The 56,240-nt window shown below is 70.7% G+C and carries 50 protein-coding genes (2 of these 50 cut by a window edge); 33 read left to right on the plus strand and 17 right to left on the minus strand.

Annotation, left to right across the window (positions count from 1 at the left end; genetic code table 11):
* Positions 1–91, plus strand: partial view of a DUF2169 domain-containing protein gene (locus K8638_RS13915; protein ID WP_223754991.1) — the 3' end only. The gene continues 953 nt to the left of window position 1, outside the view; only the last 91 of its 1,044 coding nucleotides appear in the window; its start codon lies beyond the left edge, outside the window; it ends in the stop codon at positions 89–91.
* Positions 92–97: 6 nt separating this feature from the next.
* Here K8638_RS13915 and K8638_RS13920 read toward each other — a convergent pair whose 3' ends face one another.
* Entirely contained in the window at positions 98–892 is a 795-nt protein-coding gene (locus K8638_RS13920) for a hypothetical protein (protein WP_223754992.1), read from the minus strand.
* Between the two features lie 103 nt (positions 893–995).
* Between K8638_RS13920 and K8638_RS13925 the strand changes: the two genes are divergently transcribed.
* From K8638_RS13925 to K8638_RS13940, 4 genes are read left to right on the plus strand one after another with little or no spacing between them, the layout of a single operon-like run.
* A complete protein-coding gene (locus K8638_RS13925; RefSeq protein WP_223754993.1) occupies positions 996–1,868 on the plus strand; it encodes an AHH domain-containing protein in 873 nt (290 codons plus the stop codon).
* Between the two features lie 23 nt (positions 1,869–1,891).
* Positions 1,892–2,476, plus strand: a complete 585-nt coding sequence (locus K8638_RS13930; RefSeq protein WP_223754994.1) for an imm11 family protein — start codon at positions 1,892–1,894, stop codon at positions 2,474–2,476.
* A 7-nt stretch (positions 2,477–2,483) separates the two neighbouring features.
* A complete protein-coding gene (locus K8638_RS13935) occupies positions 2,484–2,846 on the plus strand; it encodes a hypothetical protein (protein WP_223754995.1) in 363 nt (120 codons plus the stop codon).
* 18 nt (positions 2,847–2,864) lie between these two features.
* Positions 2,865–3,449, plus strand: a complete 585-nt coding sequence (locus K8638_RS13940; protein ID WP_223754996.1) for an imm11 family protein — start codon at positions 2,865–2,867, stop codon at positions 3,447–3,449.
* 24 nt (positions 3,450–3,473) lie between these two features.
* On the opposite strand, the gene K8638_RS13945 is transcribed toward K8638_RS13940, so the two are convergent.
* Positions 3,474–4,580, minus strand: a complete 1,107-nt coding sequence (locus K8638_RS13945; RefSeq protein WP_223754997.1) for a hypothetical protein — start codon at positions 4,578–4,580, stop codon at positions 3,474–3,476.
* Between the two features lie 165 nt (positions 4,581–4,745).
* On the opposite strand from K8638_RS13945, the gene K8638_RS13950 reads away from it, so the two are divergent.
* Complete coding sequence (locus tag K8638_RS13950) at positions 4,746–5,210, plus strand: DUF4150 domain-containing protein (protein ID WP_223754998.1); 465 nt, start codon at positions 4,746–4,748, stop codon at positions 5,208–5,210.
* Positions 5,207–6,541: a TIGR02270 family protein gene (locus K8638_RS13955; RefSeq protein ID WP_223754999.1), complete on the plus strand. Its 1,335-nt coding sequence runs from the start codon at positions 5,207–5,209 to the stop codon at positions 6,539–6,541. Before K8638_RS13950 ends, K8638_RS13955 begins: the two co-directional genes overlap by 4 nt.
* Positions 6,542–6,550: 9 nt before the next feature.
* Here K8638_RS13955 and K8638_RS13960 read toward each other — a convergent pair whose 3' ends face one another.
* Entirely contained in the window at positions 6,551–8,413 is a 1,863-nt protein-coding gene (locus K8638_RS13960) for a glycoside hydrolase family 15 protein (protein WP_223755000.1), read from the minus strand.
* Between the two features lie 23 nt (positions 8,414–8,436).
* Positions 8,437–9,528, minus strand: a complete 1,092-nt coding sequence (locus tag K8638_RS13965; protein WP_223755001.1) for a glucose 1-dehydrogenase — start codon at positions 9,526–9,528, stop codon at positions 8,437–8,439.
* A gap of 207 nt (positions 9,529–9,735) precedes the next feature.
* On the opposite strand from K8638_RS13965, the gene K8638_RS13970 reads away from it, so the two are divergent.
* From K8638_RS13970 to K8638_RS13980, 3 genes are all read left to right on the plus strand, one after another.
* Entirely contained in the window at positions 9,736–10,305 is a 570-nt protein-coding gene (locus tag K8638_RS13970; protein ID WP_223755002.1) for a hypothetical protein, read from the plus strand.
* A 258-nt stretch (positions 10,306–10,563) separates the two neighbouring features.
* Entirely contained in the window at positions 10,564–12,471 is a 1,908-nt protein-coding gene (locus K8638_RS13975) for a S8 family peptidase (RefSeq protein ID WP_223755003.1), read from the plus strand.
* A 130-nt stretch (positions 12,472–12,601) separates the two neighbouring features.
* Positions 12,602–12,979, plus strand: coding sequence for a hypothetical protein (locus K8638_RS13980; protein ID WP_223755004.1), 378 nt, complete (start codon positions 12,602–12,604; stop codon positions 12,977–12,979).
* Positions 12,980–13,027: 48 nt separating this feature from the next.
* On the opposite strand, the gene K8638_RS13985 is transcribed toward K8638_RS13980, so the two are convergent.
* Together K8638_RS13985 and K8638_RS13990 are read right to left on the minus strand one after the other, a co-directional pair.
* Positions 13,028–13,183: a hypothetical protein gene (locus tag K8638_RS13985; RefSeq protein ID WP_223755005.1), complete on the minus strand. Its 156-nt coding sequence runs from the start codon at positions 13,181–13,183 to the stop codon at positions 13,028–13,030.
* Positions 13,162–13,320 carry a hypothetical protein gene (locus K8638_RS13990; protein WP_223755006.1) on the minus strand — a complete coding sequence of 53 codons (159 nt, stop codon included), beginning with the start codon at positions 13,318–13,320 and terminating at the stop codon, positions 13,162–13,164. The genes K8638_RS13985 and K8638_RS13990 overlap by 22 nt, the downstream gene beginning before the upstream one ends.
* 243 nt (positions 13,321–13,563) lie before the next feature.
* Between K8638_RS13990 and K8638_RS13995 the strand changes: the two genes are divergently transcribed.
* From K8638_RS13995 to K8638_RS14010, 4 genes are all read left to right on the plus strand, one after another.
* Positions 13,564–14,463 (plus strand): ABC transporter ATP-binding protein, encoded by a 900-nt coding sequence (locus K8638_RS13995; RefSeq protein WP_370643974.1) that lies wholly within the window; start codon positions 13,564–13,566, stop codon positions 14,461–14,463.
* Between the two features lie 3 nt (positions 14,464–14,466).
* Positions 14,467–15,228: an ABC transporter permease gene (locus K8638_RS14000; protein ID WP_223755008.1), complete on the plus strand. Its 762-nt coding sequence runs from the start codon at positions 14,467–14,469 to the stop codon at positions 15,226–15,228.
* Between the two features lie 80 nt (positions 15,229–15,308).
* Positions 15,309–16,322 carry an ABC transporter substrate-binding protein gene (locus tag K8638_RS14005; protein ID WP_223755009.1) on the plus strand — a complete coding sequence of 338 codons (1,014 nt, stop codon included), beginning with the start codon at positions 15,309–15,311 and terminating at the stop codon, positions 16,320–16,322.
* A gap of 76 nt (positions 16,323–16,398) precedes the next feature.
* Complete coding sequence (locus K8638_RS14010; RefSeq protein WP_223755010.1) at positions 16,399–17,169, plus strand: HAD family phosphatase; 771 nt, start codon at positions 16,399–16,401, stop codon at positions 17,167–17,169.
* Positions 17,170–17,204: 35 nt separating this feature from the next.
* Here K8638_RS14010 and K8638_RS14015 read toward each other — a convergent pair whose 3' ends face one another.
* Entirely contained in the window at positions 17,205–17,678 is a 474-nt protein-coding gene (locus K8638_RS14015) for a hypothetical protein (RefSeq protein WP_223755011.1), read from the minus strand.
* Positions 17,679–17,953: 275 nt separating this feature from the next.
* Between K8638_RS14015 and K8638_RS14020 the strand changes: the two genes are divergently transcribed.
* Positions 17,954–18,946, plus strand: a complete 993-nt coding sequence (locus K8638_RS14020) for an NYN domain-containing protein (protein ID WP_223755012.1) — start codon at positions 17,954–17,956, stop codon at positions 18,944–18,946.
* A 21-nt stretch (positions 18,947–18,967) separates the two neighbouring features.
* On the opposite strand, the gene K8638_RS14025 is transcribed toward K8638_RS14020, so the two are convergent.
* On the minus strand, positions 18,968–19,828 hold the full coding sequence (locus K8638_RS14025; protein ID WP_223755013.1) for a hypothetical protein: 861 nt from the start codon (positions 19,826–19,828) through the stop codon (positions 18,968–18,970).
* A 131-nt stretch (positions 19,829–19,959) separates the two neighbouring features.
* On the opposite strand from K8638_RS14025, the gene K8638_RS14030 reads away from it, so the two are divergent.
* The gene (locus K8638_RS14030) at positions 19,960–21,591 is read left to right on the plus strand and encodes a peptide-N4-asparagine amidase (RefSeq protein WP_223755014.1); all 1,632 of its coding nucleotides are present in this window, start codon (positions 19,960–19,962) and stop codon (positions 21,589–21,591) included.
* A 152-nt stretch (positions 21,592–21,743) separates the two neighbouring features.
* Here K8638_RS14030 and K8638_RS14035 read toward each other — a convergent pair whose 3' ends face one another.
* Both K8638_RS14035 and K8638_RS44855 read right to left on the minus strand, forming a co-directional pair.
* On the minus strand, positions 21,744–23,780 hold the full coding sequence (locus K8638_RS14035; protein ID WP_223755015.1) for a PilZ domain-containing protein: 2,037 nt from the start codon (positions 23,778–23,780) through the stop codon (positions 21,744–21,746).
* A gap of 205 nt (positions 23,781–23,985) precedes the next feature.
* The gene (locus tag K8638_RS44855; RefSeq protein WP_305071162.1) at positions 23,986–25,563 is read right to left on the minus strand and encodes a kelch repeat-containing protein; all 1,578 of its coding nucleotides are present in this window, start codon (positions 25,561–25,563) and stop codon (positions 23,986–23,988) included.
* Positions 25,564–25,717: 154 nt separating this feature from the next.
* Here K8638_RS44855 and K8638_RS14045 point away from each other — a divergent pair, with 154 nt between their 5' ends.
* Positions 25,718–26,212 (plus strand): YkgJ family cysteine cluster protein, encoded by a 495-nt coding sequence (locus K8638_RS14045; RefSeq protein WP_223755016.1) that lies wholly within the window; start codon positions 25,718–25,720, stop codon positions 26,210–26,212.
* A gap of 227 nt (positions 26,213–26,439) precedes the next feature.
* On the plus strand, positions 26,440–27,162 hold the full coding sequence (locus K8638_RS14050) for a VCBS repeat-containing protein (protein WP_223755017.1): 723 nt from the start codon (positions 26,440–26,442) through the stop codon (positions 27,160–27,162).
* Between the two features lie 4 nt (positions 27,163–27,166).
* On the opposite strand, the gene K8638_RS14055 is transcribed toward K8638_RS14050, so the two are convergent.
* Positions 27,167–29,062, minus strand: a complete 1,896-nt coding sequence (locus tag K8638_RS14055) for a ribonuclease R family protein (RefSeq protein ID WP_223755018.1) — start codon at positions 29,060–29,062, stop codon at positions 27,167–27,169.
* Positions 29,063–29,228: 166 nt separating this feature from the next.
* Here K8638_RS14055 and K8638_RS14060 point away from each other — a divergent pair, with 166 nt between their 5' ends.
* The 4 genes from K8638_RS14060 (at position 29,229) to K8638_RS14075 (ending at position 37,022) form a co-directional block, all read left to right on the plus strand.
* A complete protein-coding gene (locus K8638_RS14060) occupies positions 29,229–29,423 on the plus strand; it encodes a hypothetical protein (protein WP_223755019.1) in 195 nt (64 codons plus the stop codon).
* Positions 29,424–30,517: 1,094 nt separating this feature from the next.
* Positions 30,518–32,944: a PQQ-dependent sugar dehydrogenase gene (locus K8638_RS14065; protein ID WP_223755020.1), complete on the plus strand. Its 2,427-nt coding sequence runs from the start codon at positions 30,518–30,520 to the stop codon at positions 32,942–32,944.
* Positions 32,945–33,106: 162 nt separating this feature from the next.
* Positions 33,107–36,202: a protein kinase gene (locus K8638_RS14070; protein WP_223755021.1), complete on the plus strand. Its 3,096-nt coding sequence runs from the start codon at positions 33,107–33,109 to the stop codon at positions 36,200–36,202.
* 88 nt (positions 36,203–36,290) lie between these two features.
* Positions 36,291–37,022: a head GIN domain-containing protein gene (locus K8638_RS14075; protein WP_223755022.1), complete on the plus strand. Its 732-nt coding sequence runs from the start codon at positions 36,291–36,293 to the stop codon at positions 37,020–37,022.
* Between the two features lie 17 nt (positions 37,023–37,039).
* Here K8638_RS14075 and K8638_RS14080 read toward each other — a convergent pair whose 3' ends face one another.
* Positions 37,040–38,485 carry an alkaline phosphatase gene (locus K8638_RS14080; protein WP_223755023.1) on the minus strand — a complete coding sequence of 482 codons (1,446 nt, stop codon included), beginning with the start codon at positions 38,483–38,485 and terminating at the stop codon, positions 37,040–37,042.
* 182 nt (positions 38,486–38,667) lie between these two features.
* On the opposite strand from K8638_RS14080, the gene K8638_RS14085 reads away from it, so the two are divergent.
* From K8638_RS14085 to K8638_RS14105, 5 genes are all read left to right on the plus strand, one after another.
* A complete protein-coding gene (locus tag K8638_RS14085; RefSeq protein ID WP_223755024.1) occupies positions 38,668–40,128 on the plus strand; it encodes a lipopolysaccharide assembly protein LapB in 1,461 nt (486 codons plus the stop codon).
* Between the two features lie 625 nt (positions 40,129–40,753).
* Positions 40,754–41,626, plus strand: a complete 873-nt coding sequence (locus K8638_RS14090) for a hypothetical protein (RefSeq protein WP_223755025.1) — start codon at positions 40,754–40,756, stop codon at positions 41,624–41,626.
* A complete protein-coding gene (locus tag K8638_RS14095) occupies positions 41,623–42,633 on the plus strand; it encodes an AHH domain-containing protein (protein ID WP_223755026.1) in 1,011 nt (336 codons plus the stop codon). The genes K8638_RS14090 and K8638_RS14095 overlap by 4 nt, the downstream gene beginning before the upstream one ends.
* A complete protein-coding gene (locus K8638_RS14100) occupies positions 42,633–43,244 on the plus strand; it encodes an imm11 family protein (RefSeq protein ID WP_223755027.1) in 612 nt (203 codons plus the stop codon). Before K8638_RS14095 ends, K8638_RS14100 begins: the two co-directional genes overlap by 1 nt.
* Positions 43,244–44,053 carry an Imm49 family immunity protein gene (locus tag K8638_RS14105; RefSeq protein ID WP_223755028.1) on the plus strand — a complete coding sequence of 270 codons (810 nt, stop codon included), beginning with the start codon at positions 43,244–43,246 and terminating at the stop codon, positions 44,051–44,053. The genes K8638_RS14100 and K8638_RS14105 overlap by 1 nt, the downstream gene beginning before the upstream one ends.
* A gap of 30 nt (positions 44,054–44,083) precedes the next feature.
* On the opposite strand, the gene K8638_RS14110 is transcribed toward K8638_RS14105, so the two are convergent.
* From K8638_RS14110 to K8638_RS14120, 3 genes are all read right to left on the minus strand, one after another.
* Positions 44,084–45,103 (minus strand): aldo/keto reductase, encoded by a 1,020-nt coding sequence (locus K8638_RS14110; RefSeq protein ID WP_223755029.1) that lies wholly within the window; start codon positions 45,101–45,103, stop codon positions 44,084–44,086.
* 111 nt (positions 45,104–45,214) lie between these two features.
* Complete coding sequence (locus K8638_RS14115) at positions 45,215–46,492, minus strand: hypothetical protein (RefSeq protein WP_223755030.1); 1,278 nt, start codon at positions 46,490–46,492, stop codon at positions 45,215–45,217.
* The gene (locus K8638_RS14120; RefSeq protein WP_223755031.1) at positions 46,489–48,333 is read right to left on the minus strand and encodes a hypothetical protein; all 1,845 of its coding nucleotides are present in this window, start codon (positions 48,331–48,333) and stop codon (positions 46,489–46,491) included. The genes K8638_RS14115 and K8638_RS14120 overlap by 4 nt, the downstream gene beginning before the upstream one ends.
* Positions 48,334–48,464: 131 nt before the next feature.
* Here K8638_RS14120 and K8638_RS14125 point away from each other — a divergent pair, with 131 nt between their 5' ends.
* The 3 genes from K8638_RS14125 to K8638_RS14135 all read left to right on the plus strand — a co-directional run bounded on the left by K8638_RS14125 (position 48,465) and on the right by K8638_RS14135 (position 51,350).
* Positions 48,465–48,989 carry a DUF3592 domain-containing protein gene (locus tag K8638_RS14125; protein WP_223755032.1) on the plus strand — a complete coding sequence of 175 codons (525 nt, stop codon included), beginning with the start codon at positions 48,465–48,467 and terminating at the stop codon, positions 48,987–48,989.
* 92 nt (positions 48,990–49,081) lie between these two features.
* Entirely contained in the window at positions 49,082–50,038 is a 957-nt protein-coding gene (locus K8638_RS14130; protein ID WP_223755033.1) for a hypothetical protein, read from the plus strand.
* Positions 50,039–50,156: 118 nt separating this feature from the next.
* The gene (locus K8638_RS14135) at positions 50,157–51,350 is read left to right on the plus strand and encodes a lipopolysaccharide assembly protein LapB (protein ID WP_223755034.1); all 1,194 of its coding nucleotides are present in this window, start codon (positions 50,157–50,159) and stop codon (positions 51,348–51,350) included.
* 31 nt (positions 51,351–51,381) lie between these two features.
* On the opposite strand, the gene K8638_RS14140 is transcribed toward K8638_RS14135, so the two are convergent.
* Positions 51,382–53,568: a tenascin-X gene (locus tag K8638_RS14140; RefSeq protein ID WP_223755035.1), complete on the minus strand. Its 2,187-nt coding sequence runs from the start codon at positions 53,566–53,568 to the stop codon at positions 51,382–51,384.
* A 183-nt stretch (positions 53,569–53,751) separates the two neighbouring features.
* On the opposite strand from K8638_RS14140, the gene K8638_RS14145 reads away from it, so the two are divergent.
* The 3 genes from K8638_RS14145 (at position 53,752) to K8638_RS14155 (ending at position 55,604) form a co-directional block, all read left to right on the plus strand.
* The gene (locus K8638_RS14145; RefSeq protein WP_223755036.1) at positions 53,752–54,849 is read left to right on the plus strand and encodes a hypothetical protein; all 1,098 of its coding nucleotides are present in this window, start codon (positions 53,752–53,754) and stop codon (positions 54,847–54,849) included.
* A gap of 133 nt (positions 54,850–54,982) precedes the next feature.
* Positions 54,983–55,276 (plus strand): hypothetical protein, encoded by a 294-nt coding sequence (locus K8638_RS14150; RefSeq protein WP_223755037.1) that lies wholly within the window; start codon positions 54,983–54,985, stop codon positions 55,274–55,276.
* A 31-nt stretch (positions 55,277–55,307) separates the two neighbouring features.
* Positions 55,308–55,604, plus strand: a complete 297-nt coding sequence (locus K8638_RS14155; RefSeq protein WP_223755038.1) for a hypothetical protein — start codon at positions 55,308–55,310, stop codon at positions 55,602–55,604.
* A 46-nt stretch (positions 55,605–55,650) separates the two neighbouring features.
* Here K8638_RS14155 and K8638_RS14160 read toward each other — a convergent pair whose 3' ends face one another.
* Positions 55,651–56,240 carry the 3' portion of a hypothetical protein gene (locus tag K8638_RS14160; RefSeq protein WP_223755039.1) on the minus strand. It continues 400 nt past the right edge of the window, so the window shows 590 of its 990 coding nt (coding positions 401–990); its start codon lies beyond the right edge, outside the window; the stop codon is at positions 55,651–55,653.

Consider the following 56,240-nt stretch of genomic DNA (forward strand, 5'->3'; position numbering starts at 1 on the left):
GCGGCGCGAGCCGACGGAGCTGCGCGCCATCCAGGTGACCTGCGAGGGCGCGGAAGGACTCGCCCCCGGGCAGCCCGCGGGTCCGGCCTGAGGCGGCTCACGGCGCCGGCGTGGACTGGAGGGCCCAGTCTCCCGAGTACGTCACCGTCATCGGCACCCGGGCCAGCGGGGGGCAGTAGCGGAAGTCGGTGTCCTCGGGGGCGATGCCGGCGCGCTCCGCGAGGCGCAGCAGCGCCAGCCCCTCCAGCCAGATGAACCGGTGTGGGGCGAACGCCGTCACCGGCGTGGCCACCGAGCGGGCGCGCTTTTCGATGGTGATGCCGTGGTCCAGGCACGCGGCGGCGAAGGCCTCGGCGAAGCCGGCCCTGTCTTGCGCCACCAGCGCCCGCGCCAGCGCCACCCGGCTGGAGTAGGACTCCTTTCCCACCTGCTCCAGCGGAACGAGCACGTGCTCCAGCGCCACCGGCGAGGGGGGCGGCGTGCGGGCGAGGAGCTGGAGCGCGCGGGCCCAGAGGAACTCGTCCTCGTACTCAGCGCCCTGCTGCCACTGCGTGGCGGACCCGGCGGCCACGGCGTCCGCGAGGGCGAAGTGGCCGGCCGCGAGCGCGCCGAGCAGCGGGGTATCGCGCCGGGCCGGAGGAGGCGCCAGCCCGCGGCCCTTCAGCAGCTCCTGCATGCGGCGCGCGTTCTCCGCCATCCGGCAGAGGTTGAGGAAGAAGCCCTGCGGGTTGCCGTCCACCAGCAGTGTGGCCACGGCGATGATGTGGAAATCCAGGGTGACGCCGTCCAGCCAGGCGAGCAGGCGGGGACGGTCGGCTCCGGGATTGAGCCGGCGCAGCCGCTCACCGAGTGAAGCGGCCGCGTCGGCGCGCAGTGAAATCAGACGGGCCATGGGAGGACGGAGGGGGAGCGTAGCCTGGAAGCGGGCATTCAGGCACCATGCCCCTGATGAGACCGCCGCCCTTCCGCCGGTCTCGCTCCAGGCAGGTGCGCGCATGTCCGAGCTCAGTGCGAATGAGATGAACACGGCGTTGGCGCAGAAGCTCCTGTCCATCTACGAGCGGAGCAGGGACCGCAAATACGAGGCGGCCAAGGCGGCGAAGAAGAAGAAGCCCAAGCCCACGGATGCGGCCGCGGACGACGCGGACCACGTGGACAGCAACGCCCCTCCGCGCGGAGTGCTCGGCAAGGACGACGCCTACGCGCAGAACGGGTCCGACTACATCGCGGCGCAGGACGGACGGGGCGTGTACCGCGTCTTCGACCACGCCTACCTGGACGAGATTCGCGACCTCGTACGCCAGACGGCCGAGTTCCCGGGAGGCCCCCCGGAGAACTTCAACCCGAAGGCCAGGGACAAGGACAAGAAGCCCGCGCTCCAGAAGTACCCGTATGCGTGGGAGGCCCACCACATCCTGCCCGGCTCCGCCTTCTACTATGAGCTGAAGGATGGGCCGGTCTTCACCTACCGGCAGATCCGCCTCATCCTCCAGTCCGACTACAACCTCAACCACGGCCACAACATCATCATGCTGCCGGACCAGGCCTGGGCCGTGCCGGTCCACGCGCTCCTTCAGCACCCGGGTGACCACCCCAACTACACGCAGCAGGTCATGAAGGACATGAGGGTCATCGCGAAGGACATCCAAGAGAAGATCGACGCCAAGCAGGACCACAAGGCACTCGTGGCGGACATCTTCGAGCAATTGAAGGGCCTGGAAGAAGACTACTGGGACCTCCTCGTGGACTTGAGTCGAGCCGTCGTGGCGTCGGTCACCGCTGGCAAGGAGTACAAACATGACCTGGTGCGCTATGCCCCCAAGGGCAAGAACGCCAAGAGCCGCTACGAGTGGGGTTCCCTCTACTGAATGGAAGGAAGGTCGTACCTCCCATGAAATACTTCGTCTTCAAGGTCCAAGGCGCCGACGCGGGTTTCATTGATGCCTACCCCCGCAACAGCCCCGCTGACTGGAAGTTCGACAAAGGCATCAGCCTCGCCAGCGAGTTCCCCATGGGCGGCGAGGTCTCCTTCTCCGACAATTATCCCGATGCCCGCGACCTGCATGACTTCCAGCCCAACCTGATGAGCGACCTGCTCGTCTCGGGCCGGGCACGCAAGGTCATCGAGTCCCTGGAGGTCACCAACGCCGAGTGGCTGCCCGTCGTGGTCAAGGACCACAAAGGCAACGCCGTTGGGAAGGATTACGCCTTCCTCAACCTGCAAGGCGCCGAAGACGCCATTGACATGGAGCGTTCCGTCTACAGGATGAACGCCATCGCCAAGGATCAGATCAGCCGGGTCAAGAAGCTGGCGCTCAAGTACGACGCCATCCATCCTCAGGCGAAGATGTTCCGCTGCACCACGCACCGCCGCCTCATCCTCATCCGCGAGGACGTGCACGCGGCCTTCGTGCAGGCGGGACTGACCGGCTTCAAGGTCTACAACGCCGAGGGCTGGAACGGCCTGGAACTCTGAGCGCGCCATGTTCGAAGCCAACTGCCTGAAGGAGCAGCCCGCCGACATCGTCAGGCGGGTGCTGGAAGAGCAGCGGCCGTGCTTCGTCACGGCCCGTGAGGGGGAGCGCGGTGTGTTGCTGCCCCTGGACGAGGTCTACGACGAGGTGGTGGACGCGCACCCACGCGTGCTCAGCGCCCGGATGAAGGACCTGGTCCGGCCGGGCAAGGACATGGCGATGTACTGCGTCCAGGTGGCCCTTTCGGACGAGCGCGACGCCATCCGCTTCGTCGACGAGGAAGGGCAGCCCGTGCTGGCCATGGTGGGCGCCGTGCGATTCCTGCGCTGGCTGGAAGAGGCGGAGGAGTCAGAACCCGAAGAAGAGCCCTAACGAAAGACAAGTCCCTCCATGAAGTACTTCGTCCTCAAGGTCATGGCTGCAGAAGCGGGCTTCATCGAGGAGTACCCTCGTGGCAGCCCAACGGACTGGAAGTTCGACAAAGGCATCAGCCTCGCCAGGGAGTTTCCCATGGGCGGCGAGGTCTCCTTCTCCGATAACTACCCCGATGACCGGAACCTGTACGACTTCCAGCCCAACCTGATGAGCGACCTGCTCGTCTCGGGCCGGGCGCGCAAGCTCATCGAGTCGCTGGAGGTCACCAACGCCGAGTGGTTGCCCGTCGTGGTCAAGGACCACAAGGGCAACGTCGTCGGCAAGGATTACGCCTTCCTCAACCTGCAAGGCGCCGAGGACGCCATTGACATGGAGCGTTCCGTCTACAGGATGGACCCGATCGAGAAGGATCAGATCGGCCGCATCAAGAAGCTGGCGCTCAAGCCGGCCACCATCAACCCCCAGGCGAAGATATTCCGCTGCACCATGGAGCGCCGCCTCATCCTCATCCGCGAGGACGTGCACGCGGCCTTCGTGCAGGCCGGGCTGACCGGCTTCAAGGTCTACGATGCCGAGGGCTGGAACGGCCTGGAGCTCTGAACCTGCCCGCGCGCCGTGCCCAGCCTACGCGCCCCGCTTCCGCGCGGCGGCCAGGTGGATGACGGCGCGCTCCCCCGCATCCGCCGAGGAGAGCACCAGGATGGAGGGCGCGGGTGCGTAGCCCCGCTGCAACGCCCGGAACGCGAGGGCCGTGGCCACCGCTCCCGACGCCACGCCCGTGTGCCCGAAGCCCTTGGCCGGCATCCACACCGCGCATCGCTCGAAGCGTGCGTCCCTGTCGCGCAGCCTCACCTGGAGCATTCCCCACTCGTAGGCACGCGCGTACTGACCATCATGGTCCGACACGAGCAGCGGCGGAGGTGTGTCCGGCGCCAGCGGCCCCAGCGCCGCGAGCACCTGGCGCGTCAGTTCCTGCCCGTCCGGAGGCTGCTCGGCGTCCAGTGGCCGGGCGTCACGCCCCTCCGCCACCCGCACCACCGTCACGCCCGGCTCCGCGGGAGGCTCTCGCGTGAGCACCAGCGCCACGGCCGCCTCGCCCGCCATGAGCCCCGTGGGCCGGCCCGGTGTCTTGAGACGGCGCTGCTGGTTCAGCAGCTGCAACGTCTCCTGTGGGAGCAGGCTGTCCACCGCGCAGAGGAGCGCGGTCTCCACCTTCCGGTTCCGCAGGTCCTCCTCCGCGGCGGCCAGCGCCTGGGCGAAGGCAACGTTGCCCGCGTGAAACGCACGCACCGGTCCACGCCAGGTGGGCAACCCCAGCCCCTGCCACGCGCCCTTCACCAGCCGGTCCACCAGAAGCGACACGCGCTCGGACACCGCGTCCGGGTCCTCTTCGTCGGGCTCCTTGCTCGTGGTGAAGCCCCGCTCCTCCGGGTCTGGCAACACCAGGTAGAGGCCCACACCAGCGCCTGGTGCCCGCAAGTCTTCCCGGGCGCCCAGGTCCACCAGCGCCTCCACCAACAGGGCCACCAGCCGGCCCACGCCGGAGAAGCCCAGGGTGGCCGCGCCCGCCGCGTGCACGGAGACAGGGCTCGGCTCCTCGTCTCCCTTCAGGAAGAGCTCGAAGTCCGGCGCCGCGGAGGGCATCGCCATCCCGGCCCGAAACGCCGCGGCGGCCGGGAGGAGCCCGCCCAGCGACGACACCATCCCCACGGCCTTCACCCATCCAGACATGCGCGTCCTGGCCTCCCACGGCGGAGCGCCCCCGGATGAACCCGGGCGCCGGGGAAGTGTTCCACGCCACCTGACAGCGGACCAGTGCCCCACTCGTGTCTCGCGGGGTGCGGCGCTACACTCCCGGCAAGCAAGGCGGGCCATGCCCACCGGGAGTCACGAGCCATGAGTGCCACCGTCGGTGTGAACAAGCTGTCCGTCGTCCACAAGGACACCCACGGAAACACCATCGCCTTCCCGGACGTGTGCAAGACGCCCAGCCCGGGCGGTCCCATTCCCATCCCCTACCCCAACGTGGCGATGTCCTCGGACACGGACAAGGGCACCAAGAAGGTCTCCGTGGATGGCAAGCCCGTGTGCGTGGAGGACTCGAACTTCAAGACCAGCAACGGAGACGAGGCCGGCTCCGCGGGTGGCGGCGTCGTGTCCGGCAAGACCAAGGGCAAGGCCGAGTTCGTCAACTACTCCTTCGACGTGAAGTTCGAGGGAAAGAGCGTGGCGCGGACCTTCGACCTGATGCTGCACAACGACAAGAACACCCCGCCCGCGCCCCTGCTCCAGGGGCCGGTCATCGCGCTCGGCAAGGACGACATGAAGGCGAAGTGCCTGGTCTGCGACAAGGAACTGTGACGCCTCCCCTGTCACGCCGTCCCGCCATCCGCTGGGAGCTGCTGGAGCGTCACCTCGAGGAGGCGGAGTTCCTCTGGACGCAGTGGGAGCGCGGGCTGTGGGATTCCGCCCTCACGCTGGAAGACGTCGCCGGAGGAGACGAGGGGCGCCTGCACGCCCACCTCGATGCGCTCGTGGTGGCTGGCGCCCCCGCCGCCCAACGATTCCTGCTGCCCGCGCTGGAGTCGGAAGAGCCGGCGCTCGTTGCCGCCTCGGCCTGGACGCTGCTCGCGGCGGAGGACTCGAACTGGCGTGGGCATCTCCTCCAGCGGATGGAGGACGCCCCCGAGGCCATCGCCCCCGGCGTGCTCCGCGCGCTGGAGCTGTCCGGGCGCACGGAGTTCCAGGCCTGGGTGCTCCAGGTCCTGCCCCGTCAGGCCCCGGCGCTCCAGGCCGGGCTGCTCCGCGTGCTGCGCCTCCAGCACGTGAGCGCCTCCGCCGTGCTCGGAGGGCTGGACGTCGAGGCGGAGCCAGCCCTCCATGCCGAGGCCCTCCGCGCGGCGGCCTTCGCGCCGGGAACGGTGGCCGACACGCTGCTGGCACGGGGACTGGAGCACACACTGCCCGCCGTGCGGGACGCGGCGCTGGAGACAGGACTGCTGCTGGGCTCTCGCGCGGCCTGGGAGCAGGCGCGGAGAAGGGCCACGTCACGAGAGCCCGTCCCCAGGGCCGCGCTCCTGGCCCTCGCGGTGGCGGGGGAGTCCCGGGATTCGCAGACGCTGGTGGGACGGCTGGCGGACCCCGAGGCCCGAGAGGAGGTCCTCTGGGCGCTCGGCTTCAGCGGCAGGCTCGCCGCCGCCGAGGCGCTGCTCCCCCTGCTTCAGGACGAAAGCCTGGGCGCACTCGCCGCGGAGTCCTTCGCCGCCATCACCGGCCTTCCACTGGCTCCCCCGCACCTCCTGCCGGAGCCCCCACCGGAGGACGAGGAGGAGGAACCCGAGACTCCCGTGGAGGACCTCCGGGAGCTGCTTCCGCGGCCCCTCGCCCCTCCCGGCCGCGTGGATGGGAAGGCGGTGGAGCGGTGGTGGACGAGCGTGCGTGGGGGCTTCGCGGCCGAGGGCCGTTACCTGCGGGGCGCGCTCCTGACGGTGGACCGGCTCGCCAGCGCCCTCGAAGGCGAGTCGATGCGGCGCCGCCCCGGGCTCGCCTGGGAGCTGGCCATGCGCAGCGGTGGCGCCCTCTGCGTGGAGACCCGGCTGTGGACCTCCGCGCAGCGCCAGCAGGCCCGTGCGCTGGCGTCGCTCCGCCCGGAGGTGCTGACGCGCGGCTGGAGCCGGCTGGTGAGCCGCTGAGCCCGGCGCTCAGTCCCGCCTGCCCAGCGTGCGGTCCAGGTTGTACGCGGAGCTGATGAGCGACAGGTGGGTGAGCGCCTGGGGGAAGTTGCCCAGCGCCTCGCCGGACGGGCCCGTCTGCTCCGCGTAGAGGCCCACGTGGTTGGCGTAGCCCAGCATCCGCTCGAAGGTCAGCCGCGCCTCCTCCAGCAAATCGGGCCTCGCCACGCTGGCGCGTGTCATCGCCTCCACCAGCCAGAAGCTGCACAGGTTGAAGGTGCCCTCGCGCCCGGGGATTCCGTCCAGCGTCTTGTCCACGTCGTAGCGGAACACCAGCCCGTCCGACACCAGGCCCCCCTTCGCCGGCGGGCGCCGCATCCTGTCCAGCGTGGACACCATCCGCGGGTCCACCGGCGACAGGAAGAAGACCAGCGGCATCAGCAGGTTCGCCGCGTCCAGCGCCTCGCTCTCGTACGCCTGGATGAAGGCCTCGCGCTTCGGGCTCCACCCCTGCGTCATGATGTCCTCGAAGATGGTGTCGCGCACCGCCAGCCACCGCGGCCGGTCCGCCGGGAAGCTGCGCTTGTCCGCCAGGCGGATGGCCCGGTCCACCGCCACCCAGCACATCAGCTTCGAGTACACGAAGTGCCGCCGCCCGCCGCGCACCTCCCAGATGCCCTCGTCCGGCTGGTTCCAGTGGTTGCACACCCAGTCCACCAGCCGCCGCAGGTGCCGCCAGAAGTCATATGAAATCGGCGCCGCGTACTTGTTGGACAGGTACACCGAGTCCATCAGCTCGCCGTAGATGTCGAGCTGGAGCTGGTCCGCCGCCGCGTTGCCGATGCGCACCGGCCGCGCCCCGCCGTACCCGCTCAGGTGCGCCAGCTCCAGCTCGTCCGGAACGCGGCTGCCGTCCACCGAGAACATCAGCGGCAGCGGCCCGTCCCCCTGCTCCGCGCAGCGCGCCTCCACCCAGCGCATGAAGGCCGCCGCCTCCTGCTTGAAGCCGATGCGCATGAACGCATAGACGGTGAAGGCCGCGTCCCGCAGCCAGCAGTAGCGGTAGTCCCAGTTGCGCGTGCCGCCGGGGGACTCGGGCAGGCTGCACGTGGGCGCCGCGACAATCGCCCCGGTCGGCTCGTACGTCAGCAGCTTCAGCGCCAGCGCCGAGCGCCGCACCGTCTCCCGCCAGCGCCCCGTGTAGTCGCAGCCCGACAGCCAGTGGCGCCAGTACTCCACCGTGTCCCGGAAGATGGCCTCCGAGGACTCGTGGCTGTGCACCAGCTCCCGGCACGACATGCGCGCGCCCTGCCGCAGGTTGAAGACGGCGGACTGGTTCTCGCGCAGCGTGAAGCGCGCGCTGACGCCCCGCTCCTCCCTCCGTAGCGGCACGGACGAGGCCAGCGTCAGCTCCAGCGTCTTCGACGCGAAGGCGGCCCCGCCGTGGATGACGTGCGTCTCGTGCGAGTCCCGGGCGTAGTTGAAGGCCGGGAAGCACTCCATCATGAAGCGCATCTCCCCGCGCACCACGCGCACGCGCCTCAGCACCTCGCGCTCGTGCTTCCGCTCGTGGCGCGACATGGGCATGAAGTCCACCAGCTCCCCCACGCCGTCCGGTGTGTAGAAACGCGTCACCAGCACGTTGGTGTCGGGCCAGTAGAACTGTTTCTTCATCACCCCGTCCGGCTCCGGGCAGATGCGCCAGTGGCCGCCCCGGTCCGGGTCCAGCAGCGCGCCGAAGACGCTCGGGCTGTCGAAGTGGGGGAAGCACAGCCAGTCGAGCGTGCCCTCGTTCCCAATCAGCGCCACCGTGCGCAGGTCACCGATGATGCCGTGGTCTTCAATGGGCACCGAGCGGCCCGCCACGTTGCTCACGCTGCTCCCCGTTGCCATGGGCGTCTCCTCGCCGGCACCGCTCACGTGAAGGTGATGACGTGCTTGATGCCGCCACCACCCTTCCTTCCCGTCACCGCGTCGCAATAGTCCTCGGGCGGGTGGCGGGCGGTGATGAGCCGCTCCAGCCCGCCCGGCCAGCGGGCCCGGAAGCGCCCCAGGTCGTCCAGCGCCATGTCGAAGTCCGAGTCCGCCGCGTTCACCGTGCCCAGCACCACCTGGTTCTTCAGCACGAGCTGCTTGAGCAGCGCCGCGCCCTCCAGCGACAGCGCCTCTTCGTGAGACGGCACGCCGGTGAGGACGACGACGCCGTTGGGGGCCAGCACCTTCAGCGTCTCGAACGCGGCCTTCGCCGCGCCCGCCGCCTCGTAGAGGACGTCCGGGGCGCCGGCACGGCGGACCAGCTCCTCCACGGACAGCTCCTTGGAGGAGAGGTACGGGGCGCCCACCGCCTCGGCGGCGGCCGCCTTCTCGTTGGGCTTGGGGCTGCGCGAGTACACCGTGGTGACGTAGCCCCGGCGCAGCAGCGCCATGACGCCGAGCTGCCCCACCGGCCCCGCCCCCAGCACCACCGCGCGCCCCGTCTCGGGCTTCCACGGCAGCCGCTCCTGGATGCGCCGCACCTCGCGCAGGGCCTTCTCGGCGATGGTGAGCGGCTCGGTGAGCACCGCCACCTCGCGCAGCTCCGCGGGCACGCGGTGCACGTACGCCACGTCCTCCACGAAGAGCTCGGCGCAGAAGCCGTGCGCCTCCTTGATGCCCCGCTCCGTGTAGTCCCCGGTGACGCAGAAGTCCGGGTGCCCGTGCCGGCACGCGGGACAGGTGGCGTGCGGACACGGCCGGCGCACGCGCGGCACCACGAGGTCTCCCTTCTGGAGGCCCTGCACGGCGCCACCCACCTCCACCACCTCGCCCAGGCACTCGTGGCCGACGATGAGGTACTCCGAGCCGGGCGGCGACGTGCCGTAGAGGAACTGGACGATGTCCCGGTCCGTGCCGCACACCCCCACCTCGCGCGTGCGCACCTTCACCTGCGTGGGCGACTGGAGCCGGGGCTCCGGGGCGTCGATGACACGCACCTCGCGTTGCTGGGGGAAGACGGCGACGGCCTTCATGCGCGGGCTCCTTCGGGTCCGGATGCGTTCCACGGAGGCGGGCAGGGACTGACTCCTGCCGGAAGCGCCGCGGGCGCGCACGGTACGGTGGTGACTCGGGTCCACCGGTGCACACCGCCCGCCTGCCCGCTGCCCAGGGGTCAACGCTTGCGCGGGGCGCACGAAACCGCTGCCGCCCGGGCGCTCGCGGGTCTATGAGAGGGAATCGTGAGCGAGTCCACCGTCCCCTCCCCTTCCGACGAGCCGCGCCGCAGCCGCTCCACCGCCATTGGCGCGGCGGCCTGCGTGCTGCTGGCGCTTCCCTTCCTCGTGCTCGGGCCGTACCTGCTGGATACGAAGGGGCGCGTGGAGCTGCTGTGCGAGCCGGGCGGCCCCTGCACGCTCACCCGGGCGGGGTGGCTCACCCGCGACGAGGTGGGACGCTTCACGCTGGACGAAATCCAGGGGGTGACGCTGGAGCGCACCCGGAGCGCCCGCCGCAAGAGCGTCCCCATCTTCCGGCCGGAGCTGGAGACGGCCCGGGGGAAGTTCCCCCTCTTCTCCCAGTGGGCCACCGACGAGGCCGAGGCCGTGCGCGCGGAGGAGCAGGTGAAGCGCTACCTCGCGGCGCCCCAGGCGGGGTCCCTGGAGCTGGTGCGGGACGACCGGCGCGCCTCGCTGCGCGTGGGTGGTGCCTTCACGGGCGTGGGCGCGCTGCTGCTGGTGTTCGCCGGCTGGCTGCTCGTGAGGACGCGGGCGCACCGGCGCGCGGAGCGGGTAGGGGCGCCCCCTGGCTGACAGCGCATACGGTGGCCCGGGCGCGTGGGCGGTAACTCCAGACACGACGCGATTCCCCGCATCATGCGGTCGGGAACATTGTTGGAATTCGTCGTGCAACTCGTTCTAGGCTTGCCTGGAATTACTCGCTTGGGGGCACTGATAATGAGGAGACCCGCGCTGGTACCTGGCCTAGTGCAGTCCGACGTTGCGTCCGCAGCAGACGAGCCTCGGCGCCACGAGCTACGCCTTTCCAAGCCCCGGCTGGAAAAAGTCCAGGTGCTCACCGAACTGGACCCTCGACTGCAGCGACTGGTCGAAAAGGGACAGCGGGGTTTTCGACCGCGTGCGACGTCATCCACCCAGACAGGACAGGTGGCGGTCGTCGCCCGTGTCCGGGATGTGGACGCGTGGTGGGCCCATCCCGACGTGAATCCGGGTGTGTTGCTCGGCTCGAGGGACACGGGTGGTGAGCGAGGCTATCTCTGCACGGCCCGGGTGCCACTGCAGCGCATCGAGCATCTGCGGGGGCTCGACAACGTCCTGAGCCTCAAGGCCGCGCAGCCAATCCGTCCCGCCATCCACGAAACTGTGCGGGACATCCGTGCCCGCCGGGACTTGCTGCCCAAGGGGCTCAAGAGCAACCAGGGCAGCGGTACCCTCATCGGTGTCGTCGACTTCGGCTGCGACTTCACCCATCGGGACCTGCGCAACGCGGATGGCTCGACGCGACTCATCGGCATCTGGGACCAGCGCGCAGACTCCCTGCCGGACAGCCCCCTAGGCTATGGCCAGTTCCATAACCGGAAGAATATTGACTCGGCCTTGCGCAGGAAAGAGCCCTTCGCCGCGCTCGGCTACCGGCCGGACCAAAACCTTGACTGGAAGTCAGGAGCCCATGGAACCCACGTCCTGGGAATCGCCGCTGGAAACGGGAAGGGCAGCGGCAGCAAGTACGCTGGCATCGCGCCGAAAGCAGACCTGCTCTTCGTCGAGCTCTCCGCGAGCGACATCCCTTGGGAGGGAGACGGGGTCACGACGAGCAGCTTTGGCGACTCGGTCCAGTTGCTGGAAGCGGTGCAGTTCATCTTCGACACTGCGGGTGGCAGGCCCTGCGTCGTCAACCTGAGCCTGGGTACCAACGGGGGGCCGCATGATGGCTCGACGCTCGTGGAAGAAGGCATCGACCAGATAGTGAGCGCAGCGCCCAACCGGGCGGTCGTCATCGCCGCATCCAACTCCCACGAGGACCACATCCACACGGCGGGGCAGGTACGGCAAGCCGAGTCCTTCGACATCCGTTGGGACGTGCGTAACACCCACAAGAGTCACAAGGAGCTGGAGCTCTGGTACACGGGGAGCGACGAGTTCGAGGTCGAGCTGCTCATGCCCGATGGCACGTCACTCGGCCGGGTGGCGCTGGGCGATACAAGGCGCTCGCTCGATGACACCGGGGAGCTGGCGTTCTTCGTCGCCCACCGCAGGAAGGACCCCAATAACGGGGACAACGCCATTGGCATCCTCCTGGAGGTCGGCGTCCCCCAAGGCATCTACATCGTACGGCTCCATGGGGTCCGCGTACAGAACGGCCAGTTCCATGCCTGGATTGAGCGAGACGACGGTGCGCAGTCTCGCTTCAAGGACCCCGTGCCCACCCACACCCTGGGCTCCATTTCCTGTGGAGAGAAGAGCATCACCGTAGGCTCCTACGACGCGCACAAAGCCCATCTCCCGCTCTCTTCGTTCTCCTCCGCCGGTCCCATCCGACAGGCGTCATTGAAGAAGCGCAAGCTTGAAAAGCCGGAGCTCAGTGCCCCCGGCCAGGCGGTGTGGTCGGTCAAGTCGGGCAGCCAGAAGGGCCTCAGGACCATGTCGGGAACGAGCATGGCGGCGCCTGCCGTCTCGGGAGCGGTCGCGCTCTTGTACGCGGAGGCCCATGCCCGAGGTCTCTCGCTCCCGGTCGATGAGCTGCGACAATTGCTCCTGGAGACGGCCCGCCCCGAGCAGCAGGGATGGCACCCGCGATTGGGCTTCGGCCGGCTCGATGTCGCCGCAGCGCTCAAGGCCCTCCAGGCACGTGTCCCGGTCACCAGCAGCGCAAAGAAGGCGCCGAGGGTGGGAAGCAAGGGCCTCCGGGGCAAGCGCCGGTCCAGTGCTAGACCGACGAAGCGTAAAAAAGCGACTTAACTACCCCATTAGGCGAATTGATGGTACAAAGAGGGGGGACGTACCGTCCAAGTACTGGCGTACGCATAAGGGGAACTGCCAGAGTTGCGGCGGGTCATCTTCGTCTCCACTCTGCCAGGGGGCAGCAATCATGCCGTTGCTGAATCAGGACGTGCGAAAGCCAGAGAAGAAGACGAAGGAGGAGCCAGCGGCTGGCTCCTCGAAGCGGCGCTACACCTCGGTGACTGAGCATTCCGCGCCATCGAAGCTCGACCATGACATCAAGCGCAGCGCAGCTCAGGTTGATAAGCACGCGTCCTCCAAGCCCCTGTCTACCCGGGGCCGTGCGGTCGCCGTCATCGTCAAGGTGCGCAAGGCCGACTACGTCCCGCCCCAGGTCAAGGTGCGCTCCAAGATGTCCCCGCTGATCTTCACTGCGGAATTGCTGGAGCAATCCCTCTCCGAGCTCTCAAGCGACCCCAACATCGTGTCGGTGAGCACGCCGAAGCTGTTGCGGAACGTGGACTGAAAGTCTCACGACTCACGGGTCTGCTTCCGCGCATCCGGGCACGAAGCCCTACCAGAGGCCCCGGCGGCACCGGAAGTCGTGCACCAGGAACCAGACGAAGCGGGTGACGCACAGGCCCAGCGTCACGCAGAAAGCGGCCCCGAAGCGCTCCAGGTCGAACCGGAACTTCCAGTCCAGCAGCTTCACCTTGCCGAAGCCCGCCACCAGCGCTCCCACGGCGATAGACGCAGCGCGCTCCCCAGCCCGAGGAAGAGGACGAGGCCCGCGCGGCCGAACCGGCGCTCCTCGGCGTACTGGTCCAGGGCTCCGAGCACCACGTTGTCGAACCAGCAACCGAGCACACGTCTAAGTCGAACCTGCCCTCCCGTCCGGGACGGCCGAGCGGGCCCCGGAAGCACTCCCCGCACGCAGTCCCAAGTTGTGCCCGTGGGGGGAGTGGACCGGGGCACAGGTGATGGAAGGCCCATGGCGACGTAGGGGCGCCATGGGGAACACATGGGAGGCAGGCAGACATGCGGGGGCTGCCCATGCCGTCCGTGCCCTCCCCACTTCCCACCTCTCCCCACGTGCGTAGCTTGTGGCCGATGCTGCGTGCCCTCCTCGGCCGATGGCGAAGCTCGTTGCGCCTGCTCCGGCCGGCGCACGTGGAGGCGAACCGCGCGAAAATCGCCGTCGCCCAGCTTGGCCACCAGTACGCCAACAAGGTCGTCGCCCTCCAGGACGTGGACCTCAACGTCCGCTCGGGCGAGTTCGTGTGCCTGCTGGGCCCGTCCGGCTGTGGCAAGTCCACGCTCCTCTACGCGCTCGCGGGCCAGGTGAAGCCCACCGGCGGCACCGTGTCCATCGACGGGAAGCCCATCCACGGCCCCGGGCCGGAGCGGCTGCTGATGTTCCAGGAGGCGGCCCTGTTCCCGTGGCTCACCGTGCGCGGCAACATCACCTTCGCGCTGGCCGCCAAGGGCGTGCCGCGCGCCCAGCGCAAGGAGCGCGCCGACGCCTTCATCCGCCGCGTCCAGCTCACCGGCTTCGAGGACACCCTGCCCCACCAGCTCTCCGGCGGCATGAAGATGCGCGCCTCGCTGGCCCGCGCGCTGGCCATGGACCCGGCCGTGCTGCTCATGGACGAGCCCTTCGGCTCGCTGGACGCGCAGACGCGCATCCACATGCAGGAGCTTCTTCAATCCATCTGGATGCGCACCGGCAAGACGGTGGTGTTCGTCACCCATGACGTCCACGAGGCGCTGATGCTCGGCACCCGCGTGGTGCTCATGGCCCCGCGGCCGGGACGCGTCGTCCGGGACCTCGAGGTCCACCTGCCCATGCCACGCAAGCCCGAGGACGCCGGCCTCAACGAGATGACGCGGCACGTCCGCGAGTTGCTGCGCCAGGTGGAGGGCCCCGCACCGCGCGAGCCCGTGCCCCGGCCGCCCCCCGCCCCGCATCCCGCCGTGCCCGCGCACGGGCTGGCCCGGCCCGCGAGGTGAGCCATGAAGCGCTACGTCCACAAGCTCGGCATGTTCGTGCTGCTGCTGGGGAGCTGGGAGCTGGTGGCCCGGCTGGGCATCTGGTCTCCCCACCTGTTCCCCGGCCCGGTGACGGTGGTGAAGAGCCTGGGCGCCATGCTCTCCGACGGCCGCATGGCCGAGGCCACGCTGCGCTCGCTGGGACGGCTGGGCCGCGCCTACCTCGTCTCCGTGGCCATCGGCGTCCCCCTGGGCCTGCTGATGGCCCGGATTTCGTTCTTCCGCGACGCGGTGAAGCCCGTCGTCATGGGCCTTCAGGCACTGCCCTCCATCTGCTGGCTGCCGCTGGCGCTGCTGTGGTTCGGCCTGACGGACGCCGCCATCCTCTTCGTCGTCGTCATGGGCAGCGTGCTGGGCATCGCCATCGCCACCGAGGACAGCGTCAACGGCGTGGACCCGCAACTCGTCCGCGTGGCCAGCACCCTGGGCGTGAAGGGCATGCGCTTCCAGCTCGGCGTCATCCTGCCCGCGGCCCTGCCCGGTATCGTCACCGGCCTCAAGCTGGGGTGGAGCTTCGCCTGGCGCGCGCTGCTGGCCGGCGAGCTGCTCTTCGTCTCCGGCGGCCTGGGACAGCTCCTCACCGTGGGCCGCGAGCTGATGGACGTGCCCCAGGTCATGGCCGTCATGCTGGCCATCATCGTCATCGGCATCACCGTGGACCGTGTCCTCTTCCAGACGGTGGAGGTACGGGTGCGGCGCCGCTGGGGCCTGGTCCCGTCCATGTGACGAAAGTCGACGTAAGCCGCCAGACGCTTCGCCCCCGGGTCCGTTGAAATCCCGCCGCGCCGTACCTTTCTTGGCCGGGTATGCGTGCATCCCGCTCCCTGTTCCTCCTCGTGCTCACCGGCCTGGCGGTGCTCGGCGCCGGCTGCAAGGGCAAGTCGTCCTCCGGTAGTCCGGACGCCCCGCTGCGGCTGGGCTTCTTCCCCAACATCACCCACGCGCAGGCGCTGGTGGGCAACGCCGAGGGCACCTTCGCCTCGCAGCCCGGCGTGGGACGCCTGGAGGTGAAGCAGTTCAACGCGGGCCCCGCCGCCATGGAGGCGCTGGTGGCCGGCTCGCTGGACATCTCCTACGTGGGCAGCGGCCCCGCCATCAACACGTTCCTCAAGGCCGGGCGCGAGCTGCGCATCATCTCCGGCGCGGTGAATGGCGGCGCGGTGCTGGTGGTGCGCACCGCGCAGTCCGCCGCGGAGCTGAAGGGGAAGAAGCTGGCCACGCCGCAGCTCGGCAACACGCAGGACATCTCCCTGCGCTACTGGCTGAAGCAGCAGGGGCTGAACACCCACCTCCAGGGCACCGGCGACGTGCAGATTGTCCCACTGAGCAACCCGGACATCCTCGGCCAGTACCTGCGCGGGAGCATCGAGGGCGCCTGGGTGCCCGAGCCGTGGGGCGCGCGCATGGTGGCCGAGGGCGGAGGCCGCATCCTCGTGGACGAGCGCGACCTGTGGCCCGAGCGCCGCTTCCCCACCACCGTCATCGTGACGACACGCAAGGTGCTGGAGACGCAGCGCCCGCGCGTGGCCGCCGTGCTGCGCGCGCACGTGCGGCTCACCGAGCGCTGGAAGGAGGACCCCGCCGGCTTCACCACCTCCGCCAACGCCGCCTTCGGCAAGCTCACCCGCAAGCCACTGCCCCCGGAAATCGCCCAGGCCGCCTTCTCCCGGATGGAGCCCAGCCTGGACCCGGTGCCCTCCGCGCTCGCCACCGCCGCCCGGCACGCGAAGGAATTGGGCTTCACGACCGATGCGGACATCACCGGACTGGTGGACCTCAGCGTCCTCGACGAGGTGCGCAGCGCCACGTCGCGGAAATGAGCCGGTGCCGCACGGGGCCTCGTGACGCGCCCGGGGGGATGACGGCGGGCCCGGGCCCGGGGGAGGATGCGCGTCCATGAGGATGGAGCGCGTGGAGGAGACGCTGGAGCGCATCGGCCAGGAGGCCGCGCGGGCGCCCGGCGGAGTGATGGCGTTCGACGGGGACGGCACGCTGTGGAGCGGGGACGTGGGGGACGACCTCTTCCTCGCCCTGCTGGAGCACGGCGGCATCCGCCCGGAGGCGTACGCGGCCCTGGAGCGGGTAGGCGCGGCGCACGGCATGGCACCGGGCCTGGGGGCGCGCGAGCTGGCGCACCAGCTCTTCGAAGCGTTCGAGGCGGGGCGCATCCCGGAGAAGGAAATCTACGAGATGGTGGCGTGGCTCTTCGCCGGCTGGCGCGTGGAGGACGTGCGCGCCTTCGCCCGCGACGTGGTGGCCCGCCGCGAGGTGAAGCGCCGCATCCACCCCGAGGCCCGGCGCGTGGTGGAGTGGGCGCTGGGCCGGGGCATTCCCTGCTACGTGGTCAGCGCCTCGCCGCTCGCGGTGGTGGAGGCCGCGGTGGTGGAGGTGGGGCTCAGCCCCGCCAACGTGCTGGCGTGCACGCCGCGCGAGGACGGTGGGACGGTGCTGGCCTCCATCATCGAGCCCATCCCCTACGCCGCCGGGAAGGTGACGTGCCTGCGCGCGCGCACGTCCCAGCCGCTCTACGCGGCCTTCGGTGACAACGTGTTCGACTTCGAGATGCTCGCGGCCTCCCGCGTCCCGGTGGCCATCCGCCCCAAGCCCCGCCTGCGCGCGCGGGCGCCGGAGCTGCCCTCCCTGGTCCAGCTCCAGCCGGAGGAGTGAGAGAGAGCCCCGGGCCAGGCGCTCCGTGCCACGGCTCAGCCCTCGTCGGGCAGCTCGCCCTTGAGCGACAGCGCGACGTTCTCCGTCTTGTTCTCCACCTGGTAGATGGCCACCACCTCCTGGCCCTTCTCGGGTGCCTTGCGGAGCTGCAGCGCGCTCAGGTCCAGCGGCACCACCGCGCCCACCGGCGTCTGCACGTAGAGCACCATGCCGTTGAGCTTGACCACCTGGCCGGACAGCTCGCGCATCCGGTCCTCGTCCGGTTCCACCCGCCGCACCGGCATGCCCGCGCTGGTGCCCTGCGGGCCCACGCTGAGCTCGTTGATGCCCTCGCGGGTCACCGGGGGCATGATACCCGCGCGGCCAAAGCTGCCCAGGTCTCCCCAGCTCTCCTGCTTCTTCTCCTCCGTGGGCTGCTCGGGGTCTCTCGCCGGCGCGGCCAGCGGTAGCAGCAGCGCCGTCAGCGAAGGCGCCGCCAGCGCGAGCGCTCGCCATCTTCTGGGAATCATCCGTGTCATCGGTCCTGCTCCAGCTTGGGGTTCGTCGACCCGGTTCGCTTGAAGCTAGGCCCTGGGTTGGCGCCCACGCAGGGTGGCAGCCACCGGCGACGCGCCTGACCGCATGCTGACGGTGCGGACGCGTCCCGGAAGTGTTCACATCGTGAAGGCATCCGCCCCTTGCCGCCCGGAAAGGGCTAGGGTGGTGCATCCGGCACGGCTCCCGCGCGAGCGCCCGGACCCATATCCACCGCCTCTGTCGGGGCGGTCGCACGCAGAGGCAGCACGTGAACGGTCGCAACGAGGAACACCGCATCGCCCTCTTCATCGACTTCGAGAACCTGGTCACCAACACCGGCATCAGCTCCGCGAACTTCGACCTCCAGCCGTCGCTCGACCGGCTGCTGGAGAAGGGCAAGGTCGTCTTCCGCCGCGCCTACTGCGACTGGTCCCGCTTCGCGGAGGCCAAGATTCGCCTGCACGACTTCGGCGTGGAGCTCATCGACGTGCCGCCCTCCACGCGGGCCGGGAAGAACGGCGCGGACATGCGCCTGGTCATCGACGCGCTGGAGCTGTGCTACGCGCGCGAGAGCATCGACACCTTCGTCATCGGCTCGGGGGACAGCGACTTCTGCCCGCTGGCCTACAAGCTTCGTGAGAACGGCCGCACCGTCATCGGGCTCGCGGTGAAGGAGTCGACCTCTCCCCTGTTCGTGAAGGCCTGTGACGAGTTCATCTACCTGCGCCCGCGCCAGTCCCGCTCGGACAAGGACAAGGGTGACAAGGAGAAGGGCCGCCAGAGCGTGGCCGCGGATGACGCCGGGCACGGCAAGCGGGGCCACCACGGGCACAAGGCCGGCGGCCGGGGCGGCAAGGGCGAGGCGGCGCCCGCCCCGCAGGCCGGTGGCAAGGGGCACGGCAAGACGGAAGTCCCGGAGATGGCCCGCGAGGTGGTGCAGAGCATGCTCGCCCGTGCCACCGGCCCGGTGAACCCGTCGCTCATCAAGGAAGCCATCGTCCGCAAGGAGCCCGACTTCGACGAGCGCGAGCACGGCTTCTCCACCTTCGCCCGGCTGCTGGCCGCGCTGGAGCAGGAGGGACTGCTGCGCCGAATCCAGCAGGGCCGCCAGTGGTACGTGGTGGCGGCGGACTCCGACCTCGGTGGAGCCCACGGCGGCACGCACGGCGACGCCAAGGGCAAGAAGCGCCATGCCCACGTCGAGGAGGAGGACGAGGAGCTGGAGTCCTACCCGGACCCCGAGGAAGACGAGGGCGTCTGAAGCGGAGCGCGCCGGCCCCCTTCAGTGGCCGCGCGGCGCGACCGCTTTGAGGAGCGCGGCCGCCGCATCGTCGGGTGCGGCGAAGGCCTGCTTGATGAGCTGCTCGAGCACATCGGCTCCCAGCTCGACGAGGCGCTGCTCGGCTTCGGGCGGCAGCACCATCCCCCGGGTGCTGGCGAACGTCAGCAACGTCCGGGTGCGGTCCTTGACGCGTTCCTTGATGCGTACCTCTGCAGCCGCTTCATCCCAGAAAGGCGAGTCCAGCATGACGCTCCTCAACGACTGGCTGAGCCACCGGGGACCGAAACGGCGGGCGGCCAGGGAACCCAATACCACGAGCAAGTCTAACCGCTCCTCCTCCGAAAGGCCCGGCTCCCGGCGCAGGCGGGCTTCGGCCCAGGCCGCCCGCTCCGGCCCCGCCGTCTGCTCCATGACGGAGAGGGCCAGCAGGGCGGGCGCCTGAAGGGCAGGCAGGGAGAAGTCCACCTCCCACAGCCTCACCACCTGGAAGTCGAACGAGAGCACCCGCCGCCCCACGCAGTCGAAGGTGTAGGGCGGCGGCGCCCCTTCGGCCTCGGGTAGCAGGTAGAGAGCGACGGGTAGCACCGGGAGTCCCTCCCGCAGGTGGGCACGCACCGCGTAGTCCAGCAGCCTGCGCGCGAAGCCCGCCTCCGGTTGGGCCTGGAGCTCCACTTCCACCGCGAAGCGCTCGCCCCGGGCCTCCACGATGAGCAGGGCATCCGCACGCCGCTCGGACTGGGGCAGGCTGGAATCGACGGCGCGTACCAACCTGGGCGCGTTGGAGCCGAAGAGCAGGAGCAGCAGTTGCTCGGGATGGCCCTGCACCAGCCGGCGCAGTATCAGGTCATAGACGGATGCCATGAGACGTCCAGGGTAGCCAGGGGTCTGACATACCTGGCACGGCCCCACACTCCGCTCACGACAGGATGGCGTTGCCCACGAATCTCGTGAGATTTAGTCTCCGCGACTTCCTGTTTTTTCTGGAGAAACATGTGAGACGTCTCTCCGCTGTATTCGTCGCGGCGGGCCTCGCGCTCGGCGCCATGGCGCCCGCGATGGCCGCCGAGCCGCCCCCCGAGTTCGGCACCGACTGGGACGACCCCCGCACCGCGGCCCCCGCCGTGGAGAAGCCGCCCACGGCCTCGTGCACGGTGCGGATTGTCGACGAGCGGTTCGACGACTTCACGCCGTACACCGGCACCTTCACCCCGCCCGCGGACTGCCCCGGCCCCTGGCACAAGGTGGTGCTGCGCATGGAGGGCAAGGTCCAGGGCGTCCAGTACGACCGGCTCGGACACCTGGAGGTGGGAGGCGTCACCCTCTTCAAGACGTCCACGCCCGAGCCCTCCCGCGAGGGCATCACCTGGTCCGTGGAGAAGGACGTCACCGCCTACGCGCCGCTGCTCAGCCGCCCGCGGCCCGTGTGGATGCTGATTGGCAACGTGGTCAACGACACCTACACCGGCGTGCTGGACGTGCAGGTCTACCTGACCTTCTACCGCGCCCAGGGCCGCTACAAGCCGGCCGACACCGCCGACGACGTGCTGCCCCTGACGAACCCGCGCCGCGAGGGCACCGCGCTCCTGGGAGAGGTGACGGTGCCTCGCAACACCGAGCGGCTCGTCGCCGAGGTGTACGCCACGGGCTCGGGCGGAGGCTGCGAGGAGTTCTGGTACATCACCACGCCCGCCTCCGTGCCGTACTCCTGCCCCGCCGCCGAAGAGGGCCCGTACCGCGAGGTGCAAATCGAGGTGGACGGCAGGGTGGCCGGCATCGCCATGCCCTTCCCGCATGTCTACACGGGCGGCTGGTCCAACCCGTTCCTCTGGTACGTGCTGCCGGCGCCGCGCGCCTTCGACATCCGCCCCATCCGCTATGACCTCACGCCCTTCGCCGGCCTGCTGACCGACGGCAAGCCTCACCAGGTCAAGGTGACGGTGCTGGGTGTGCCCGTGGGCCGTCCCGGCTGGGATTTGCCCACCAACCTGCTCGTCTGGCGGGACTCGCGCAGCGCGCAGGTGACGGGCGGCCTGCTGGAAATCCGGCTGGGGGCGCTGTCCAACGGCTCGACGCACACGGTGGTGGACGGCTGGAACCAGGTGGACACGCAGGGCGGGCACGAGCTGCGCGTCTCCGGATACCTGCGGACCTCACACGGCAAGGTGGTCACCACCGTGGAGCAGTCCGTGTCCAACCAGAGCATGCACCGCTGGCAGGGGGACGCGGAGAACCCGGACGCGCTCACCGCGACCTGGAACGACTCCAGCACCGTCACCGTGTGGGGCCGCGGCCTCTTCCCGACGATGAGCCGCTCCGACAAGCGCTTCATGCTGGATGGGCTCATCAGCGTGACGCCGGAGAACCGGCTCACCACCACCATCACCGTCAGCGACACGGCGGACGAGCTCACCACCAAGGGCCTGTTCACGCTGGAGCACCAGAAGCTCAGCGACGTCTACACCGGCGAGGCCTCCTACACCTTCGGCGTGCCGCGCCCGCAGCGCAACGCGGTGGGAGTCTCCACCCACCACTACCGGCTGACCGGCGAGCACGGCGCCTGCTACGACCGGAGCATCTCCACCCGGAACGGCTTCGTCACCGAGGACGTCCAGCACTGCGATTGAGCAAGGCGCGGCGAGCCCACGAGACGGCTCAGCACGTTTCGTGGGTGGGCAACGCCGCAGGGGCGCGATGCGCCCGCGAGGCGCGCAGGCCCCTCGGGCCCGGCGGCGTCTCGCGGGGAGACCGCGCGCACTGGGGCGCGGCCACCGGCCCATCACGGTGAGCGCGGCGTGGTGGACTCGTGCAGGTGCTCGAGGAACTCGGGCAGCAGGCTGGCGGAGATGACCCACAGCTTGCCCTCGCCCAGGTCCGCGAGCGCCGCGCGCTCCACGTACATCACGTTCTCCGCTTCCACGTAGTGGACGAACACCTTGCGGCCCCGCGCCCGGTACCACTCCGCCGCGCGGGCCAGCAGCGCCACCATGGCGTCCTGCACCTCGGGCTGCGAGTCGTCCGCCAGCGGCACCAGCCGCACGCCGTCCAGCACGTTGAAGAGGTTCAGCCCCGGCTGCGCCGACTCCACCACGGCCAGCACCAGCGGCTGACCGCCGTGCCGCGCCACGAACAGCTCCCGCTCGCGGCCCAGCGACGCCTCGCCCCACTGCTCGCGCGCGTGCTTCAGGTCGAAGCGCTCCGGCACCAGGTCCAGCGCCTCGCGGTACGCCACCGGCCGCGTCCGGGCCACCTGCTCGAAGAAGCGCGCGCGCTCCTCCGCGGTGGGCGCCCCCACGTCGATGCCCTCGGGCATCTCCCACGCGCGCTCCACCTCGCCCTCCATGAGGCGGAAGGGCACCAGGCACGTCTGGCCCGTGTGCTCGTACCAGGTGGCGAAGTCGAACTTGGTGAAGCGCACCCAGCGAACGTTCGCCTCGCAGAAGGCGAAGAACCACTTCACGTCCGGGTCCACCTGCGTGGGCTCGTAGCCGCGCAGGTAGATGTCGCGCAGCGCCTCGCGCGCGGAGGAGCGCATGCCCGGCACCTGCTGCCGCGCGAGCTGGTGCGCCATCCAGCTGCCCTCGTACGGCTTCACCACCGACAGCGTGGCCTCCACCGCCTCGCCCGCCGGGCGCACCACCCGGTAGCCCAGCCGCGTCCGGCCCTCCAGCCGCGCCTGCGTGGCGTCGAAGGCGGGACGCTCGTCCGCGAAGTCCTCCGGCACCTTGCCCGGCAGCCGGAAGTAGCCCGAGCCCTCGAAGAGCGACCACGTGGCGTCGTTCCAGTCGCCCTCCACCTTCGTCGTCGGGTGGAGCTGCGCCTCCACCAGCGCGCGCCACGCCCTGGCACCCGCCGCGTCCAGCGGCCGCACGGACATGCCGCAGCGCCGGCCCTCCGCCGTGCCGGAGATGTTGCGCACCTCCGCGCGCAGCCGCACCGGAGCCAGGCCCTCCATGGCCACCTCCAGCACCGGCTGCCGCATGCCCGGGTAGAGCAGGTCCTCGCCCGGCTCGGTGATGAAGGCCAGGCCCTCGTAGGACAAATCCAGCACCGGGCGGCGCACGTGCACCTGCGGCCACAGCGCGTGGTCGAAGGACAGCGTGCACGGGCTGCTGGGCGGCGCGCGGCGCAGCCAGCGGTGGCGGTAGCGCTCCAGCTCCGTGGGCACCGGCATCACCACCAGGCCGGACTGCTCGCGTGCCTCGCGCACCTCCAGGTGCACCACGCTGGTGTAGCCGAACGCCTCCAGCACGAAGGGCAGCGGGGGCAGCTCGCCCTCGAAGCGCCAGCCCATGCGGCCCTCGCGCGCGTCGAAGAAGTCCGCCGTCACCTTCACCTTGCGCCCGTCCGGCAGCCGCGCCACGCCGCGGGCCTGCCGCGCCGCCAGCGAGTCGCAGATGCGCGCCACGCGGTTCGGGTGGTCGATGCGCTCCTTCCACACCGGCCGCGTCTCGGGAGGCAGCAGCAGCCCGTTGTCACGCAGCGCCTCCAGCACGGAGACGATGCGGCGGCCCGCATCCAGCGGCGGCGCCACGAAGCGCAGGCTCACCTCGGGCGAGCCGCTGACGTCCATCACCTCCGCGTCCAGCGCGGTGGCCCAGCGTTCACCCTGTCCCAGCACCACCGACGCGGCCTGCCCCGGCTCCAGCGACGCCTGCGAGGCGAGGTGCAACGTCAGGTGCTCCAACGAGAGCCGCACCAGCCGGCCCGGGGCGTGGCGGTTTCCGAACGACGCCACCGCCGTCAGTTCCGTCCCCATCCGGTAGCCCAGCAACGACTCCCGGCCGCTCATCCCGTCCAGCGTGTCCACCTGCATGACAGCTCCGTTGTGTTGAATGACTTCGATTCTACAGACTCATGCAAAAAGAAGCATCCCCACTAAAAGTATGAGACTTGTGGAGACACGCTTTCGCGCAGCCTGCACACGAATGAGTCACGGAGAACTCGTTCTCCGGGACAGTCGTCGTGGAGCGACGGTGTGAGTGTCGCTCATTCGCCGCTCTCTGCTCACTTGTTTGTTCTCATGGACAGCGCATCTGCACGATGAGCGCTGTGTCGTACAGGCTCCCATCGGGTCCGCGTCCACCCACTGCATACACGCGGCCCTCGGGTCCCGCTGTCAGTGCGTGTCCCGTGCGCGAGGTGGGAAGGGACACCGCGGGCGTGAAGCGCTCCGCGGCCGGATCGAACCAGACCGGCGGGGCACCCTCGCCGTCTTCCACGAACACCCACCCGTTGCCGGCGCGCACCGCGCGAGGCGCGGCCCGGGGCCGCTCCATGGGAGCGAGCTCGCGCACGCGCACCACCGTGCCGGCGCGCTCCAGGAGGAAGGCCCGCGAGGACGGAGCGAGTCCGCCGCCCGGCAGGGCCTCGCGTCCGCCCACCACCAGCGCGCGGCCCGAGGCCAGGTCCACCACCGCGGGAGACTCCAGCGCCACGGGCAGCGAGGGGCCCACGCCGAGCAGCCCCGAGGGCTCCACCACGTCCGTGCGCTCGGAGGGCCCCTGGCCCGCGCAGCCCCCCGCGAGCAGGAAGGCGTCGCCGAGCGCCGCGCCCGCGGCGGGGCACGACAGCGAGAGACGCCCGAGGGAGGACTGCGTGCCGAAGCCCGGGCTGACGAGTGACACGCGGAACACGGCGTCGCGGGCCGGAGGCGAGGGGAACTGGGAGAGCTGGCCTCCCGCGAGCACCGCGTCCGGGCCCAGCCGGCCGGCCAGGGCACCGATGGACGAGAGCGAGGGGGAGAAGAACGTGAGCGTGGTGCCGCCGTCGGGCTCCAGCCGCTCCAGGCTCGCCTCGGCCCGGCCGTCCTCGCGCACACCGCCGAGCACCACCACGCCGCCATCCGTCAGCGCCAGCGCCGCGGCCTCCCCGCGCGCCACCAGGAGCGAGCCCCGCGCGAGGCCGCCGGACTCGGGGGACCAGACCTCCACCGTGGCCACGGGGCGGCCGGCGCCGTCGCGTCCTCCCGTCACGACCAGCGTGTCCGCGTAGGGGCCCACCGCCGGGAAGAGCGCGAGGGGCGCCGTGCGGCGCGTGAAGCCGGGCTGCTCCGAGACAGTGCCCATGGGCCCCCCAGCGCAGCCACACACGCCGCCGCCGCAGGTGAGGCCGCCGGGCTGGCAGCTCTCGCCATCGCAGTCCGGGTCCGCGCAGTCGCGCAGGTCGTCGCCGTCGTCGTCCACGCCGTTGTCGCACGCTTCCACGGGCGTACCCGCGTCGGGCGGGACGGGAATGGGCGGGAGGGACAGCTCGAGCGTGGTGCCGGAGCCGGGAGTGAGGGTGGCCTCGCCCGAGGTGGTGGAGCGCACCGTGCCGGAGCGCTCGGCGGTGGCGCGCACGGACACCCGGGTGCCCTCGGGCGTGGCGGGGCCGGACTCGAAGTTGAAGGTGGCGGGGAGCTTCAGCGCATCGCCCTCCAGCGTGGCCACGGCGAGGGGCGTGCCTTCCGGGAGCGAGGCCACGACGGAGAGCCGGTCGAAGTCCACGCCGGGGGTCAGCGGCCCGCTCACCACCACATGGACGCCACCCGGAGACTTCTCGCAGGCGAGCAGCGGCAGCAGCAGGGCGAGGAGCAGGACACGGGATGCGGCGCGCATGGGCGGCATTCTAGCGAGCCCCTCCATGCCCGGCCTAAATGATGGGGTCTTCACGCCGGGGCGTTGATAGGGAGTCCTTCGCTTCTCCGCGCGCGGTGCCGTCCTGGAGTCCCAGCAGGCGCTTCCCGGTGCGCACCACCAACCGAGGCCCCGCTTGCCCCTCTCCACCCTCTGCCTGCGCTGCGGCATGTGCTGTGACGGCACCCTCTTCACCCATGTGTCGCTCCAGCCCGCCGAGGTCACCGCGCTGGAGCAGCGCGGACTCCCGCTGACCCGGCGCGCGGACGGCTCGCCGGCCCTCACGCAGCACTGCGCGGCGCTGGATGGGCTCACCTGCACCGTCTACGCGGACCGTCCGGCGAGCTGCCGCCGCTACCACTGCCAGCTCTACGCGGCGCTCGCGGAGAAGGAGGTCTCCCTCGACGAGGCCCTCGCTGTCGTGGACGAGGCCCGGTCCCTGGTGGACGCCGTCGGGCGGGAATTGCCGCCCACCGCCGCTGGTGAGCCCCGCTCGGTGATGCAGCGCGCCCGCCGCGCGGAGCAACCGGAGCACGGCGGACCCCTGCCGCAGAAAACGCGGGCCGCCCACGAGCGCGCCGAGGCGTTCCTCGACAAGCACTTCCGCGGACGCTTCGGCCGGCGCGAGTGATGCTGACACATGCGTGAGTCCGCGTGCGCGGGCGTGACCTGCCCGGCACCGAGCGCCGGATGGGCCATGGTGCGCGCGCCTCGCGGACCGGTACGCGGGTACGGCCGCCCCTGAATCCGCGTGCCTCACGCACGGACCCGACTACGATGCGGCGGCACCGTCCTTCCCGTCCGGCCTTCCGCGCGCCCTTCCCGCCCGCGAGCCCGGCGCCACTCCGAGGTCTCTCCATGAAGACGAAGGCACCTGTCCTCGCCTCCCTGATGACGTTCTCCCTGCTCGCCGCGCCCGCCGTGCACGCGGGGGATGAGGGGCCGGTGAAGTCCGCCTCGGTGGACCTGAATGGCGACGGCAAGCCGGAGGCCCTCTCCCTGGAGTGGGATGAGGGCAAGGACCAGTTCGTCCTCAAGGCCGGCAACGCCACCCTCCGCGGCAAGACGGATGGCAACGAGCCCGCCGGCTTCACGGTGGTCGACATCGACAGCGGCGACAAGCGCAAGGAAGTGGCCGTCCACACCGGAGAGACGGACCAAGACAAGCAGGAGCACCTCTTCGCCTTCGACGGCAAGGGGCTGAAGGCGCTGGGCAGCGTCCCCGCCCTCACCGAGGCCCGTGGCAACGGCATCATCCTGTCCGACTCGTGGCAGGGCTTCTGGAACCGGCGCGTCAAGTACGTGCTGGATGCCAGGGCGGGCAAGGTCACCGAGGTGCCCCAGGAGATGTACGCCGTCGGCGTCGAGGCCACGGTGAAGGTGTCCTTCCCGCTCGCCCGGAGCCGCACGGAGAAGACGCCCGTGGCCACCCTGGCGCAGGGCTCGAGGATTCAGGTCCTGGCCGCGGCCCCCGTGGGCAGGGGCTACCTCTTCCTCGTGAAGTCCTCCACCGGGCTGCTCGGCTGGGCCGACGAGAAGAGCCTGGTGGAGAAGACCGAGGGCCTGCCCCTCGCGGGCTGAGCCGCTACGGCACGTACGCCAGCTCGACGCGCCCGAGCTGCTCGTCCGTGGACGCCACCTTCACCTTCACCGGCATGCCGACGGTGAAGGTCCGCTCCCTGCCCACCAGCGACAGCTCGCGGGCGTCGGGACGGAAGGGGCCTCCGGGCAGTCCCTCCGAGGGCACCACGCCCTCCACCAGCATCCCGTCGAGCTGCGCGACGAGGCCGAAGGGCTTCACCCGCGTCACACGCGCGGGGAACTCCTGGCCCACGCGCGCCGCCATCCACCGTGCCTCCAGCTCGCGGTGACGGTCCGTCTCCGCCCGGCTCGCGGCCCGCGCCTTCGCGTTGATGTGCACCGCGAGCGCCTCCACCGCCGGGTCGTTGTCCATGAAGTCCCGCCGGCCCCGCAGGTACGCCTTCAGAATCCGGTGCACCGCCAGGTCCGCGTACCTGCGAATCGGCGACGTGAAGTGCAGGTACAGCGGCGCCGCCAGCCCGAAGTGCGGCAGCGGCTTCACCGTGTAGCGCGACGGCCCCAGCGAGCGCCGCAGCACCGAGCGCAGCGCCGCCTCCGCCGCCGCGCCGGCAATCTGCCGGTCGAAGGCGGCCAGCGCCAGCGGCGTCAGCTCGCGCCCGAAGCCCGCCGCGAAGCCCGAGTGCTCCGCGAAGGCATTCAGGTCCGCCACCCGCTCCGGGTCCGGCTGCTCGTGCACCCGGAACACCCCCGGCACGCCGCGCGCCAGCAGCCACGTGGCGATGGCCTCGTTCGCCGCCACCATGAAGCGCTCAATCATCCCGTGCGCCGACGTGAGCCGCTCGCTGACGAGACCGGACAGCTCGCCCGTCGTCTCGTCGAAGGTGAAGCGCGCCTCCTCGCGGGCGAACTCCATGCCGCCGCGTGCCGCGCGCGCCACCGCCAGCCGCGCCGCCGCCAGCCGGAACCACGGCATCACGTCCTTCACCGGCTCCATGGCCGGTGACACCTCGCCCCTGTCGAGGAAGGCGGCCGTCTCGTCGTAGTTCAGCCGCGCCCACGAGCGGATGATGCTCTCGTACACGTCCGCCGCCGTCACCCGCCCCTGCGGGTCGATGCGCAGCTCCACCGTGAGGCACAGCCGCTCCTCGCCCTGCACCAGGCTCAGCCAGTGCGAGGACAGCTCCTCCGGCAACATGGGCAGCACGCGCCCCGCCAGGTACACGCTGGTGGCCCGCTCGCGCGCCTCCAGGTCCAGCGGCGAGCCCTCCGCCACGAACTCGCCCACGTCCGCGATGGACACCAGCAGCCGCAGCGCTCCGTCCGGCCCCGCGGGCAGCACGGAGATGGCGTCGTCGATGTCCCGCGTCGACGGCGCGTCCACCGTCACCGTGGGGATGGCGCGCAAATCACGACGCGCGCCGGGCGCATGAGACACCGCGCGGGCGCGGCGGGCCTCCTCCACCACCTCGGCGGGGAAGGACTTGCGCAGGCCGTGCCGGGCGATGATGCGCTCCAGCGAGCGGTCCTCACCGGGCTCCACGCGGTAGAGGAGCACCAGCTTGCCCTCGACGATGCGCGCCACCACCGCGTCGCCGTGCTGCACCTGCGTGCCGGCGGTGTCGAGCGCCCAGTCCGCGTTGGCCACCTCGCGGTCCACACGCAGGAGGGGCGAGCCCTTGCGCATCACCACCTCGCCGTAGACCTGGGTGCGCGTGCGCTCCACGAGCGACAGGCCGCTCGCCGTCCAGCGCCCGTCCGCCGCGGCGGTGATGGTGGCCGTGACGGTGTCGCCGGCGAAGAAGGGGTTGAGGTCCGGGGGAGGAATGAAGGCGGACAGCACCTCGTGCGAGCCGGGTGACTGCACGGTGAGGAAGCCGAAGCCGCGAGGGTGGACGTCGATACGTCCGGTGACGGAGCGAGGGGAAGCGGAAGTGTCCATGAGCCTTGAGCGCGTCTTAGCCCACTTCGTGCCCGGTGGAGCGTGTCCACGGGAGGACGGAGGGCGGGAGCGCGCGGAAAGTGCCGGTCCCCGGGCCTGCTACCGTTGAGCGGCCTGCTTTTCGCCGGGGGGACCGCGAATGCGTTGGCGAACCGTGTGCCTGGACGTGTCGCTGCTGGTGGTCCTGACGGACTGCCCCCGGAACCACATGCCGGGAGGGGCGTTCGACAGGGCTGCCCACAAGGACGTGAGGCAGTTGATGGAGAGATACGGCTGCTCCGATGATGAGTACAAGAATCGCTGCAGGGGCATCGAGGACATCGAGGAGCTTGAGGAGTGCCTCGAGGAGTGCGGCTCATGAAATGGCGGGGTGCCATGGGGCTCAGCGTGGGCGCGCTTCTCCCGGTGCCGCTGCTGCTCGTGCTGCTCAGCCTGCGGCCAGAAGCACCGAGTCCCACGTCCGAAGCCACACGGGTCAGCCCCATGCTCTCCTTCGAGGAGCGCATGCAGCGGGTGACGTACCACCGCCAATGCCGGAGGGACTCGGACTGCGAGTCGCCCATGGTCTGCGTGATAGACTCCCGTGTCTTCACCCATTACTGCAGCGACAGCCAGTGCATGACGGATGCCCAGTGCCCGGACGGGCTCGTGTGCCGGGATGTGGCCTCCGTGACCAGGGAACGGCTCGTGCGCTTCTGCGTCCCGCTGGGCTTTCGCAAGGAGGGGGAGGAGTGCCTGCCGCTCCCTTCAGACCGGCAGGATGCATGTGAGCCAGGGTTGTTGTGCGCGGACTCGGGGGCGGGATGGTGCGGCCGCCCCTGCCGCCTGAATGAACCCGCGAGCTGCCCGGATGGTTTCTTCTGCGGGAACGTTCCTCCCGAGCCCATCTGCCTGCCGACCTGTGAGACACGCGGGTGTCCCGAGGGCCAGCACTGCATCCGCCACGACGACGGAGTCTCGCAGTGCGCGGTGGTCTACGGCCCCGACTGCCAGCATTCGCCATGTCCCGAAGGCCGCGAATGCCGGGTGAGAACCTCGGTGGAGAAGCCCGGCAAGGCCTGGACGGAATGCATCGAGAGGTGCGGCCCGGACAAGCCCCCCTGCCCCGAGGGCTTCACCTGCGACCGGTGGCACTGCCTCCCGAGCTGTGACCCGCGGGACGCCAGCACCTGCCCCGAGGGCTACCGCTGCGCACAGGGAAAAAAGCCAACCCGTCCCTGGGTCTGCCAGCCCGACAGGTAGCCCCTCCTGTCACAGCCGCGGGATTGCACCCGACAACAGTGCCCCTCCTCCCGATACGAGGCTCCTGGCGCATCCCGTCCACTCGCCCCGGTTGAAACACCGCTTCCGGACACCCGCTCCGCTCGCGCCCTTCCGCGCGCGTCCCGTTGCCGCACCTTCGCGCCTGACAACGCCCTGAAACAACCGGGCGATGTCTCACCGGAGCGTTCCACCATGCGCATCCATCTTCTCCCCGTATTCCTCGCCTGTCTGTTGTGTTTCGCGGGCTGCGCTGAACCCGAATCATCCTCGGGGCCCTCCTCCCCGCTCCCCGAGTCCGCCCCCGGCCAGCACCGCGCCGCCGCCGTTCCACCCCTCTTCGCCGATACCGAGGTCGCGCATGGACTCTCCAGTCCCACGTCCATGGCCCTCGCGCCCGACGGCCGCATCTTCGTCTGCGAGCAGGGAGGCGCCCTGCGCGTCATCCAGAACGGAGTGCTGCTGTCCGAGCCCTTCGTCACGGTGACCACCGACAACCAGGGCGAGCGCGGCCTGCTCGGCGTCGCCTTCGACCCCGGCTTCCCGCAGCAGCCGTACGTGTATGTCTATTACACGTCCCCCACACCCGTGCTCCGCAACCGCATCAGCCGCTTCACCGCCAGCGGCAACCGCGCCGTCGCCGGCAGTGAGTTCATCCTCATGGAGCTGGACCCGCTCACCACCGCCACCAATCACAACGGCGGCGCCCTCCACTTCAGTCCGGACGGGAAGCTCTTCGTGGCCGTGGGTGACAACACCCGCTCCGCCAACGCGCGCGAGCTCACCACCGTGAAGGGAAAGATGCTGCGCATCAACCGCGACGGCTCCATCCCCACCGACAACCCCTTCGTCACCAGCACCACCGGCATCTACCGCGCCATCTGGGCCCGCGGCCTGCGCAACCCCTTCAGCTTCGCCATCCAGCCGGGCACCGGCCGCATGCTCATCAACGACGTGGGCGCCAACCTGTGGGAGGAAATCAACGTGGGCGTGGCCGGCTCCAACTACGGCTGGCCCGACACCGAGGGCCCCACCACCGACCCGCGCTTCCGCGCCCCGCTGCATGCCTATGGCCACGGAAGCGGCACCACGGCCGGCTGCGCCATCACCGGCGGCACCCTCTACAACCCGGCCCGCGTCCAGTTCCCCACCGCCTACGTGGGCCGCTACTTCTTCGCGGACTACTGCAGCGGATGGATTCGCGTCCTCAACCCCTCCACCGGCGCCACCGAGCTGTTCGCCAGCGGCCTGAGCGCACCGGTGGACCTCGACGTCGGGCCGGACGGCAGCCTCTACTACCTGGACCGCGGCAAGAACTCCGTGCGCCGCATCCACTACACGGCCAGCAGCGGCACCCCCACCCTCCTGCGCCAGCCCGAGAGCCAGCTCATCCTCGCCGGCCAACCCGTCACCTTCTCCGTGGAGGCCGGAGGCGCGACACCCCTGACCTACCAGTGGCAGCGCGACGGCATGGACCTCGCCGGCCGCACGAGCACCAGCCTCTCGCTGCCGGCCGTGACGCTTTCCGACTCGGGCGCACGCTTCCGCGTGCGCGTGTCCAACACCTACGGCTCCGTGCTGAGCAACGAGGCCGTCCTCACCGTGGCCACGGGAAGCGCTCCGGTGGCCACGCTGCTCACGCCCGCCACGGGCACCCTGTACCGCGCCACGGAGACCCTCGCCTACTCGGGGGAGGCCACGGACGCGGAGGACGGCACGCTCCCCGCGAGCGCCTTCACCTGGCGCGTGGACTTCCACCATGGTGACCACCTGCACCCCTTCGTCCCCTCCACCTCGGGCGTGAAGAGCGGCAGCTTCACCGTGCCGGACACGGGCGAGACGGCCTCCAACGTGTGGTACCGCGTCCACCTCACCGTGAAGGACTCCAGCGGCACCACGCATTCGGTGTCCCGGGACGTGCTGCCCCGCAAGGTGAAGCTCTCCTTCGACACGCAGCCGCCCGGGCTGGCGGTGACGCTCGACGGGCAGCCCCGCGCGACGCCTTCGCAGGTGGAGAGCGTGGTGGGGATGCTCCGCGCCCTGGGCGTGGTGTCGCCCCAGCAGAAGGACGGCGTGACGTATGTCTTCTCCCGCTGGTCCCACGGCGCCTCCGCGCAGCACGACGTGCGCACGCCGGAGGCCGACACGCGCTACACCGCCGTCTACAGCCCCACCAGCACCAGCGTGGGCCTGCGCGCCGAGTACTTCGACGCGCTGGACTTCACCGGGGCGAAGCTGGAGCGCGTGGACACCACCGTGGACTTCCGCTGGGGCGACGGCTCGCCGGACGCCTCCATGGATGGGAACACCTTCTCCGCCCGGTGGACGGGCAGCGTGGTGCCCCAGTTCTCGGAGGTCTACACCTTCTACACCCAGAGCAACGACGGCGTGCGGCTGTGGGTGAACGGGCAGCTCCTCATCGACAACTGGGCCCGCCACGACACGACCGAGAACCTGGGCACCATCGCCCTCCAGGCCGGCCGCGCGTACAGCCTCCGCATGGAGTTCTTCGAGACCAGCGGCGTCGCCAATGCCCGACTCCTCTGGTCCAGCCCCAGCCGCCCCAAGCAGGTCATCCCCGCCGACCGGCTGAGGCCCTCCACACCCACGGCTTCCCCCTGAGCCCCGCGAAGACACCCTGGCAGGTCGGGTCCTCGCACGATTCCCTACCTGAACCGTGCATCAATTCCGCCCATCCCAGGAAGTCGTGGAGTCTGATAGCAAACCGGCGGAGTCCGGGCTTTCGCGTCCGTCCGGCTGGAGGTGTAGATTCGCGACATTCCAATGAGTGGGAACACGCTGCCGCTCGCGCCGGATGCGCGATTGCTGGGCAAATACGAGGTGCTCTGCCGCCTGTCGACAGGCGGGATGGCGGAGATCTTCCTCGCGTCGCAGCGTGGGCTCGCGGGCTTCCGCAAGCTGGTGGTGCTGAAGCAGATTCTGCCGGACATCCGCGGCGAAGAGGAGTTCGTGCGGATGTTCCTGGACGAGGCCAAGGTGACGGCCGCGTTCAACCACCCGCACATCGCGCAGGTCTACGACCTGGACATCGCCGAGGGCGAGCTGTTCCTGTCCATGGAGTTCGTGCCGGGCGCCACGCTGGTGGAGGTGGCCCGCGCGTGCCGGCAGAACAACATGCCCATCCCCATGGGCTTCAGCCTGATGGCGGTGCGCGACACGGCCGTGGCGCTGCACTACGCGCACACCTTCACGGACCCGCTGGGTCACCCCTCGCCCGTCATCCACCGCGACGTGGCCGAGAAGAACATCATGGTGACGTACGAGGGCGTCACCAAGCTGCTGGACTTCGGCATCGCCAAGAGCCTGGCCCGCGCCAGCCGCACCGCCGTGGGCATGGTGAAGGGCACCAGCGGCTACATGTCCCCCGAGCAGATCATGGGCGAGCCGCTGGACGCTCGCAGTGACTTGTTCAGCCTCGGCGTGGTGCTGCACGAGTGCCTCACCGGCATGCGGTTGTTCTACGCGAAGCAGGCCGAGGCGATGATGAACGCGGTGCTGCGCTGCGAGGTGACGCCGCCGTCGCGCACCAACAAGAACGTGCCGCCGGAGCTGGACGCCATCGTGATGCGCGCGCTCGCGAGGAAGCGCGCGGACCGGTACGCCTCCACGCTGGAGTTCGCCCGCGCCCTGGAGCGCGCGGTGGGCCCGAGCATCTGGCACCCCGAGCAGAGCAGCGAGCTGATGCGCCGCCTCTTCGCCGACCGGCGCGAGCAGACGCGGCAGTTGCTGATGGCCGGGCAGGCCACCTCGGGTGACAACACCGGGGTGATGAGCCTGGCGCGTGTGCTGGCCATGGGCTCGGAGTCCGCCGAGGCACCCACCGTCAACGGAGGCGCCGCGCCGGCCCCGAGCGCGCCTCCACCGCCGGCCCGCACCTCGACGACGGTGCCCGCGACGAAGGCGCCCGCGACGACGAAGCCCGCGGCGCCGCCCCCGGGTGCGCCCGCGCCCCGGCGGCCGACCGTCACGGCCCCGGCGTACGCTCCGCCTCCCACGGAGGAGGGGGGCACCGTCCGCGCCAGGCCCCCGCTCGCGGCGCCGCCGCAGAAGCGCGTGCCTCCGCGGACGATGTCGGGCGAGGTCTCGCGCCCGCCACCGCCGCCCTCCGAGGCGATGACGCCGCCTCCGCCGCCCTCCGACGACGCGGAGCTCTCCGTCCGCACCCAGCCGGGCCGGCCGGCACTGCCGCCGGAGTTCACCCTCCGCGCGCAGCAGCCCGACCCCGTCCACGCACCCGAGGAGGCCACCTCGGTGGTGTCCACGCGCGGCCCGGAGTCCGCGACCTCCGCCTCGGAGGAGCCGCCCCGGGCCGAGCCTCGGCCGCGTGCGAGGAACACGCTGGAGGGAATGCGCGCGGTGGGCCCGCCGGCCGGCGCGGACGAGCCGGCGCGTGCCGAGGCACGGCCCCGGGCCCGCACGCTGGACAACGCCCGCGCCGCCGCGGCTCCCGCGCCGCCGGCCGAGCGGGACCTGCAGACCGCGATGCTCCGTGCCCCCGCTCCGGTCGAGCGGGGCGTGCCGGTCCGCACGCCGGCCCCTCCGCCTCCTCCGCCGGAGCGCGACGTGCAGACCACGATGGCCCGCACGCCGACTCCGCCGCCTCCTCCGCCGGAGCGCGACGTGCAGACCGCGATGGTCCGCGCGCCGACTCCGCCACCTCCTCCGCCGGAGCGCGAATTCCAGACGGCGATGGTTCGCGCGCCGGCCCCTCCGCCTCCCCCACCGGAGCGCGAATTCCAGACGGCGATGGTTCGCGCGCCCGCGCCCGTCATGCGTGACGCGCAGGCCCCGCTGCGCATGCCCGCGCCCGTCATGCGCGACGCGCAGGCTCCGATGGCCCGCTCGCCGGCTCCGGCACCGGAGAACCAGGAGGAGAGCGTCTCCATCACGCCCACGTACAAGCCCCGGCGTGGCCGCCGGCGCTCACCTCCTCCGCCGCCCTTCGCGCCGCCGGACGTCACCACCGAGCCCGTCCGCTCCATGGTCAGGTCCGAGGACCCGGAGGACGCGACGCTCGATGACTACGACGCGCACGAGACCACCCAGCGTGGCACCCGCGCCCATCGCCGGGAGCAACGGAGCCGGGCGTGGGCCGCCGTGGCGGCGGTGTTGCTGCTGGTCCTCGGCCTTGGCGCCGTGGCGGTGCTGCTCGGGCTGGACAAGGGCCGCGTGTCCGCGGTGTTGAAGCCCGCGCTGGCCCGCCTCGGCGTGGGTCCGAAGGCCGGCAACCCGGAACCCGCCGGCTCGAAGCAGGGAAGCACCCCGGCTCCGGCGGAGTCCGGTACCCAGGTGAAGCCGAAGGCCGTCGCCGGCACGGTGCCCGCGGATGGAGCCGCCACGGGGACCCCGTCCGCGACGGCCCCAGACCCGGCGAAGGCGATGGCGGGCGCGGACGCCGCACGCGCGGCCCCCACGACGCTGACGGACGCCGCCGGGTCTGAGACACCGGGCACGGCTCCCTCGGCGGACCCCGAGCGGTCACTCGACGAGGGCACCCCACCCGAGGAGTCTCCCGCCCCCAAGAAGACCCGGAACGTCGCCAAGCGTTCCAGGGAGGCTCCGGCCCGGAAGCCCCGCGGCTCCGAGGCGGCTCCCGCCACGGCCGCCGAAGCCGGCTCGGAGGCCGCCCCGGCGGGCGAGCCCGGCTTCCTCACCCTGGTCACCGAGCCCTACGCCAAGGTGTTCCTCGGCGGCCAGGAGCTGGGAGACACGCCCCTCTTCAAGGTGAAGCTGCCCTCCGGCAAGCACACGCTGAAGCTGGTGGACGGCAACGAGAAGGCGCACCGTCTCCCGGTGGACATCAAGCCCGGGGAGACCACCGCGGTCCGCATCCCCCTGGCGATGCTCTCCAGTCAGTAGCCGGCCGGCGCAATCGACTTCGCGGGTCGTGCGTACCCCGGGCATGTCGGGGCCAGCCCTGGGCCCCACCTTGCCTGGAGTGTCCCCCATGATGACCACCCGCGTTTCCCTCCTCGTCTCCTTCCTGGCGCTGTCCGCCTGTGCCCATGCCCAGGCTCAGGAAGAGCAGGACTCCGCCGCCGCGCAGAAGGGCGAGGTCCGTGACGTCCCCGACTTCGACGGCGTGGCCGTGGGCCATGGCATCAAGGCGGAGGTGAAGGTGGGCGCGAAGTCCGTGCGCCTGGAGGGGCCGCAGGACCTGCTGGCCCGCATCCAGCTCAAGGTCGAGGACGGCATCCTCGTCACCCGGGTGGAGCGGCAGGGCTTCTTCGACAACTTCAACGGCGGCCGGGTCTACCTCTACGTCTCCAACCCCAGGGTGAAGAGCGTGAGCGCCAGCGGCGGCAGCCGCATCGAAGCCGAGGCCACCAACACCGACGAGTTCTCCGCCGAGGCCAGCGGCGGCGCCGTCGTCTCCGTGCGTGACGTGGACGCACGCAAGGTGGAGGCCGAGGCCAGCGGCGGCGCGCGCGTGACGCTGTCCGGCCGCGCGCTTGAAATCGACGCCGAGGCCAGCGGCGGTGCCGTGGTACGTGCCCTCGACATCAAGGGCGTGAAGGCGCTGGAGGCCGAGGCCAGCGGTGGCTCGCGCGTGGAGGCCGACGCGTCGGACCGCGTCAGCGGGGACGCGTCCGGCGGCAGCGTCATCCAGCTCGTGTCCCGCCCGGACAGGAGCGACGTGGAGACCAGCGGCGGCTCCAAGGTCGTCTACAAGGACTGATGCGCGAGCGCCTCCCCCTACGGGTCCAGCCGCAGCTCCGCGTCCTGGACGCGGGCGCCCTTGCGCTCGAACACCTCCACGCGCAGCACCGGCTCCTTCCAGGTGAGCCGGGTGAAGTTGCTGAGCTGCACGTAGCCGCCGTGCCGGGCGACGACGTAGTCCGACTGTCCGTCGAGGATGCCGGCCTGCTCGTACATGAACTCCGGCGGGACGAAGGCCGGCGCGGCGAAGGCCGAGGAGATGATGGAGAAGAGGCGGAAGTCCGGGCGCGAGGTGCAGCGCAGCTCGCTCCATAGCGACGCGTGGATGTCCCCGGAGAGGAACACCACGCGCCGCACGTCGTTGTCGCGGACGAAGTCCAGCAGGTGCTGGCGCTGGTGCAGGAAGCCCGCCCACTTGTCCTTGCGCTCCACCGCCGCCAGGCCCGCCAGCTTCACGTCCGGGAAGAACGGCACCGAGGACACCACGAACTTCAGGTCCCTGGGGTCCTTCACCAGCCAGTGCTTCAGCGCCTCCATCTGCGTGGGGCTGATGAGCTGCGGCGGCCGGGTGCCGTGGTAGCGCTCCGTGCGCGTGTCCAGGACGAAGAAGCGCGCGGGCCCCGCCTGGAAGTCGTACCAGTACCGCGTCAGCGCGTTGGTGACGCCGGGCGTGTTGCGCCGCTCCAGCGCCGGCCCGTGCACCACCTGATAGCAGCGGTACGCCTCGATGGCCGCGAGGTAGCGCACCCGGTTCGCCCAGCGCTGCTCGTTGCTGAGGGCCGGGTCCACCAGCTTGTCCATGGACCAGTTGTCCACGATTTCGTGGTCATCCAGCGTCATGTACGTGGGCACGCGCGACATCAGCCTCCGGAGATGGGGCTGGGTGAAGGCCTTGCGGTACGTGTCGCAGTACTCCTCGAAGGTGCGCGCGTCGCGCCGCACGTCGGCGTAGATCTGGTCCCCCACCATGAGGAGCAGGTCCGTGGGCTTGCTGGCTGCCTGATTGAGGATGGTCTCGAAGATGCGGTCGCCGCGGTTGCTCAGACCGACGTACTCCTCCTCGGACGGGCCCGGGTGGCGGCAGGAGCCGAAGACGAAGGACAGCTCCGGACTGCCCGGCGCCCGCGCGGAGTGGAAGGTGCCCGCCGAGGCCCCTTGCAGGTCCAGCCCCACCGGCGGCGCCAGCAGGTGCTGCTCCACGTCCGAGAAGAAGTAGCCCATGCGGTACGCATAGACGCGCGCCGGCTGGAGGCCGCTGAAGTCGATACTGCCGGTGAAGTCATCCTCGGCGCGCAGCTTGAAATAGGCCGCCTGCTCGGGCGTGGTGGAGCCCGCCACGAGGATTTGGGCGATGCCGTAGCAGAAGCCACCGCCGGGCGGACGGGGGGGCTCGCCCCGCCCCCAGAGGCGCACGGTGGTGTCCGTGGTGGAGCCGACGATGGGGCCTACCGTGACCGGGTGAACGGGGAAAGCGAGCGCCATGGGAAGGGGCCTCCTGTGCCCTGACTACCGGTGTGATTCCGAAGCAGCGCGCACTCCGCGTCAATGACTCGGAGAGGAGGGGTCAACCCGACAACGCCTCGCGACGCGGGCCGGCTTGCTCCCCATGGCCCCGGGCGGATGGAATGCGCCTCCCCCACCCCTCTTTTCGGAGACCCCGCTCCATGACGGACCCGACGCCCTCCTCTCCCGCCAGCCCATCCCCACGCCGCAAGCGGATGCTCTGGGGCATCGGCGGCATGGTGGTGGCGCTGCTGGCCGCGGCCTTCGTCCTCGTGGGAGGCCGGACCGGCGGGGGCTCGAAGCCGGGGGAAACGCACGGCCACGGCCACGAAGGGCACGACGAGCACGGCGACGCGCACGCGGCGAAGGCCCCGAAGCCTCAGGCCCCCACGGAGGTGCTGCGCCACACGGACCGCGCCGCCCGGGCCGCCGCCACCGGGAACGCCGACAAGGCCCGCGCGGAGCTGGCCGAGGCCCTGAAGCTGGCGCCGGACCACGCGCCCGCCCTCTTCCTCCAGGCGTGCCTCGCGGTGGAGGCGGGGAATGACGCGGAGGCCGGCGCCGCGCTCGAGAAGCTGGAGGACGCCGCGCCGGGCTCCAAGACGGTGAAGCTGCTGGAGCGGCTGCGCGAGCTGCGGCGCACCCCGGGCACCGGCTGGCAGCAGGCCTTCCGCGAGGCCTGGGTGTCCCTGGGCCGGCCCGACCTGCGCAAGAGCCAGTTGCTCCCCGGCGCCACGCCCCTGCCGCCCGACCCGGCCGACGTGGAGGCGGAGAAGGCGGCCTGGACGCGCGCCACCTCGGACGACGTGAAGCTGCTGCTGGCGCTCGGCTCGCGGCGGCTGGACGCGGAGAAGGCGCTCTTCCTGCTGTCGCAGGTCCCCAGGCTGGAGGACCCGGCCCTCTACCTGGCGGTGATGGACGCGCTGCGGGGAGACGCGCTGCCGGAGTCCTCGCACGAGGAGGCCCGGAAGGTCTTCCGCCAGAAGCTGGAGGCGCTGGCGGCGGCGCACCCGCGCTCCATGCAGCTCCAGTTGCTGCTGCTGCTGGGAGACACGGAGCAGGGCTCGGAGCTGAGCGCCGCGGAGCTGGACGCGCTGGAGAAGGTGGCCGCGCTCCCCGTGTGGCGGGAGGGCTCGTTCGCGGACCTGTACCAGCAGGCGCGCCAGCGGCTGAAGGACTCCGGGGTTCCCGATGCCAGCGCCACGGCCATGGCCGCGGTGTCACGCAGCCTGGTGGACCGGGGCTCGTGGATTCTGCGCACGCGCAACGTGGGCACGCGGGGCGCGCTCTCCCCCGAGGGGCTGAAGCGGCTGGGCCGCATCAGCCGGGACATCGGCACGCGGATGATGGAGCAGCCCACCTTCCTGGAGCGCATGGCGGGCCTGCAGCTCGTCCGCGCCGGCGCGCAGGACATGGGGGACGACCTGGGACGGCAGATGGCGCTCGCCCAGATTGAAGCGCTGGAGGGCGCCATCGACCAGTTCCGGAAGACGGCGATGGAGCGCTGGCCGCTGGCGTCGCTGACGGAGGAGCTGCTGGAGAAGACCACCCGGGACGAGCCGGCGTACCTGCTGTCCTTCGCGGCGGGCGCGCCGGCGCAGGCAGCGGGGACACAGCCGTAGCGGGGTGACAGGTGGAACGAGGACTCTCGGGCCCCGGGATACAAACCCCCCGGGGCCCGAGCAGGCCCCCCACGATGCAACGGAGCCGCCGCACGCCGGACCTCCAAGGTCGTCCGGGCAACCGCACTCCTTCCACGCGAGCGCCGGAGCCAAGGGGGTTGCGCCCCGAGCGGACCTCGCGTGGGCACCGTGGAATCCATCCACGGCTTCCAACGCCATGCGGGCCGAAGAATATCGACTGCGCGCGGCCTGTCCACCCGCAGGGTCGGTCCTCCGGGGCGTGCCGTGACAGGCTGGATGCCTGGGCCGACCCGCAGCGCCCAGGGATTCACCCCTGGTACGGGCAGGCGGTTTGCATGGCGGAGCCGTCTCCCTCAGCCGGGGTATCCTCTTCCCCATGAGGCTGGAGATTGCCGCTGCCGCGATGAGTTCGTGTCTGGGGCCTCTCATCACGGCCTGTGCCGCATTCCGCGCGGGCCTGAGCCGTGCGGGCTCGTCGCGTGAATTCCGGTACTTCCCAGAGGGGGACAACGCTCCCGTTCCGCTGGTGACGTGTGCCATCCCCGAGGTCACCTTCGGCTTCTCCGCTGCGGGCAGGCTGGCTGCCATCCTCCATGAAACGCTCATGGACTTCCAGGGACGGGTGGCGCTGCGGGAGCTGGGTGCGGATACCCCTCTCTTCCTGGTGCTCCCGGATGCCCTGGCGCGCGAGTTCCCGATGCGCGCCGAGTTGCGGGAAGACGCGGCCCGCAGGCGCGACGTGCTCGGCGAGTTCGTCCTGAGGCAGACCTTCGACAACCTTGGCATGACCTGGCGGGGAGGATGGCGCTTCTTCACGGGAGGCCATGTGGCCTTTGCCCGGGCACTCCAGGCGGCTCGGGAGGTTCTCACCGCCCGGAAGGTGGGGGCCTGCCTGGTGGTGGCGGTGGACAGCCTGCTGTCGCCTCCCACCCTGCGCCAGCTCGCCTTGTCGAGGCGCCTCAAGACGGAAGACCACCCCGTGGGCTTCATCCCGGGTGAGGCCGGAGTCGCGCTCCTCCTCCGGCCGGCGACGGGACGCCCGGATGCGAGCGCCCCGTCGGCGGTCATCCTCCAGGACGTGTGTGTGCTGGAGTCGCCCGAGCCCGAGCGGGCCGATGGCCGTGACCTGGCGGCGTGTGTCGAGCGGGTGTTGCCGCCCGGCACACCCGCCTCGGAAGAGCCGTTGCTCGTGAGTGACCACAACGGTGAGCAGAGGCGGGCCCTTGAATGGGGCAGCCTGCTGCAGCGGTTGCGCATGGAACGCCCGGAATGGCGACTCGAGCGCTCCTGGTTCCCCGCGCTCGGCTTCGGTGAGACGGGTGTCGTCTCGGGAGCGCTGGGCGTCTGTGTCACACTCCGGGGTCTCCAGCGAGGCTATGCCCGGAGCCGCTCGGGAGTGGTGCTGTCCTCGGAAGACAGACAGGCGCCACGGGCGGCCATCCTGTTGTCCTCATCGAAGAAAGAAGGTCGTTCATGAGCAAGACCGGGACGGGCGGAGCCAAGAAGACCCGCTTCAACGACTTCACCTTCAGCAGCGTCGACGAGAACACCTTCAAGAACGAGAAGTTCCCCGAATTGGAGGACCCGGCATACCCCAACCAGCTCATCCAGGAGCTGGAGGCGCAGGCCAAGGAGAAGGACCAGCAACAGAAGAGCAACCACGCGAGCACGCCGGACCCGCTCAGGCGCAGGGGGCACTACCAGTACCGGGGCCCCGCGTACGTCCACAAGCACAAAGGCCGGGGGCGCTACAATCAATGGCCCTTCGAATACCTCTTCAGCGGCTGTGACGACGCCAAGAAGAAGGTGATGCTGGACAAGGTGGAGAAGCTGGCGGCGCAGCGGCCGGTCTGGGCCATCGTCAAGGACAGCGCGAAGTGGAAGGAGTGCTTCGAGTTCCCCGAGCCCGGCGGCTTCCCGGGGAATGACAAGCGCTTCTTCCTGACGAAGAAGCTCACCCACAAGACAAGGGCCGAGCTCTACTTCTTCTTCACGACCTCCGCTCCGTATCGGTGGGTGGCCCATCACCTCATCCCCATCGAGGTCTTCGACAGCAAGAGCGAGTCCCACTTCACCGACGAGGAGCAGGAGTTGATCCGCGCTTCGGGCTACGACGTGAACAACGGGCACAACATCGTGCCACTGCCCACCTGGGACGTGCCCCCCCACTGCCTGCTGGCGCACGTTGGCAGCCACTCCGAGTACATCAAGCACGCCAAGAAGGCGCTGGAGGGCGTCAAGGACAAGATCAAGGAAGCCATGGAGAGCGACAAGCCCCACGCGGCGTTCTACCCGCAGCTCATCAAGAAACTGACCAAGGCCGAGGACAACCTCTGGGACAAGCTCAAGGACCTGGGCAAGGACTCGGTCAAGCTGTATCTGCAGGGCAAGCGCCCCAAGGACAACCTGGTGAAGTTCATTTCCAAGGGCAAGCACAAGAGCACCGGGAGGCGCAGGCGCTTCCCGGAGGGAGCGATGAACTGATGACGGCCGACAACCGGACGTTCTGGATGCTCGATACCCTCAGCAACCCTGGAGCGGTCATCGAGACCTATGTGGCGGGGGCGCCGTCCAAGTGGCGCCTCTTCAAGAACCAGCCCCAGGCCGCCCAGTTCCCGGCGGGGGCCACCCTCAGGTTCTCCCGGGACTTCCCCAAGCACCGCAAGCTCTTCGACTTCGTGGCCAACACGATAAGCCTCATCATCGCCTCGAAGAAGGTGAAGGACATCCTCGACTCGGTAGGGGTGGACAACTGCGAGTACCTGCCCGTCGCGGTGAAGGACCACAAGGACAAGGTCGTGGGTCCCGAGTACTTCATCATCCACCCGCTCGGCGGCGAGGACGGCATCGACCTGGAGAAGTCCGTCTATGACAAGGACCCCTTCGACGAGAGTGAGATTGAGCGGGTCCGCACCCTCGTCCTGAAGAAGGAGCTCATCTCCCCGCGAGCCCGCCTGTTCCGCTTCAAGCCGCTGATGCGCGAGTACGTCGTGGACCAGACCGTGGCCGACGCCCTCAAGGCCGGCAAGGTCACCGGCTACCGGCTGCTGGCGGCGGATGGCTGGGACGGCTCCTACACCAACCTGGAGGCGTGATGGAGTTCGACCTCGCGGAACTCCGGGAAGAGGCCGCGGACTCGCTGGACATCCTCTTCGACGACGCCTTCCCCGAGGTGCTGGCGGAGGGAACGGTGGAGGAGCTCGTGGGACTGGTGCGCGAGGCCTGCGTGCACTTCCACACCCAGGGCGTGACGACCCTGCTGCTCGACGGAAGCCCTCAATACTTCTTCTACCACCTGGGCTGCGCGGCGGAGAACTGGCGACGGCTGCTCATCCACCTGCGCACCCGGGGAGCGGCGCTCCCGCCCGCTTCCGACAACGCACCGCTGCTCGGCGCCGTGGCGGCCGGGTACTGGGAGCTCGCACGCGACCTGTGCCGCGTCTCCTCCTCCGAACGCGGCGAGGACGAGTACGAGGACGAGTTCGCATGGGCCCACCTGCTCCAGGAGCTCGTCGTCCTGCCGGAAGGTGGGACCTTCTCCCCGGAGTTCCTCCGCCAACATGAGCGCGTGCTCGCGGAAACCCAGCCGGACCGGCTGGAGGTCTTCCAATCGCTACTGGCAGGGGACCGGAGCCGCTTCCTCGCTGCCTTGGAGCGGCTCCTCCAGCAGCATGGAGAGGAGACGGAGGCCCAGGCCGCGAGGATGGGCACTTCACCGGACCAGTTCGTCGCCTACCGGTTCATCTGGTTCGAGGGGCTTGCGTTGCTGCGGCTCGCCGAACGCGGGGGCATGAAGATTGATGAGCCGCTGCTGTATTGCCCGCCCCTCGCGCGGGTCCCCATGAAGATGGCGTACGACGGCGACTGGGCGCTCCCATTCGAAGCGAGTCCGGCTCCCCGCTGACATGCATCCGCCGTGGAGCAGACCGACGACCTACTTCGTGGGCGGCACGCGGTCCCCGCCCTGGCGCTCGAGCATCCACTGCGGGTACTCGGGCGGGAGCTTCGAGACGGCGTCGAGCTTCGCGAGCTGCTCGGACGTGAGCTTGAGCGTGGTGCACGCGAGGTTGTCCTCGAGCTGCTGCTCCGTCTTCGCGCCGATGATGAGGGTGGTGACGTGCGGCTGGTGCAGCAGCCACGCGAGCGCCACGCGCGCCACGGACACGCCGTGCTCCTTCGCGACGCCGTCCATCACGTCGATGACGTCATAGGCGCGCTCCTTGTTGACGGGCGGGAAGTCGAACTCGGCGCGGCGCGAGCCCTGCGGGCCCTGCTGCTCGCGGCGGTACTTGCCGCTGAGGAAGCCGCCGGCCAGGGGGCTCCACACCATGAGGCCCAGCTGCTGGTCGTTCATCAGCGGCACCAGCTCGCGCTCCAGGTCGCGTCCGGCGAGGGTGTAGTAGGCCTGCAGGGACTCGAAGCGGGAGAGGCCCTTGTTCTCGCTGATGCCCAGCGCCTTCATGAGCTGCCACGCGGCCAGGTTGGACGCGCCGAGGTAGCGCACCTTGCCCTGACGGACGAGGTCATCGAGCGCGCGCAGCGTCTCGTCCATGGGCGTGACGGCGTCGTAGCCGTGAATCTGGTACAGGTCGATGTAGTCGGTGCCCAGGCGCTTCAGGCTCGCGTGGACGGAGTCCATGATGTGGCCGCGGGACAGGCCCAATTCATTGACGCCGGGGCCCATGCGGCCGCGGACCTTGGTGGCCAGCACGACGCTGGAGCGCTTCGCGCCCAGGGCCTTGCCGAGCAGCTGCTCGGAGAGGCCGTTGGAGTAGACGTTCGCGGTGTCGAAGAAGTTGATGCCCGCGTCCAGGGAGCGGCCCACGAGCTTGTCCGCCTCGGCCTGGCCCTGCGTGCCGACGACCTTCCAGAAGCCCTCGCCGCCGAAGGTCATGGCTCCGAAGCACAGCTCCGAGACGTACAGGCCGGTGCGGCCCAGTTGCCGGTAATTCATGTGCGTGCCACCTCGTGTGTCCTGCCGGGGAAATGAGGGCGCGAGATGTAACGGGGCGGAGTGGACGGCGCAGCACTGTAGCTGCCTCCACAAGTTCTCCACAGGAGGCCCTCACGCCCGCCGCTTGCCGCCGCCTCGCGTGTGGCCTCGGGCCTGCCGTGCCGCATGGGCCCGCACCGGCACCGCGCGCCGGATTCTGGGAGGCGCCCGCGTCCTCCCCACGTCCTCGAACGTGAGGTCCATGTACGGCGCGCTCCTGGACCCCAGCGTGGTGCTCAGCGAGCACCGGGAGCGGAGCCGCTCGTCCGTGGGGTCATGCGGAATGCCGCTGTACGTGCCGCCGTACGCGGAGATGACCGCGCACCGCTGCCGTCCATCCGGCGGCCGCACGGGCAGGATGGCATCGAAGATGTCCCCGTCCGGCGTCCCGTTGTGACTGCCATGGTGGCTCACCTTGAGGAAGTGCACCGGCTTGAGCACGCCGTGCTTCTTCATCGTCTTCCAGCTCCGCAGCTCCGCGTCGCCGGCGAAGAGCAGCCGCCACCCGCGCCACTCCAGGCTGAAGACGATGCTCGTGTTGTTCGCCGCCTTGTCGATGGCCAGCAGGTCATCCCCCACGGCCCGGCGCCGCCAGCTGAGCAGGTTGTAGAAGGCGCTCGCGTCCACTCCGGCCGGAGGCGCCGGCTCGTGCAGGGACACCTCTCCTCCAGGCTTGCGCTCCAGTCCCAGCGCCACCGGGAAGAAGCGCCCGTAGTACTCGCTCGTGTCCTCCTCGGGCGCCCACACCTCCAGCCGTGCTTCCTTGAACGGGTGCGTCCCCTCCAGCGGCGCGTCCCGGTGGACGTAGTGCGTCTGCTCCGCCAGGCCGCGCAGGTACTCCACGCATGCACCCGTCTTCCGGTGGTCGTTGTTGAGCAGGAAGGACGGGACGACCTTTCGCGCCGCCTCGGGCTTCAGCCGGAAGTACTCCCGCAGGTCCTCATACAGCGCCCGGCGCGCGACGAGCTGCTTCTCGGCCTCCGGGTGCCGCTCGTAGTAGTCCGGCGCCGCCGAGGCCGTCAGCCACGCATGGCGGAGCTTCAGCTTCTCCCGCAGCCCTCCCTCGTACAGGCGCCCGTCCGCGTAGAACAGCCCCTGCACGTGGTCCAGGTGCTCGTGCGTCATCACGTAGAGGTCCAGCGGCGCGCCATCCAGCTCCGCGAGCACGTCCTCGAGCACGGGCTGGAAGACGGTATCCGCCCCGCCCTCGCCGGCCTGCACGTTGCCCACGTCGATGAGCAGGTGGCGCGTCGTCGTCAGGCCCGTGTCCGCGTCGTGGTCCGGCACCGACACGAGCAGCGCGTCACCAAACCGCACGTTGTACGTCCGCACCCTCAGCGCATCCATCATCCACCTCCCCGCTGGAAGCGCTGCTCCGCCACCATGTGAAGCATGTGCGCCGTGCCCACCACGCGGAGGATTCCGTCGGAGACCTCTCCCTTGATGGCGCAGCACAGCGGCCTGCCGTCGGGACCGAGCGCCTCGTCCCCCACGCGCAGAAGGTCCTCGTCCATCAACCACCGCAGCATCCCGTCCCGGTCCGTCTTCCGCTCGAAGTGCCGGTCCGACGTGAGCAGCGCCCGCACCCGCCGCGTCTCGCAGTCGATGACGAGCGTGGTGCCGAAGGTGACCTGCCGCACGTCCGGCAGCACGCCGCCGGGCACCGTGTCCGTCTCGTCCACCTTCCAGGAGACCTTGAAGATGCACTCGCGGATGCGCCGCGTCCCGTGCTCACCCGCGGCGTCGTAGTAGAGCTTCTCCACCACCAGCCGCGGCGCGATGTGGAAGGACGTGCCGCGAGGAATCCGCAGGAAGCCGCGGTGCCGGTTCGCGAAGGCGTAGGCGGCCCAGTCGCTCTTCACCAGCGTGTCCAGGTCCACGCCGGCCAGGGCGCGGTGCTCGAAGTCCGTCCGCACGTGCAGCTCGCGCTCACCGCGGACGATGCCCCGGCGGACGAACTCCTGGCACAGCCACGTCCGCTGCTCGCCGCTGTCCGGGTGCGACGCCTGGTCCGCGGCGAGGATGGCCCGGCCCAGGTCCGCGAACGACACCTCTCCCGGCGGCAGGTAGTCCAGCCCGCGGTACAGGCTGCGCTTGAACCGGGACGCCGCCACGGCCAGTGCCTTGCCCGACACCCGCCTGCGCGCCTCCTGCCAGGCGTCCTCGGACACGAAGCCCCGGTGCGCCAGCGGAGGCTCGGGCGCGTCCTCCGGGGGCAGCGCCTGCCGGGCCGTCTCCGTCGGAGCCACCAGTGACGGCCGCGCCTGCGGCTTGCGCGCGAACTCGTCCTTCAGCGCCTCGTGCAGCTTCAGCATGACGCTGTAGAGCGCGCCGGAGAGCACCTCGCTCAGCGCGTGCGGCTCCACCGAGGTGACGACGTCCTCCGGCTTCCCACCGTCGATGGGCTTCAGCGTCTTCTGGTTCAGCAAATCCCGGAGGTGGCCCCGCTCATGGCCGAGCGCCTTGCCGAACTGCTCGCCAATGGCGCTGAACGCGCCGGAGCTGGCGATGCTGCCGCCCTGCTCCTTCAGCACCTGCCGGACGAGCGGCCGGCACCGGAAGGCGGCGAGCACCGCGGTGAGGTCCGCCACCGCTTCATGCAGCGCCACCGCCTGGGGCGAGAGCGCGTGGTACAGGTCCGGGGCGATGCCATCCAGCACCGCGTGCGCCGTCTCGTGCGCGATGATGTCCTGCGACTGGCACGTGTAGATGCGCTCCTGGCGTCCGCTCGGGAGCGTCTGGCGGAAGAAGTAGAACTGCAGGCTCCGGGACTCGCGCTGGTAGAAGGCGTTCGCCCACTCGCCGGCCCGGGGCACCACGAGGAGCTGTGAGCCCTCGAAGGCCCAGCGCACCCTGCGGCCGAGCGCGTCGTCCTCCTCGAACATCTCCAGCGTCCGGAGCACCGCGCCGAAGACGCTCACCTGGATGACGTCGGCCGCGTCCAGCCGCTCGGGGTCCTGGAGGCGGAACGTGCCCGGCTCCCCCTCGCGCTCGGGAGGCTGGTAACGCGCCCCCCGCGCCAGCCTTCCCGTGCCCGCATCCAGGTCGAGCACCGCCACCCGCGGCGAGACGGGCCCGTCCAGCACCACGTCCTCGCTCCGGAGGCGGACCCACTCCATCTTCGGAAGGCTCCGCTCCTCCGACGCGACGGGGTCCTGCACGAGGACTGGAATGCGGATGTCGACGGCCATGGCCTCCCCCTCGAGTGCTCCTTCTCAAAGGTGGAGCCGGGGGTGGCGGGGTGTGATGTCCCGGCATGCGGGGACTCAGGGGGTCCCCTCGACGCCAGCCCGGAGGGCGCTGCTATGGTGGTGGCCTCGTCATGAAGCCACTGCTCCTCTCGCTGCTCTCCACCATCAGCGTCGTCCTGGGACTGGTCGGCCTGGGCGTCCTGGTCTGGGGGTTCATCCGGATGCGGCGGTCCGCGCGCACCCGGAGCTGGCCCACCACGCAGGGCACCATCCGCTCCTCCCGCGTCACCTCGCGCGAAGCCCCGGCGCTCCAGACCGAGACGAGCTACGACGACGACGCCCCCGCCCCCGCGCCCCGCATCCTCTACAGCCCCCAGGTGGAGTACACCTACACCGTGGAGGGTCAGACCTACACGGGCACGGAGCTGACGCCGGACTCGGTCGAGGTCAGCAACAAGCAGCACGCGCAGGCCCACGCGGCGCGCTACGCCCCCGGCAGGCCCGTCACCGTCTTCTATGACCCGGAGGACCCGAGCCGGGCCCTGCTCGAGCCCGGGGTCCATTCCACCTCATGGGCCATCCCGGCGGCGGGGGCCGCGTGCCTCTTCGTCACCGGCGCCTTCTATCTCTTCGTCCGCTGGTACAGCGGCCGGTAATCCCCGAAAAAAGATCCAACTCCACGCAACCGGCGCTCCACTGCGTCGAAAATGCTTCAAGTCCCAATTTTCCGAACCGGAGCGCGCTTCCCATGACCGCCAAGAGCCTTCGCGGCTTCAACTTCCTCGGCCTGACCAAATCGCTCAAGCAGCCGAAGGCGGCCCTGCCGCAGACGGCGACCCAGAAGAACCCGGTCGCGACGACGCCGGACAAGAAGAACACGGCGGTCACCCAGGAGGGGCGGTACCAGAACAGCTTCGAGGCGGGGAAGCAGATCAACCGCAACTACAACAAGAGCTACTCGCACGGTGACACGAGCGACCTCTTCACCCCCAACGCCAACCCCGGCAAGGGCGCGAAGCTGCTGGGCAAGCTGCCCGGTGTGACGCTGGCGGAGGGCTCCTTCGAGAAGAGCGTGGCCGGGCTCGCCCGCGCCGGCGGCTTCAGCAGCAAGGGCGGGCTGGCGCAGGGCCAGGGCAGCTTCGCGGTGGGCCAGGCCTCCGTGAGGGGCAGCGGCAAGGTGTCCTTCGAGGGTGGCGCGCTGAAGGCCACCGGCTCGGCGGAGGCCTCCGCCACGCTGGTGAACGCGCAGGGCTCCGTCCGCATCGGCAAGGGTGACTACACGCTGGACGCCTCGGGTGAGGCGTACGTCGGCGCCAAGGCCAAGGCCAACGGCGAGGTGGTCATCGACCCGGCGAAGGGCATCTACGCCGCCAAGATCGAGGCCGACGCCTTCGTGGGCGCCCGGGCCGGTGCCGAGGCCAACGTCAACCTGGGCAAGTTCGGCAGCGTCGGTGGCCGCGCCGAGGTCTGGGCGGGCGCGGGTGTCGCGTTCAAGGCGGAGGCCGGCTTCAAGAACGGCCGCTTCAAGGCCCGCCTGGACATCGGCGCGGCGCTCGGCGTGGGCTTCAAGCTGGGCGTGAATATCGACATCGACCTCAAGGGCATCAAGGACACCGTCAAGAAGGTCATCGAGAAGCCCATCGAAGTCATCAAGGACATCGGCAAGAGCATCGGCGACGCCTTCAAGAAGCTGAAGTTCTGGTAGCGCTCCAGCTCATTCCGCACACCCCCCGGGCGCGAGCCGTCCGTGGTGCCCTGCCAGGCACCGCGGGCCTCGCGCCCGTTGTTTTCAGGGCCACCCCCTCCCCTGGCATACTCCCGCCATGACCACCCAGAGCATGCAGGCGTTGTTGAAGGCCGGTGAGGTCGACAAGGCTCGGGCGCTCGCGGAGAGCGCGCTCGGCAAGAACAAGGACGACCGCGTCGCGCTGCTGACGCTCGCGAAGCTGGCCTCGGTGGACGGTGACTGGGCGCGCGCCGAGCAGCTCGTGAATCAGGCCACGCGCGGCGGCGTGGAGGACGCGGACTCGCGCCTGGTGAAGGCGGCGCTGGCGTCGGAGCGCGGAGACCTGGAGGCGGCCCGCGCCCTCTACACGCAGGTCATCCGCGAGGCGAAGCCCCCGCGCGCCGAGGCGCACTTCGGCCTGGGCTTCCTGCTGGCCGGACAGGACGACTTCCCGGGGGCTCGCAAGGAGTTCGAGAAGGCGGTGCAGCTGGAGCCGGAGGTGGCCCAGTACCGCTTCCACCTGGCGCGCGTGCTCCTGGTGCTGGAGGAGTTGAAGACGGCGCTGCCGCACCTGGAGCGGGCGCTGGAGCTCAACCCCCTCAACCCGCCCGTCTACGTGGCGTGGACCGTGGTGCTGCAGCAGCTCGGTGAGCTGGAGCAGGCGGAGAACCTGCTGCGCCAGGGACTGAAGCTGATGCCGGACCACCCGGAGCTGCTCAACTCGCTGAGCAGCATCCTCGCCGCGCGCGGCAACGTGCCCGAGGCCTTCGGCATCGCGAAGCACCTGGCGCGCGAGTTCCCCGACGACGCGGCGATGCAGGGCAACCTGGCGCGGATGATGGCGGCCACCGGGCACCGCGACGAGGCCCTGGAGCTGTGCCGGAAGCTGGCGGCGCGCGGGCAGTCGACGGCGCAGACGAAGTCCCTGGAGGCGATGATTCTCGAGGCCACGGAGCCGCCCGACGTGGAGGGCGCGGTGCATGCGTGGCGCGAGGCCATGGACCTGGACCCGGACGACTGGGCTCCCGCCAACAACCTGGGCAACCTCCTGATGCGCTGGGAGGAGGGAGACCCCGACGAGCGCCTGACGGCGGCCATCGAGATTCTCGAGGAGGCCCGGCGCCGCGCGCCCAACCGCGTGGAGCCGGTGCTCAACCTCGCCATCGTCAACGCGCGCAAGGGTGACAAGGCGAAGGCCCAGGCGCTGGCGCGCGACGTCCTCAAGCTGGCCCCCGCCGGCGAGAAGGAGATGCGCGAGCAGGCGGATCGGCTCCTCCAGACGCTGCGCTGACGTCCGGCGCGCACCTCGGGGAGGCACCGGCTCAGCGCACGGAGTTCTCGTGGTGGCCGTGGCCCGGCCCGCCGAAGGTGCCCGGCCAGGGCTCGCGCGCGGGCAGCAGCCCCGGCATGGGGAAGCGCATGAAGCGCGCCTGGCTGTAGGCGAACGGCGGGTCGCACTCGCCGCAGGTGGTGGCGCCGTCCATCATCAGCATCGCTCCCGGCGCCAGCTCCATGAGCTGCGTCACGGTGCGCGGCGAATAGGCGAGCGGACACTGGAAGGCCTCGCTCCCGTCCCTCGCGCGCACGGCCACCAGCAGCTGCGTGTTGTCACTGCCCACCGCGGTGGTGAGCGCCACCGTCTCCCCCGGCAGCCCCGGGCCCGCCGGCCACGTGGCCAGCCGCAGCTCCTTGGTGGTGAGGCTCTGCCCTTCCCTCAGCGAGTACGTCCACACCGGGCCCAGCGCCGGCAGGCCGAAGCCCTTGAGCTGCGTGGCGGCGGGGGTGGCGCCCCCACCGCCCGGGTTCACCGTGGTGCCCGGCGCGCTGGGCACCGCCACTTCCCGGGTGGCCACCACGCGGCCGAACGCCTGGGGGATGGAGGCCGTGGGCGAGCCGTCGCCCGTGCTCAGTGCCTGGGTGCCGTACTCGGGCAACAGCAGCCCGTTCGCCACCGCCAGCTCACCGGCGCGGAAGTCCTGCGTCTGCTTCCAGCGCGGCACCCCGTCCGAGGAGAAGGCCATCAGCAGCGTGGGCGAGCCCGGCACCAGGGGCGCCCCCACGTTCGTCGTCCGCGCGAAGGAGATGTACAGGTCGCCCCTCGTGTCCGAGGCGAGGCCGAAGGGGTGCGGGTGGTTGCACTCGGACAGCAGCGGGTCCGTCAGCTCCTGCGTGGACACCATGCGGCCGAAGGCGTCCAGCACCACCAGGAAGTACATGCGGCAGAGCGTGTCGCGGTTCTGCCCGGCCGGGTACGCCTCGAAGAGGGCCGCCAGCCGGTCCGGCGCCATCACCGCCAGCCGCGCCAGGAAGAGCGTCAGCGTCTTCTGCGCGAAGTCCGGCCGCGCCTCGGCCAGGGTGAAGGTCCACCGCGGCACGCCCGTGGAGCGCTCCAGCAGCGACACCGTGCCGTCCTCCGGCAGGTCCATGCACAGCAGCCGGTCGTTCCACAGCATGCAGCGCCGGCCCGGCTCGCGGGAGCGCACCGGCGCCTGGCCCGCCGCGTCCAGCAGGGGGAAGCCGTAGAAGCCGGACAGCGTCACGTCGCCCTCGGGCCCCACCAGCATGTCGTGCAGCGTCTGTCCCTCGAAGCTCGCGTCGTACGTCCAGTCCGTCGCCAGGGGGGCGGCCGCGGGGCGCTCGCAGACGCTCCCCCGGCACCTGCCCTCTCCCTGGCAGGGGCTGGCCGGCGCGCAGATGAAGTTGTCCGGCGGGTTCTGCCGCACGCACCGGCCCTCGACGCAGAGGTCCGCCACGTCACACCCGCGCTCCGCTCCGCAGAAGGTGCCGTCCGGCGCGGGGGCCAGGCCGCAGCCCTTCTGGGGGTCGCACGTGCCCACCTGGCACCTGCCGTCTCCCGGGCATGGCGGCGCCGGTACCGCCTGGCACCCGTCCAGCGCGTGGCACACGTCCGTGGTGCACGCGTTGCCGTCGTCGCACGTGCGCTCGCGTCCCTTGCACCGGCCGGCCTGGCAGGTGGCGTCGGTGAGGCACGCGTTGCCCGGGTCGCACGGGGTGCCGTCCGGCAGCACCGTCTCCACGCACTGCTCCGTCACCACGTCGAAGGTGGCCGTGCTGCACGTCACCGGCGTGAAGCAGTCCGGAAGGGGCCTTGCCTCGCCCGCCAGCACCAGCTCCACCCGGCCGCCATCCGAGGACGTGCCGGTGACGGTGACTTCGTATGTGCCCACCGCGGAGGGCGCGAAGCGCAGGCGCACCGGCACCTCGCCCGCCTGCACCCGCACCGGCAGCACGTCCACCAGCGCGAAGGGTGCCGTCACCTCCGTCCAGGTGACGTCCAGCGGCGCGCGGCCGCCGTTCACCACCCGCACCTCCGCCTCGCGCGTGGTGCCGGGGTACGCGGCCGGGAAGTCCAGACGCGGCTGGGACAGCCGCAGCCGGCCCACCGCCGGCTTCAGGGGTGGCTTGTCACGGCAGGCCGTGCCCACTCCCAGCACCAGTGCCAGCAGGATGACCGCTCGCCCCACCCCTGCTCTCGTCGCGCGCGCCATGGGTGCCTCCCGGAGACGTCGCTATAGCCCTCGGGCGGGCCGGATGCGAGGGGGGCTCCCCGCGGGCGGCACCGCTGGCCGACAGCCAGCCTCCCGTGACGGCGTGGCCCCCATGCGCCGCTTTCGGCTGCTGAACGCTCGACCCTGTAGACTTGGCGGTGCCTCCCACCTGGAGCCGTCTCCATGTCCGCCCCCCGCTCCGCCCTCGCGCTCGTCCTGGCCGTGCTCGCCCTGGTGGGCACGCCCGCCGCCGCGGACGACGTCCCCCGAACCATGGCCTTCCAGGGCCGCCTGGTGCGCGCGGACGGCACGCCGGAGAGCACGCCGCAGGACCTCTCCTTCACCCTCTACGCCTCGGCCACGGGCGGCAGTCCCCTCTGGCAGGAGTACCACCCCGCCGTCACCGTGACGAACGGCTACTACGCGGTGGTGCTCGGCACCACGAACCCCCTGCGGTACGAGCTGGCGCAGGGGAGCCAGCTCTACCTGGGCGTCGCGCTCACCGGCCAGTCCGAGCTCACCCCGCGCCTGCAGATGGCCTCCGTGCCCTACGCCCTGCACGCCCAGGACAGCCAGTTCCTGGAGGGCCGTGCCGCCGTCACCTTCGCCAACGCCAACCACGGCCACGCCACGGCCACCTCCACCACCGACGGCTTCATGTCCGCCGCGGACAAGGCGAAGCTGGACACACCGGCGACGGCATACAGCGACGGACTCACCGCCTCCGGCACGCCCCTCACCGTGCGCGTCAGCTTTCCCACCTCCGGCGGCACCAACGGCACGTCGCGCAACGCGGCCCGGGCCGACCACTCGCACGCCACGGCCACCACGTCGGCCGCCGGCTTCATGTCCGCCGCGGACAAGGCGAAGCTGGACGCGCCGGCCACCACCTTCGGGGACGGGTTGTCCGTCACCGCCGGTACCCCGCCCACCGTGAGCGTCAACTTCACCACCTCGGGCGGAAACAACGGCGCGCTGCGCACGGTGGCGCGCGGGGACCACTCGCACCCGAAGCCGGCCCTGGCGTGCACCCACCGGAGCGCCACCGGCAACGACGCCGGGGACAGCCGCCTCTCCGTCGCGTGGTGCGCCACCGGCGAGGTGCTCACCGGAGGAGGCTGCAGCGGCCTGGACGGCAGCCCCGGGCTCGCCTTCATGCCCACCGGACTCACCGTCGAGAGTGGCGCCACCGCCACCGGAGGCCCGGGCTACCGGTGCCGGAACGGCGACTCGGGCACCACGGCTCCCACCGCGTACGCCATCTGCTGCCGCATCCCCTGACTGGGGACTTCCAACAATTCAGGATGGCGCCTGGAAGCGTCGGTGATTTTTTCAGGCGGATCCGCTCGAACTCCCGCAACCACGCGGAATGGCAGGGAACCGGCGGGGTATGTTTCTGGCAATCGGCTGGAGCATGACCTCCGCCGAAACCGCCGGTATCGCGCAGTCGTCGCAGGCCTTCACCGTGCTCATTCCACGTGGACTCCAGGCCACGGTGGATGGATTGTCGCCGGACGCCCGGCAGGAGCTGCTCGCCGAGCTGTTCCGCATGGCGGCGCTGGCTCACCAGGAGCGCGGCCAGCTCCCTTCCGCGGCTCCCTACACGCTGCGGCTGGAGCTGGCGGGCTGCCAGGTGAGCGTGGAGCTGGACCCCTCGCGCTCGCGCCTCACGCTCGCCGGGCTGCGGCGGGCCCGGGTCCTGGCTTGAGCCCGGTCCGTTCTCGACGGGTCGAGCCGAGATGTCACGCCGTGCGGGCTACGAAGAATCCTGGGACCTGACCTATCTGGTGGAGCAGCTCCGTGAGCTGATCGGCCGCGACCTGCGGCTGCAGCCGGAGCTGACCTCGGAGCTGGAGGACATCCTCGACAGCCTGGTGCTCCGCAACCAGCGGCTGCGCGGCTTGCAGCGCATGGTCCACGCGGAGCGCGAGCCGGATGACCTCGCCGTCCTGCGCAACGCGCTGGAGAACATGGACCGCGAGCTGCTGGAGCGGCTGCCGGTGCTGCTGGAGCGGCTGCGCGCGGCCATCACCTGAGCGGGCTGCCCGCGCGACACGCCGGACGGCCTGGAGCGCGAGCCGCTCAGGGAAGGCCCGGGTAGAGCGTGTGCGTCGGCCCCTTCATCGGTCCGCCGCCGAGGCCCGCGCCCACGCTGCCCGCGCCGGAGGGCAGCACGGCGGCGCCGGGTGCCACGCCCCGGGCCTCTCCACGCACGGGGCCCTCGCAGCGTCCCGAGCGGCAGCCTTCGAGGCCCTGGCACGGCCGCTCCACACCACACGTCACCTCCTGGCACGCGCCCGCGCGGCACACCTGGCCGGAGGGACACGCGGGGACGGACGCGCACGCGTCCTCGTTGGAGAGGCACGTGCCGGCGCGGCAGGTCTCACCCGCTCCGCAGTCCGCCGCGGTGGTACAGGCCCGCGCCGCGCACATGCCGTCGCGGCACACCTGCTGTGACGGGCAGCGCACCGCCGCGCAGCCGGAGGCCGGCACGCAGCGGCCGTCCTCGCCACAGCGCTCATCCGGCTCGCAGTCGAAGCCGCCGGTGCAGGAGACACTCCGGCACACGCCACCCGGCCGGCACACCGTGGACTGCGGGCACCGCACGCCCATGCATGTGTCATACACGCATGCCGAGCTCACGCAGCGCTCCGTGGGGAAACACGACACGC

This window comes from Myxococcus sp. RHSTA-1-4 (assembly GCF_020037125.1).
GTDB lineage: Bacteria > Myxococcota > Myxococcia > Myxococcales > Myxococcaceae > Myxococcus.

Coding starts and splice junctions, on each gene's coding strand:
- K8638_RS13920 (WP_223754992.1), bottom strand. CDS start 892: ATGGCCCGTCTGATTTCACTGCGCGCCGACGCGGCCGCTTCACTCGGT.
- K8638_RS13925 (WP_223754993.1), top strand. CDS start 996: ATGTCCGAGCTCAGTGCGAATGAGATGAACACGGCGTTGGCGCAGAAG.
- K8638_RS13930 (WP_223754994.1), top strand. CDS start 1,892: ATGAAATACTTCGTCTTCAAGGTCCAAGGCGCCGACGCGGGTTTCATT.
- K8638_RS13935 (WP_223754995.1), top strand. CDS start 2,484: ATGTTCGAAGCCAACTGCCTGAAGGAGCAGCCCGCCGACATCGTCAGG.
- K8638_RS13940 (WP_223754996.1), top strand. CDS start 2,865: ATGAAGTACTTCGTCCTCAAGGTCATGGCTGCAGAAGCGGGCTTCATC.
- K8638_RS13945 (WP_223754997.1), bottom strand. CDS start 4,580: ATGTCTGGATGGGTGAAGGCCGTGGGGATGGTGTCGTCGCTGGGCGGG.
- K8638_RS13950 (WP_223754998.1), top strand. CDS start 4,746: ATGAGTGCCACCGTCGGTGTGAACAAGCTGTCCGTCGTCCACAAGGAC.
- K8638_RS13960 (WP_223755000.1), bottom strand. CDS start 8,413: ATGGCAACGGGGAGCAGCGTGAGCAACGTGGCGGGCCGCTCGGTGCCC.
- K8638_RS13965 (WP_223755001.1), bottom strand. CDS start 9,528: ATGAAGGCCGTCGCCGTCTTCCCCCAGCAACGCGAGGTGCGTGTCATC.
- K8638_RS13980 (WP_223755004.1), top strand. CDS start 12,602: ATGCCGTTGCTGAATCAGGACGTGCGAAAGCCAGAGAAGAAGACGAAG.
- K8638_RS13995 (WP_370643974.1), top strand. CDS start 13,564: ATGCTGCGTGCCCTCCTCGGCCGATGGCGAAGCTCGTTGCGCCTGCTC.
- K8638_RS14000 (WP_223755008.1), top strand. CDS start 14,467: ATGAAGCGCTACGTCCACAAGCTCGGCATGTTCGTGCTGCTGCTGGGG.
- K8638_RS14005 (WP_223755009.1), top strand. CDS start 15,309: ATGCGTGCATCCCGCTCCCTGTTCCTCCTCGTGCTCACCGGCCTGGCG.
- K8638_RS14010 (WP_223755010.1), top strand. CDS start 16,399: ATGAGGATGGAGCGCGTGGAGGAGACGCTGGAGCGCATCGGCCAGGAG.
- K8638_RS14015 (WP_223755011.1), bottom strand. CDS start 17,678: ATGATTCCCAGAAGATGGCGAGCGCTCGCGCTGGCGGCGCCTTCGCTG.
- K8638_RS14025 (WP_223755013.1), bottom strand. CDS start 19,828: ATGGCATCCGTCTATGACCTGATACTGCGCCGGCTGGTGCAGGGCCAT.
- K8638_RS14035 (WP_223755015.1), bottom strand. CDS start 23,780: ATGCAGGTGGACACGCTGGACGGGATGAGCGGCCGGGAGTCGTTGCTG.
- K8638_RS44855 (WP_305071162.1), bottom strand. CDS start 25,563: ATGCGCGCCGCATCCCGTGTCCTGCTCCTCGCCCTGCTGCTGCCGCTG.
- K8638_RS14050 (WP_223755017.1), top strand. CDS start 26,440: ATGAAGACGAAGGCACCTGTCCTCGCCTCCCTGATGACGTTCTCCCTG.
- K8638_RS14055 (WP_223755018.1), bottom strand. CDS start 29,062: ATGGACACTTCCGCTTCCCCTCGCTCCGTCACCGGACGTATCGACGTC.
- K8638_RS14065 (WP_223755020.1), top strand. CDS start 30,518: ATGCGCATCCATCTTCTCCCCGTATTCCTCGCCTGTCTGTTGTGTTTC.
- K8638_RS14070 (WP_223755021.1), top strand. CDS start 33,107: ATGAGTGGGAACACGCTGCCGCTCGCGCCGGATGCGCGATTGCTGGGC.
- K8638_RS14075 (WP_223755022.1), top strand. CDS start 36,291: ATGATGACCACCCGCGTTTCCCTCCTCGTCTCCTTCCTGGCGCTGTCC.
- K8638_RS14080 (WP_223755023.1), bottom strand. CDS start 38,485: ATGGCGCTCGCTTTCCCCGTTCACCCGGTCACGGTAGGCCCCATCGTC.
- K8638_RS14085 (WP_223755024.1), top strand. CDS start 38,668: ATGACGGACCCGACGCCCTCCTCTCCCGCCAGCCCATCCCCACGCCGC.
- K8638_RS14090 (WP_223755025.1), top strand. CDS start 40,754: ATGGACTTCCAGGGACGGGTGGCGCTGCGGGAGCTGGGTGCGGATACC.
- K8638_RS14095 (WP_223755026.1), top strand. CDS start 41,623: ATGAGCAAGACCGGGACGGGCGGAGCCAAGAAGACCCGCTTCAACGAC.
- K8638_RS14100 (WP_223755027.1), top strand. CDS start 42,633: ATGACGGCCGACAACCGGACGTTCTGGATGCTCGATACCCTCAGCAAC.
- K8638_RS14105 (WP_223755028.1), top strand. CDS start 43,244: ATGGAGTTCGACCTCGCGGAACTCCGGGAAGAGGCCGCGGACTCGCTG.
- K8638_RS14110 (WP_223755029.1), bottom strand. CDS start 45,103: ATGAATTACCGGCAACTGGGCCGCACCGGCCTGTACGTCTCGGAGCTG.
- K8638_RS14115 (WP_223755030.1), bottom strand. CDS start 46,492: ATGATGGATGCGCTGAGGGTGCGGACGTACAACGTGCGGTTTGGTGAC.
- K8638_RS14120 (WP_223755031.1), bottom strand. CDS start 48,333: ATGGCCGTCGACATCCGCATTCCAGTCCTCGTGCAGGACCCCGTCGCG.
- K8638_RS14125 (WP_223755032.1), top strand. CDS start 48,465: ATGAAGCCACTGCTCCTCTCGCTGCTCTCCACCATCAGCGTCGTCCTG.
- K8638_RS14130 (WP_223755033.1), top strand. CDS start 49,082: ATGACCGCCAAGAGCCTTCGCGGCTTCAACTTCCTCGGCCTGACCAAA.
- K8638_RS14135 (WP_223755034.1), top strand. CDS start 50,157: ATGACCACCCAGAGCATGCAGGCGTTGTTGAAGGCCGGTGAGGTCGAC.
- K8638_RS14140 (WP_223755035.1), bottom strand. CDS start 53,568: ATGGCGCGCGCGACGAGAGCAGGGGTGGGGCGAGCGGTCATCCTGCTG.
- K8638_RS14145 (WP_223755036.1), top strand. CDS start 53,752: ATGTCCGCCCCCCGCTCCGCCCTCGCGCTCGTCCTGGCCGTGCTCGCC.
- K8638_RS14150 (WP_223755037.1), top strand. CDS start 54,983: ATGACCTCCGCCGAAACCGCCGGTATCGCGCAGTCGTCGCAGGCCTTC.
- K8638_RS14155 (WP_223755038.1), top strand. CDS start 55,308: ATGTCACGCCGTGCGGGCTACGAAGAATCCTGGGACCTGACCTATCTG.